The organism is Lactobacillus sp. A27 (genome assembly GCF_016742815.1).
GTDB lineage: Bacteria > Bacillota > Bacilli > Lactobacillales > Lactobacillaceae > Lactobacillus > Lactobacillus gallinarum.
In genome coordinates this window covers 1-55,834 of the sequence record NZ_JAEHNT010000008.1, presented here as the reverse complement: position 1 = coordinate 55,834, position 55,834 = coordinate 1, and the positions used below count along the sequence as shown (strand labels likewise).

Below are 55,834 nucleotides of genomic sequence, written 5' to 3'. Positions count from 1 at the left end.
GTCGTGCATGTCAATAGAGGCAGATTTAATCTGTCAATTGCACGCGTAAATGATTCTGATTTAGTTGATCATGATAATCAATTTTCTGATACTAAACCTGCAGAATTTGATCAGGTTTTGAACAAAGTAAGTAGAGATGCTAAAAAGGAAATTGATGAATTAAAAAAGGTTTTGAATAAAAATTAAAAATGACCCGTAATGGGTCATTTTTTTAGTTAGGGAGATTTATGAAAGTAGTAGATTTCTTTAGAAAAAATGGAATAGATTTAGAAGGTAAAACATTATTAGTGGCCGCAAGTGGAGGCCCTGATTCGATGGCTCTTCTTGATATGCTTAAAAACTTGCAAGCCAAAAAGAATTTTCAATTAATGGCTGCACATTTTAATCATCAATTAAGAGAAGACAGTGAGGAAGAAAGTGAGCTTCTAAAAAAATACTGTGATGAAAAAAATGTGCCATTATTTATTGCAAAATGGCCTAAAGAAGAACAACCGCAAGTGGGAATAGAGGCTGCAGCAAGACATGCGCGCTATGCTTTTTTAACACAAATAGCTAAAGAAAATAAGGCTGATTATTTGTTAACTGCCCATCACGGGGACGATTTGCTGGAAAATATCTTGCTTAAATTTATTCGCTCAGGTAATCCCGAAGAGATGAATAGCCTGCAAAGAGTGGGTGAAATGCATGGTGTAAAATTGTTGCGACCATTGTTGGGATACAGCAAGGACGAGCTATTGCAATATAATCAAGCTCATCGAATTGATTTTATAACTGATTTAACTAATCAGGCTGATGAAACGATGCGTAATCGCTTGCGCCATCATGTGGTGCCATTACTCAAAAAAGAAAATCCTGCTTTGATCAAGAATGCACTTTTTTTTAGTCAAAAAATGGATGAATTGATCGATTATGTTGATGAAAAAAATATTGCAGTCGGTCAATTGGAACGTTTTCTAAATGTTGCGTATCGCATTAAGAGTGAAAAATTAAAGCGATTGACGACTAAAGAAAGAACCTTTTTCTGGCAGAGAATGATTTGGCAAAAATATCATCGACGGGTTAATGAAAATTTGGGTAATTTCGCAGTCATTGAATATCAAAATTACTTTTATTTGTATAAAAAGCAAAATATTTCCGAAGTTAAAAAACAGGTAATTAGTTTAAATCAGCCATTTGTGTTTAAAAATAGAAAAATGGTGTTATATACTGAAAGAAAAGCCGGTATAAAGCTGATTGGTGATTTTTGGTTTAAGCCAAATACTACTTTTAGTGTGGGAGAATTAACGGCGGGGAGTAAACTTCTGCTGCAAAATGGACATCATGTTAAAGCAAAAAAGAAGTTTGCAGAAAATGAGATTCCACTAGCTTTACGACCATTTTGCTTAGCCATTTATGCAGAAAACGAACCAATTTTTGTGGAGAAAATTTATCAAAACCAAAATTGGATCAAAAATGGCAAACATTATTTTCTATATAATTCTTAAAAAGTCTTCAAAATAGTTGAAAATATTAGTGGTAGCATCTTGTTTTGTGATAAAATTTTAAACGTATAACTTAGAGACTTTGCGGAGGTTTTTTATGAAGAATAACCGGAATCGGCTGTTATCAAACGGCCTATTCTATATAGTTGTGTTCCTTTTGCTCCTATGGGGAATCAACTGGGCACTCGGCGGTTCTAACAATAGTGGTAGCTCAGAAAATATCAGCTATTCACAATTTGTTAAAGATTTGCGTCAAGGCAAAGTTAAAAACTTTAGTGTTCAACCTGCAAACGGTGTATATACTGTTTCAGGTAGTTACAAGACTGCACAAACAACAAAGAATCAATCAAATAATAGTTTTGATTTCTTTAGTAATAACTCAAGTAGAAAAGTATCACGCTTCTCTACTACTATGTTACAAAATGATTCTACCGTTTCTAACGTGCAAAACTTGGCACAAAAGAGTAACGCTCGGATGACGACTCAAGGAGAATCACAGTCTGGCAATTGGATTTCAACCATTGTCATGCTTGTGCCAACCGTTTTGTTTATTGTCATGCTTTGGATGATGATGAATCAAGGTGGTGCTGGCCGTGGCGGCAGCGGCGGAATTATGAATTTCGGTCGTTCACACGTCAAGCCAGAAGATCCTTCTAAGAATAAGGTTCGTTTCTCTGACGTAGCCGGTGAAGAAGAAGAAAAACAAGAATTAGTAGAAGTTGTTGAATTTTTAAAGGATCCATCAAAATATACTAAGTTAGGTGCTAGAATCCCATCTGGTGTTTTACTTGAGGGTCCTCCTGGTACTGGTAAAACCTTGCTTGCACGTGCCGTAGCTGGTGAAGCTAACGTGCCATTTTACTCAATTTCAGGTTCTGACTTTGTTGAAATGTTTGTTGGTGTTGGTGCAAGTCGTGTACGTGACTTGTTCAATAATGCCAAGAAGAATGCACCAAGTATTATCTTTATTGATGAAATTGATGCCATCGGTCGTCGTCGTGGCAATGGCACCGGCGGTGGCAACGATGAACGTGAACAAACTTTGAACCAATTATTGGTTGAAATGGATGGTTTTGAAGGCGATGAAGGTGTTATCGTCATTGCCGCTACTAACCGTTCAGATGTGTTGGATCCGGCTTTACTTCGTCCAGGTCGTTTTGACCGTAAGGTTTTAGTTGGTCGTCCAGACGTACGTGGCCGTGAAGCTATTTTGAAGGTTCATGCTAAAAACAAGCCACTTGCTCCAGATGTAGACTTGAAGGAAGTTGCTCGTCAAACTCCTGGGTTCGTTGGTGCAGATTTGGCTAATGTCTTGAACGAAGCTGCTTTGGTTGCTGCACGTAGAAATGGTACTGAAATTACTGCATCAGATATTGATGAAGCTGAAGACCGTGTTATTGCAGGTCCAGCTAAGAAGGATCGTTTAATTGCAGAACCCGAAAGACGCCGTGTTGCTTTCCACGAAGCTGGACACTCAATCTGTGGTTTGGTCTTAAGCGATTCAAGAACTGTACGTAAAGTAACTATCGTACCACGTGGTCGTGCTGGTGGTTACAACATCATGCTTCCAAAAGACGATCAATTCATTTTGACTAAGAAACAATTATTTGAACAAATTGTTGGTTTAATGGGTGGTCGTGCTGGTGAAGAAGCAACTATTGGTGATAAGTCAACTGGTGCTTCTAACGACTTTGAACAAGCTACTGCTATTGCTCACAGCATGGTAGTAAATTACGGGATGACTGAATCATTGGGTATGGTTGAACTTGAAAAAGAGGGCGAAACCAATCCATACGGCTTTAAGCCATACAGTGAAGCTACTTCAGCTAAAATTGACGAAGCCGTTAAGAAGATCTTGGATGAAGCTCACGCTAAAGCACTTGAGATTGTTAAGGAAAACAAGGAAAAGCATAGAATTATCGCTGAAGCCTTGCTTAAGTACGAAACTTTAGACGAAAAGCAAATCATGTCTTTATACAAGACTGGTAAGATGCCTGAAAAATACGAAAGTGAATATCCAAGTGAATCCAAGGCTTCAACTTATGAAGAAGCTAAGGCTGCTGCAGAAAAGCGTGAAGTTGAAAAAGCAGAAAAGAAAGATTCAGATCAAGCATTAGCTAAACAAGAAAAATCTGCTTTGGAAACTCCATCAGAAAAGAATCATGAAGTTGAAGAAAATAATCCTGAAAATCCAGAAAAAACTGAAAATTCAGATAACTCAACTAAAGATACTTCTGCAGATGAAGAGCACAAAGATAATTAGATAAAAATGGGGCCTGTAACGGGCTCTATTTTTTTAGAGAGAAGGAATAAATATGAGTGATTATTTAGTAAAATCAATCGATAAAACTAAAAATTTACGTTTACTGACAATTACCGCTAAAGATGTTGTTGGTGAAGCACAAAAGCGTCATGATTTATGGTCTGCTTCTTCTGCTGTTCTTGGTCGTACACTGGTTGGTACGCTTTTGTTAGCGGGCGCCGAATTAACTGATAAAGAAGAATTGACAGTTAGATTGATGGGCAACGGTCCTGTAGGTCCAACTATTGTTACAGCTACTGCCGATTTAAAGGTGAAGGGTTACGTACGCAATCCACATATTGCTTTGCCACCAAAGAAGAATGGCCATATTGATGTAAAAAGAGCTGTTGGTCAAGGTATGCTTGAAGTTACCAAAGATTTAGGCTTAAAAGAACCATATACTGGTCAAGTTCCGATTGTTTCTGGTGAAATTGCAGAAGATTTTGCATATTATTTGACGAAGTCAGAACAAATTCCGTCAGCAGTTGGTTTATCTGTTTTTGTTAATCCAAATAATTCTATCGGCGAAGCTGGCGGATTTATGCTTCAAGCTTTACCAGGTGCCAGTGATGCTTTGATTACTGAAACAATTAAGAGAATTAAGGCTTTGCCAGCTCTTTCTACTGCATTTTTAGATGGAATGACACCAGAAGATTTAGCACGTAAGATCTTAGGCACTGACTGTAAGATTCTTGAAAAAGATGATGTAGCATTTAGCTGTAACTGTTCTAAAGAAAAATATGCAGGTATTCTTGAAACTTTGAAGAGTTCACAATTAAAGGCCATGATTAATGAAGATCATGGTGCAGAACTTACTTGCAATTTCTGCGGAAATAAGTATCATTACACTGAAGATGAATTAAAGGCTATTTTAGCCAAGAAAAATGAAGAAAAAGATTATTAATTAAATAAAAAGTCCTAGGGTTTTGTCCTGCGGGGCTTTTTTGATATTATAATAAGGTATTTTGAAAGGATGATTTGGTGGATAACAGCTGGAAAATTCGCGATATCACCATTCCTAACCGAGTTGTTGTTGCGCCGATGGCGGGAGTTTCAAATTCGGCGTTCCGCGTTGTATGTAAGGAATTCGGAGCTGGGCTGGTTGTTTGCGAAATGATTTCTGATCATGGAATTATTTATCGAAACAAAAAGACCTTAAGCATGATGGATGTAGATCCACGAGAGCACCCAATGAGTATTCAGATCTTTGGGGGAACTGAAGAAACATTACTTCAAGCTGCTCAATACATTGATCAACATACTGATGCTGACATTATTGATATTAATATGGGTTGTCCTGTGCCTAAAGTAACTAAAACCGATGCTGGTTCAAAATGGCTGCTTGATTCTAATAAAATTTATCAAATGGTCCATGCCGTGGTGCAAAATGTGCAGAAACCTGTTTCTGTTAAAATGAGAACAGGTTGGGATAAAAAGCACGTGTTCGCGGTAGAAAATGCTTTGGCTGCTCAAGAAGCAGGTGCTAGCATGATCGCAATGCATGGTCGCACCCGTAAGCAAATGTACCAAGGTGAAGCAGATTGGGAGATTTTGCACGATGTAGCTCAGGTGCTTGATGTGCCGTTTGTAGCTAACGGTGACATTAGAACTCCCGAGCTTGCCAAGAAGGCTTTAGATGAAATTGGTTGTACTGCTGTGATGGTAGGACGTGCTGCTTTAGGTAATCCTTGGATTTTAAAGGATATGACGCATTATCTAGAGACTGGTGAAAAATTACCACCACAAACAGTGCGTGAGAAGGTAGAAACTGCTAAGCATCAACTTCATGCGTTAGTTAAAATTCATGGTGAAAAGCGAGCAGTACCAGAATTTCGTCAACAGGCTGCATACTATTTAAAGGGAATTCCCCGTTCAGCCCGTACTCGTGCTAAAATAAATGAGGTCTGGACGCGTCAAGAAGTATATGACTTACTCGACAATTTTGTTGATGAGTATGAAAAAAGAGAAAAAGCTCGTGCTGCAAGACGCGCGGCAATGAACAAATAATGGAGGAAAAATAAATTGGCAAAGAACGAAATGAATGACCAATTACGTGTTCGTCGTCAAAAGATGGACGAAATGCGTGAAAACGGAATTGAACCATTCGGTCAAAGAAAGTTTGATCGTCAAGATTTAGCAAGTACTTTGGAAGAAAAGTATGGTAAAGAAGATAAAGACGAATTAAACGATGATATGCCTAAGACCAAGATTGCAGGTCGTATGCTTGCAAAGCGTGGTAAGGGTAAGGTAGGTTTCGCAGACCTTTACGACCGTACTGGTAAGATTCAAATTTATGTACGTAAGGATATCGTAGGCGAAGACAACTACAAGGTCTTTAAGAAATCAGATATTGGTGACTTCTTGGGTATTGATGGGGAAGTTATGAAGACTGATACTGGTGAGTTGACTATTCGTGCTACTCACGTAACCTTCTTATCAAAGGCTCTTCGTCCTTTGCCAGATAAGTACCACGGCTTAAAGGATGTTGAAGCAATTTACCGTCAACGTTACCTTGATTTGATTACTAATCGCGATAGTTACATGCGTTTTGTTCACCGTACTCAAATTATCCAAGCTATTCGTGATTACTTAAACAAGCAAAACTTCTTGGAAGTTGAAACTCCAGTACTTCACAACATTCCTGGTGGTGCTGAAGCTCGTCCATTTATTACTCACCACAACGCTTTGGATATTAACCTTTACATGAGAATTGCTTTGGAACTTCCATTGAAGCGTTTGATTGTTGGTGATATGGAACGTGTTTACGAAATCGGCCGTGTATTCAGAAACGAAGGTTTGGACACTCACCACAACCCAGAATTTACTGAACTTGAAAGTTACGCAGCATACTGGGACTACCACGATGTTATGGATGAAGCTGAAGGTATTATCCGTGCTGCAGCTAAGGTTGTTTCAGATGACGGTAAGATCACTTACCAAGGTACTGACATTGATTTGGGCAAGCCATTCCGTCGCGTTCACATGGTTGACTTGATCAAGGAAAAGACTGGCGTTGACTTCTGGAAGCCAATGACTCTTGAAGAAGCAACTAAGATTGCGGAAGACCACGACATCCACGTTGAAAAGTTCTGGAAAGTTGGTCACATTATTAACGCCTTCTTTGAAAAGTACTGTGAAGAAACTATTGTTGACCCAACATTTGTTTACGGTCACCCAGTAGAAATCTCACCACTTGCTAAGAAGAATGCTGACGATCCAAGATTTACTGATCGTTTTGAAATTTACATCATGGGTGAAGAATACGGTAACGCCTTCTCAGAATTGAATGATCCTGATGATCAACGTGAACGTTTCGAAGCTCAAATGGAAGAACGTGAAGCAGGTAACGACGAAGCTGACATGATCGATGAAGATTACCTTCGTGCTATGGAATACGGTATGCCACCTACAGGTGGTTTGGGTATCGGTATTGACCGTTTGGTAATGCTTTTAACTGATGCTCCAGCTATTCGTGATGTCTTGCTCTTCCCAACAATGCGTCCAGAACGTGTTGAAAGCGTAGAAGCTGAAGTTAAGGCTGATATGGAAAAGAAGAATAAAGAAAACAAATAGTATTATAAATTAAAAAACTCTTATCTATGTTTTAAGCATGGATAAGAGTTTTTGTTTATGTATTTTTTAATTGAGAATCATTTTTTCATCAGAGTATTTTTTAGGATCATTTAAATCCCATTGCTGATATCTAACTTCTTGACACTTAAAGCCTAATTTTTTGTAAAGCTTTTTGGCCTTAGTATTTTCTGCAAATACGTCAAGACTAACTGGTCGACTCATGTACCTCAAAGCTGTCGTTGCTAAAGCATACCCGATACCTTTATTTTGATGAATTGGATCTACATAAATGTAATCCAGTTCTTGGGGATGAACTGCAACGAAGCCCAATATGCTGTCAGCATCATAAGCTACATAAATTTTGCAGGAGAAAAAATCATCCTTATATGGAGCTGTCTCTAAAGGTATGAAGTATTTTTCTGCACCACCAATTGTTAGCTCTTCTTTACGACTAACGTCGTGAATGCGGCATACTTCAGCATAATCGTTTGGTTGATATTCTCTGATATTAAATTTTGGCATGTTTTTCTCGCTTCCTAATATTAAGATTTTGATTTAGAAAGCAATAGTACGTAATCTCATGTGAAATCTCCTTTAATTAAATTGAAGATATTGTAGCAATTTTTTTAATTCGGTACAATAACTAAAATTAACTTAGTTAAAAACAGATAAGTAATATTTTTTCAAAAAGTATTTGCAAAGAGAATAATCTTTGCTATAATACTTTTTGTATCGCGGAAGTAGTTCAGTGGTAGAACATCACCTTGCCATGGTGGGGGTCGCGGGTTCGAATCCCGTCTTCCGCTCCAAGATGAAGAGCTCACGAATGTGAGCTTTTTTTGTGCCTAAAATAAATTTATCTTTTTTGATAAAAAGGTCTTGCAAAGAAAAATGTATTTGCTATAATAATAACTGTTGTGCGGAAGTAGTTCAGTGGTAGAACATCACCTTGCCATGGTGGGGGTCGCGGGTTCGAATCCCGTCTTCCGCTCCAAGATAAAAGCTCACGGAAGTGAGCTTTTTTTGTGCCTAAAATAAATTTATCTTTTTTGGCAAAATACCTTGCAATGAAAAATGCATTTGCTATAATAATAACTGTTGTGCGGAAGTAGTTCAGTGGTAGAACATCACCTTGCCATGGTGGGGGTCGCGGGTTCGAATCCCGTCTTCCGCTCCAAGATAGAAGGCTCACCGAATGGTGAGTCTTTTTTTCGGGAAATAGCTCAGTTTGGTAGAGCGCTACGTTCGGGACGTAGAGGTCGCGCGTTCAAATCGCGTTTTCCCGATTATATTTAAGCTGTCTTAATAGACAGCTTTTTTCTTTTTGCTATAATACACACTAAAACTATAGGGGACATGAGAATGACAGCTACTACGAAAGAAAATTATGAATTGTTAGTGCAGCAGGCAAAGGCACTAGTTGATGGCGAAGATGACTGGATTGCCAATACTGCTAATTTATCTGCGCTTTTGTTTAATTCGCTTAATAATGTTAATTTTGCTGGTGTTTATCGCTTTGAAAACGGCGAGTTGATTTTAGGCCCATTCCAAGGGATGCCAGCTTGTGTGCATATTCAAATGGGTAAAGGCGTTTGCGGAACAGCAGCTAAGGAAGAAAAAACGCAAATTGTGCCCAACGTCCATGAATTTGCTGGTCACATCGCTTGCGACAGTGCTTCGAATTCTGAAATCGTCGTGCCTATTTTTAAGGATGAAAAATTATGGGGCGTTTTCGATTTTGATTCTACTAAGCTAAACAATTTTGATGAAACAGATCAAAAATATTTAACTGAAATTGCCGCCGCAATTTTTGATTAATTGCGCGTTTTTGATCATAATTATCACGGAGATAAGTTAAATTATTTTACTTACTGACAAAATAAAAGTAAAATACCATAACGTATTTTAAAGGGGTGGTGTTTGTATGGAAAACTCATATAGTAAAAGCGTTAATCAAGTATTGGAAATTGCACGTGAACAAGCACAGAATTTCCATCATCGCTTAATCGGAACAGAACACGTTTTATTGGCTTTAGTAATTGAAACAGACGGTGAAGCAGGGAAGATACTTCGTTCATGGGGCTTAACTCCTACTGCTGTGCGTGAAGAAATTGAGCGCTACACCGGCTACGGTTCAGCACCTAAAGCTAGTTATATGGAAATGTCACCTCGTTTAAGCTTGGCACTAGATTATGCAAAAAGACAAGCCGATCAAGGTGGATATAAAGAAATTGAAACTAATCATGTTTTGCTTGGAATAACAGCTAGTGAACAAGTCTTGTCGGCCATGATTCTCAAGAATTTAAATGTGGATATTGGTCGCTTACGTCAAGATGTTAATGATAGCTTAGATCAGGAACAAGATTTTGGCGACTCAGCAAGCTGGTTAGGTAATAGCAATACAGCTACAGGGCAAAAGAAACGTAAAAATAGTACTACACCAACTCTAGATAAAGTAGCTGTTAATTTGAATCAACGTACTCGTGAAGGCGGTATTGATCCAGTTATTGGCCGCGAAAAGGAAATTAAGCGAGTTATTCAAATTTTGTCTCGTCGTACTAAGAATAATCCAGTTTTAGTAGGTGAACCTGGTGTAGGTAAGACTGCAGTCGCTGAAGCAATTGCTACAGAAATTGTTAATAAAAGAGTGCCAGAGGATTTACTCAATAAACGAGTAATGGCTCTTAACATGGGCAGTTTAGTAGCAGGTACCAAGTATCGTGGCGAGTTTGAAGATAGAATGAAGAAGATTTTGGATGAAATTGCTAAAGATGGCAAGGTCATTCTGTTTGTTGATGAAATGCATACTTTGATTGGTGCTGGTGGTGCTGAAGGAGCAATCGATGCTTCTAATATCTTGAAGCCATCACTTGCTCGTGGCGATATTCAAATGATTGGTGCTACTACATTTGATGAATATCAAAAGTATATTGAAAAAGATCAAGCATTAGCCCGGCGTTTTCAACAAGTACGTTTGAATGAACCTACTAAGAAAGATACATTGGCTATATTGAATGGACTTAGACCTAAATATGAGAAGTTCCATCATGTAACTATTTCAGATGCCAGTCTTGAGGATGCTGTTGATCTATCTAGCCGTTACATTACCAATCGTTTCTTACCCGATAAGGCAATTGATCTGGTAGATGAAGCCAGTGCAGCTGTTAAAATTAAGACTAATGTTGGTTCAAATAAAGATTTAGTTCAAATTAATGAAAAAATAAAGAGTATTATTGAGCAAAAAAATGAAGCTGCTGCAAGTCAAAACTTTGTTCAGGCTGCGCAACTTCAAGAAGCACAAAATAACTTGCAAATGCAACGAGAAAAAATGGAAAATGCGCTGCAAGTTAAAGTTAGTGCTGAGGCTATTGTTGAACCAGAAGATATTGCCAAGGTAGTGTCTGATTGGACAGGCGTACCAGTTACTCAAATGAAGAGGGATGAGAGTCGCCAATTAGCTAACCTCGAAAGTATTTTGCACAAACGAGTTATTGGACAAGATAAAGCTGTCTCCGCTGTAGCTCGTGCAATTCGTCGTAGTAGAAGTGGTATTAAAGATGAACGACGCCCAATTGGATCATTCTTATTCTTGGGCCCAACTGGTGTAGGTAAAACGGAACTTGCTAAGTCAGTTGCAGCCGCAATGTTTGGCTCAGAAGATAATTTGATCAGATTAGATATGTCAGAATATATGGATCAAATCGCTTCCAGCAAGTTAATCGGGTCAGCACCTGGTTATGTTGGTTATGAAGAGGGCGGTCAACTTTCTGAACAAGTTCGTCGTCATCCATATTCTGTTGTCTTGCTTGATGAAGTTGAAAAAGCTCACCCAGATGTATTCAATTTACTTTTGCAAGTCTTAGATGAAGGATTTTTGACAGATTCTAAAGGCAGAAAAGTTGATTTTAGAAATACGATTATTATCATGACTTCTAATCTGGGATCACGTACTTTATTTGACAGCAAGGCTGTAGGCTTTAATGCTGATAAGGTTGATCAAGCTAAGGCAAGACAAGCTAAGGTAGAGCAAGCAATTAAACAATTCTTCCGTCCAGAATTTTTGAATAGAATCGATGAGACGATTATCTTTGATGAATTAACTAAGAAACAATTGCGTGACATTGTTACCTTGTTGACTCATAAATTGGTAGTTCGTTTGCAGAAGAAAGGAATCACACTTAAGATTTCTCGCGCTGCTCTAGATAAAATCGTTCAAGATGGTTATGATCCCGAAAATGGTGCTCGACCACTTAGAAGAGCAATTCAAAATGATATCGAAGATAAGTTGGCAGAAATGTTGATTACCGGTGAAGTAAAAGCAAATGATACTTTAAAAATCGGTAGTCAACATGGCCATTTAAAATTTGATGTTGTTTCTGATAAAAAGCTGGCAAAAACTAAGTGATATCAGGCATTAGACCTTGACAAAAAGTAGAAAAAGACATATAATTTTTGCTGATTTAAAAAGACTGAGATTCAGGATTTTGCTGATCTATTGTCCAGCAAAATGATAAGGACAAAAACGAAAAAGCTTCGTTTTTGTCTTTTTTATGCCTAAAATTGCAGTTTTTTGAATTTGTAACAGAAATGTAATATTTGCTTTCTTAGACAGAAAGGATGTTTTTCCTTGTTAAATGGACACGTAGTGAACTACGGTAAGCATCGAACTAGACGTAGCTTCTCTCGCATTAAAGAAGTATTGAAGCTCCCTAACTTAACTGATGTTCAAACCGAATCATATAAGTGGTTTCTTGATAAAGGCATTAAAGAAGTCTTTGATGACATCATGCCTATTAGTGACTTCTCAGGTAAGCTTTCATTAGAATATGTTGGCTACAAGCTTCAAAAGCCTAAGTATACAGTTGATGAAGCTCGTGATCATGATGCAACTTATGCTGCACCAATGCACGTAACTTTGAAGCTTACTAACCAAGAAACTGGTGAAATTAAGACTCAAGATGTATTCTTTGGCGATTTACCATTAATGACTGAATCAGGTTCATTTATCGTCAATGGTGCCGAAAGAGTTATTGTTTCTCAATTAGTAAGATCTCCAGGTGTGTACTACACTGGTGATTACGACAAGAATGGTCGTCAAATCTTTGGTACTACTGTTATTCCTAACCGTGGTGCTTGGCTTGAATATGAAACTGACGCTAAGAATGTTTCATTCGTTCGTGTAGACCGTACTCGTAAGTTGCCACTTACTGTTTTAATTAGAGCTATGGGTATTGGCTCAGACAGTGACATCATCGATATGTTTGGTCAAAGCGATACTTTGCAATTTACTTTGGACAAAGATGTTCACAAGAATCCAGCAGATTCTCGTGTAGCCGAAGCTTTAAAGGATATTTACGAAAGATTACGTCCAGGTGAACCTAAGACAACTGATTCATCACGTTCACTTTTGTATGCTCGTTTCTTCGATCCACGTCGTTATGATTTAGCACCAGTTGGTCGTTACAAGATCAACAAGAAGCTTTCTCTTAAGAATCGTTTGTATGGTCAAACTTTAGCTGAAACTTTGGCTGATCCAGATACTGGTGAAATCATTGCTAAGAAGGATACTGTTGTTACTCACGAAGTAATGGACAAGTTAGCTCCATACCTTGATCGTGATGACTTCAAGATGGTAACTTACCAACCTTCAAAGGAAGGCGTATTACCAGATCCTATTACAGTTCAAGAAATTAAGGTTTACTCAAAGGTAGATCCTGAACGTGAAGTCAAGTTAATGTCAAATGGTCACATTGCTGCAGATGTTAAGCATTTAACTCCAGCAGATGTTTTGGCTTCAATCAACTACTTCTTCGCATTGCAAGACAAGATCGGTACAACTGATGATATTGACCACTTGGGTAACCGTCGTATTCGTCGTGTTGGTGAACTTCTTCAAAACCAATTCAGAATCGGTTTGGCAAGAATGGAACGTGTTGTTCGTGAAAGAATGTCAATCCAAGATCCTTCAACTGTTACTCCACAACAATTGATCAATATTCGTCCAATTGTTGCAAGTATCAAGGAATTCTTCGGTTCATCACAACTTTCACAGTTCATGGATCAACACAACCCATTGGGTGAATTGACTCACAAGCGTCGTATGTCAGCCTTAGGGCCTGGTGGTTTGACTCGTGACCGTGCTGGATATGAAGTTCGTGACGTTCACTATACTCACTATGGTCGTTTGTGTCCTATCGAAACTCCAGAAGGTCCTAACATTGGGTTGATTAACTCACTTGCTTCATACGCAATCATTAACAAGTATGGTTTCATCGAAACTCCATACCGTCGTGTATCTTGGAAGACCCACAAGGTTACTGACAAGATCGACTACTTGACTGCTGATGAAGAAGATAACTACATCATTGCTGGTGCTAACACTCCTTTGAATGATGATGGTTCATTTAAGAGTGATTTAATCTTAGCTCGTCAAAAGGAAGATAACGTCGAAGTTACTCCAGACAAGATTGACTACATGGACGTTATTCCTAAACAAGTTGTTTCTGTAGCTTCAGCATGTATCCCATTCCTTGAAAACGATGACTCTAACCGTGCTTTGATGGGTGCCAACCAGCAACGTCAGGCTGCTCCTTTGATCAACCCACATGGCTCACTTGTTGGTACTGGTATGGAATATCGTGCAGCTCACGATTCAGGTGCTGCCTTAGTAGCTAAGGATGCTGGTACTGTTGAATACGTAGATGCAAACGAAATCCGTATTAGACGTGAAGATGGTACTTTAGACAAGTACACTCTTGAAAAGTATCGTCGTTCAAACAACTCTAAGTCATACAACCAAACTCCTAATGTTAAGTTGGGTGATCATGTTGATGCTAGTGATGTTATTGCTAACGGTCCAACTATGGATCATGGTGAACTTGCTTTAGGTCAAAACCCACTTATTGCCTTCATGACTTGGAACATGTACAACTATGAAGATGCCATCATGCTTTCAGAACGTTTGGTTAAGGATGATGTTTATACTTCAATTAGTATTGAAGACTACGAATCAGAAGCTCGTGATACTAAGCTTGGTCCTGAAGAAATCACAAGAGAACTTCCTAACATCGGTGAAGATGCTTTGAAGGACCTTGATGCTGATGGTATTGTCCGCGTCGGTGCTGAAGTTCACGATGGTGATATTTTGGTAGGTAAGGTAACTCCTAAGGGCGTAACTGAATTATCTGCTGAAGAAAGATTACTTCACGCTATCTTTGGTGAAAAAGCTCGTGAAGTTCGTGATACTTCACTTCGTGTACCACACGGTGGTGGCGGTATCGTTCAAGACGTTAAGGTTTACACCCGTGAAGCCGGCGATGAACTTTCACCAGGTGTTAATACTATGGTTCGTGTTTACATTGCACAAAAGAGAAAGATTCAAGTTGGGGACAAGATGTCTGGTCGTCACGGTAACAAGGGTACTGTTGCTGCTGTCGTTCCAGAAGAAGATATGCCATACTTACCAGATGGTACTCCAGTAGATATCTGTTTGAACCCAATGGGTGTTCCATCACGTATGAACATTGGACAGCTTCTTGAATTGCACTTGGGTGCTGCAGCACGTCAATTAGGTATTCACGTAGCTACTCCAGTATTTGATGGTGCTAACGAAAGTGATGTTTGGGACACTGTTCGTCAAGCTGGTGTTGATAAAGACGGTAAGACTGTTATCTACGATGGTCGTACCGGTGAACCATTCCACAACCGTGTTTCAGTTGGTGTCATGCACTACTTGAAACTTACTCACATGGTTGATGACAAGATCCACGCACGTTCAATTGGGCCTTACTCATTGGTTACTCAACAACCTTTGGGTGGTAAAGCTCAGTTTGGTGGTCAGCGTTTCGGTGAAATGGAAGTTTGGGCCCTTGAAGCTTATGGTGCAGCTTACACATTGCAAGAAATCTTGACTTATAAGTCAGATGACGTTGTTGGTCGTGTAAAGGCATATGAAGCAATTGTTAAGGGCGAAAGAATTCCTAAGCCAGGTGTTCCAGAATCATTCCGTGTGCTTGTTAAGGAACTTCAATCATTAGGTTTGGATATTCGTGTTCTTGATATGAATCATAATGAGATTGAACTTCGTGATATGGATGAAGATTCAAGTGAACATTTAAACATTGATTCATTGTCACGTATGGCAGAAGAACAAGAAAAAAAGAAGTTAGCCGAAGAAACTGGAAAATCAGAAGATAAAAAAGACGATAAGAAAGATGCAGATAAGCCAGTAGCTCCTGCAGATGAATCTGACGACAAAGTTTCTAAATAGTAGGAGGTTAAACTTTTGATCGACGTAAATAAATTTGAAAGTATGCAAATTGGTCTTGCATCACCTAACAAGATCAGAAGCTGGTCATATGGTGAAGTTAAGAAGCCTGAAACCATCAACTACCGTACTTTAAAACCTGAAAAAGATGGTCTATTTGATGAAAGAATCTTTGGACCAACTAAAGATTGGTCATGTGCCTGTGGTAAATATAAGGGTGTTAGATACCGTGGCATCGTTTGTGACCGTTGTGGTGTTGAAGTTACTTCTTCAAAAGTAAGAAGAGAACGTATGGGACACATTGAATTAGCTGCCCCTGTAACCCACATTTGGTACTTCAAAGGTATCCCTTCAAGAATGGGTTTAGTATTGGATATTTCTCCAAGATTGCTTGAAGAAGTTATCTACTTTGCTGCATATATCGTAATTGATCCAGGTGATACTGATCTTGAGCCTAAGCAATTATTAACTGAAGCAGAATACCGTGAACAAAAAGCTAAATACGGTAACCGTTTTGAAGCTAAGATGGGTGCTGAAGCTATTCGCGAATTGCTCAAGAAAGTTGACCTTGATAAAGAAGTTAAAGATTTGAAGAAAGAGCTTCAAACCGCAACTGGTCAAAAACGTACTCGTGCAATTAGACGTTTGGATATTTTGGACGCATTTAAGAATTCAGGTAATAAGCCTGAATGGATGGTTATGGATGCAGTTCCAGTTATTCCACCAGATCTTCGTCCAATGGTTCAACTTGAAGGTGGCCGTTTTGCTACCTCAGATTTGAACGATTTATATAGACGTGTAATTAACCGTAACAATCGTTTGAAGAGATTGCTTGATTTGAACGCTCCTAACATCATCGTTCAAAACGAAAAGCGTATGCTTCAAGAAGCTGTTGATGCTTTGATTGACAACGGTCGTCGTGGTCGTCCAGTTGTTGGACCAGGTAACCGTCCACTTAAGTCACTTTCACACATGCTTAAGGGTAAGCAAGGTCGTTTCCGTCAAAACTTGCTTGGTAAGCGTGTTGACTACTCCGGTCGTTCAGTTATCGATGTTTCACCAAAATTGAAGTTCTATCAATGTGGTGTTCCACGTCCAATGGCTTTGGAATTATTTAAGCCATTTGTAATGCACGAATTGGTTAAGCGCGGTATTGCTTCTAACATTAAGAATGCTAAGCGTAAGATTGATCGTGAAGATGATGATATTTGGGATGTACTTGAAGACGTTATTAAGGAACGTCCAGTTCTTTTGAACCGTGCACCTACTCTTCACCGTTTGAGTATTCAAGCATTTGAACCAGTTTTGGTACCAGGTAAGTCAATCAGACTTCACCCATTAGCTTGTGAAGCTTACAATGCCGACTTCGATGGTGACCAGATGGCCATCCACGTACCACTTTCTGATGAAGCTGTTGCTGAATCTCGTTTACTTATGCTTGCTGCTCACCACATCTTGGCTCCTAAGGATGGTAAGCCAATCGTTACTCCATCACAGGATATCGTTTTGGGTAACTACTGGTTGACTCAAGCTGAACGTGGTCGTGAAGGTGAAGGCATGATCTTTAGTTCACCAGCTGAAGCAACTGTAGCCTATGAAAATGGTGATATTCACTACCATACTATTATTGGTATGTCAGCTGATGCTATGCCTAAGAAGCCATGGCCACAAGGTCATGAACATGGCATTTTCATTACTACATACGGTAAGCTTGTCTTTAACCAATTATTCCCAGATGATTACTTCTACATCAATGAACCAAGTGAAGAAAACTTAAATAATCCTTTGGATGCTAAGTACTTCTTAGGTGAGGGTCAAGATATTCATGACAAGATTGATGAAGTTGGCGATGATTTAATTGCTACACCATTCAAGAGTAGTTTCTTGTCAGACTCTATTGCTACTATCTACAAGTACTACAAGGTTCAAAGAACTTCAGAATACTTGGATGACTTGAAGAAGTTAGGTTACACTAGTTCAACTACTTCAGGTATTACTATTGGTATGAATGACGTTCCAGAAATTCAAGATAAGGATGAAAAGGTAGCTAAGGCACGTAAGCAAGTTGATATTGTTTCTAAGCAATTCAGACGTGGTTTAATTACTGAACAAGAACGTCACGACCGGGTAATTAGTATTTGGAATGCATGTAAGGATGAAATCCAAAACGAAATTGCTCAAATTCACTCACCACGTAACCCAATTTCAATCATGGCCGACTCAGGTGCCCGTGGTAACATTTCTAACTTTACTCAGTTAGCTGGTATGCGTGGTTTGATGGCTACTCCTAACGGTGGTTTGTTCGAAATTCCTGTTACTTCAAACTTCAAGGAAGGCTTGTCAGTATTGGAATTATTCATGTCCACTCACGGTGCTCGTAAGGGTATGACGGATACTGCCTTGAAGACTGCTCAGTCAGGTTACTTAACTCGTCGTTTGGTTGATGTTGCTCAGGACGTTATTATTCGTGATGATGATTGTGGTACTGATCGTGGTATTACAGTTAGCGCCATCATGGAAGGTGACGAAATGATCGAACCATTATTTGATCGTTTGGTTGGTCGTTTCACTGCTGAAACAGTTAAGGATCCTAAGACTGGTGAAGCTATTGTTGGCAGAGATGTCATGATGGATGAAAACATGGCTCATAAAATCTGTGATGCAGGAGTAACCCATGTTAAGATTCGTTCAATTCTTACCTGTGATACTCCACACGGTGTATGTCGCAAGTGTTACGGTATGAACCTTGCTACTGGTGAAGAAGTTGAAGTTGGTGAAGCAGTAGGTACTGTTGCCGCTCAATCAATTGGTGAACCTGGTACTCAGCTTACTTTGAGAACTTTCCACAACGGTGGTGTTGCCGGTGCCGAAGATATTACTCAAGGTTTGCCTCGTGTGCAAGAATTGTTCGAAGCACGTAACCCTAAGGGTCGTGCAACCATTTCTGAAGTAGATGGTGTAATTGATTCAATTCAAGAAAATCCAGCAGAACATACTCGTGAAATTACTGTTAAAGGTAAGATTGATACTAGAAGTTACAGTGTTCCTTACACTGCTTCTGTTGCTGTATCTGAAGGCGATTATGTTCACCGTGGTGATAAGTTGACTCTCGGTTCTGTTGATCCTAAAGAATTGATCCAAGTTACTGATACTTTAACTACTGAAAAGTACATCTTGGCTGAAGTTCAAAAGGCATATAGAATGCAGGGTGTAGACATTGCCGACAAGCACGTCGAAGTATTGACTCGTCAAATGCTTCAAAAGGTACGTGTCCTTGATCCAGGTGAAACTGACATCTTGCCAGGTGAAGTTATGGATATCGGTCAATTTAGAGACCGTAACAAGGAAGTTATTATTTCTGGTGGTATTCCAGCAACTGCACAAAGCGTTATCCTGGGTATTACTAAGGCTGCTTTGGAAACTAATAGTTTCTTGTCAGCTGCTTCATTCCAGGAAACTACTCGTGTTCTTACTGATGCTTCAATCAGAGGTAAGAATGATCCACTTCTTGGACTTAAGGAAAACGTTATTATCGGTAAGATTATTCCAGCTGGTACTGGTATGCCTGTATACCGCAGCATGGAACCTGAAGCTGACGTTAAGAAGCCAGATTCAGTTTACTCAATTGCTGATATTGAAAAGCAAATGAAAGAAAAAGAACAAAGTAAGTAAAATTTAGTTCTTATAAAAAGCGTTTCTATTCATAAAGAATAGGAACGCTTTTTTAGTTTAAAAATTGTGTTAGAACTAAACCTAAGAAAATAAATGGTATGAAAGGATAATGATAGTTGGAATCTTTATGTTCAATTACGAAAAATAATAAAAGTGAGAAGCAAGCAAATAAAAATATTATGTTAGCAATAGAAGGAGTTAAGTAACTGGCAATAGTGAGATAAATTAATAGGTCGCCTAGCCCCATTTTATGCTTAAAAATACTCCAACTGAAAATTGAAATAATTAATATAAGAGAAATAAAATCTAAGGTCGTAAAAGCAGAGAACTTATTTTCTAAGATAGCGATAGTTATTGCAGGAAAAAGAAAGAAAAGATCAAATTCTTTTTCATAAAAATCAGCGATAGCCGTCAAAAGAAGAGAGGAAAGAAACACAGAAGATGTGATGCCACTAATAGAGCTGAAGTCAATCAAAGAAAAGGCAAATCCTCCAACTAATTCAAACAGAAATAATTGACTTGGAATAGATTGTTTACAATAATGACAACGTCCTTTCAATAATAAGTAAGAAATAAGAGGAATCTCGTCCAGCAAAGATAATTCAAAGTGACAATTTTTGCAATAAGAGCGAGAAAAAATGAAATTTCTGTTCTCCCATCGATCAAAAACTACTGCCATGTGGGATGCAATACAAGTTCCAATTGCAAAATTAGTAAAAGTATAAATTAAATTCAAAAAATCACCTCACTATTTAATACGCAAAAAATCATTGTTTTTCTTTTTTTATTTTGAAAAAGTTTGATTTCTATTAAAAACCGAGTACAATAGTGTTTGTATGTTTTGAACAGTCTGTTCGTGAGTATAAAAAGAAACTCCCGGATGTGTGAACAAAATAGTAATTTTAGGAGGAAATTTTAATGCCAACCATTAATCAATTGGTAAGAAAAGGCCGTCATTCAAAGGTTACTAAGTCAAAGTCACCTGCTTTGAATTACAGCTACAACAGTATGAAGAAGGAATCAGTATTCAACCCAGCTCCACAAATGCGTGGTGTTGCAACTCGTGTGGGTACTATGACTCCAAAGAAGCCTAACTCAGCTTTACGTAAGTACGCTCGTGTACGTCTTTCAAACTTAATCGAAGTTACTGCTTACATTCCAGGTGAAGGCCACAACTTGCAAGAACACTCAGTCGTTTTAATTCGTGGTGGTCGTGTAAAGGACCTTCCTGGTGTTCGTTACCACATCATTCGTGGTGCCCTCGATACTGCTGGTGTTGATGGCAGAAAGCAAGGCCGTTCTAAGTACGGTACTAAGAAAGATTAAAGGAGGAGTTAAATAATGCCTAGAAAAGGTCACGTAACTAAAAGAGACGTTTTAGCAGATCCAGTTTACAACTCAAAGCTTGTTACCAAGTTAATTAACCACTTGATGATTGATGGTAAGAGAGCTAAGGCATCTTCAATCCTTTACGATGCTTTCAACATTGTTCAAGACAAGACTGGTAAGGAACCACTTGATGTATTTGAAGAAGCTATGAACAACGTTATGCCAGTTTTGGAAGTTAGAGCTCGCCGTATCGGTGGTTCAAACTACCAAATCCCAGTTGAAGTACGTCCTGAAAGAAGAACTACTTTAGGTTTAAGATGGCTTGTTTCATACGCTCGTTTACGTAACGAACACACTATGGATGAACGTTTAGCTAACGAAATCATCGATGCTTCAAACAACACTGGTTCAGCAGTTAAGAAGCGTGAAGACGTTCACCGTATGGCTGAAGCTAACCGTGCATTTGCACACTACCGCTTCTAATTCGTTCGTTTTATTTTAAGGAGAGAATAATTTATGGCTAACAAGCGTGAATTTCCATTAGCAAAGACACGTAACATTGGTATTATGGCCCACATCGATGCGGGTAAGACTACTACTACTGAACGTATCCTTTACTACACTGGTAAGATCCACAAAATTGGTGAAACTCACGAAGGTGATTCACAAATGGACTGGATGGATGAAGAAAAGGAACGTGGTATCACCATTACTTCTGCAGCCACTACTGCACAATGGAAGGACTACAGAATTAACATCATTGATACCCCAGGACACGTTGACTTCACTATCGAAGTTGAACGTTCACTCCGTGTTCTTGATGGTGCCGTAACTGTTCTTGATGCCCAAGCTGGTGTTGAACCACAAACTGAAAACGTATGGCGTCAAGCTGAAACTTACGGTGTTCCTCGTATTGTTTTTGTTAACAAGATGGATAAGATTGGTGCTGACTTCGATAAGTCAGTTAAGTCATTGCACGAACGTTTAAACGCTAATGCACATGCTGTTCAAATGCCAATTGGTTCAGCTGACACTTTTGAAGGTGTTATCGACTTAATCAACATGGTTGCCGACATCTACGACGAAGACAAGCTTGGTTCTAAGTGGGATACTGTTCCAGTTCCTGACGAATACAAGGAAGAAGCTGAAGCACGTCGTAACGACTTAATTGAAGCCGTAGCCGATGTTGATGACGGCATCATGGAAAAATTCCTTGGCGGTGAAGAAATTTCTAACGATGAATTAAAGGCAGCTATCCGTAAAGCTACTTTGGACTTGAAGTTCTTCCCAGTTTACGCTGGCTCAGCCTTCAAGAACAAGGGTGTTCAAATGATGCTTGACGGTGTTATTGACTACTTGCCATCACCACTTGATGTTAAGCCTTATGTTGCTCACGATCCTAAGACTGGTGACGAAGTTGAACTTATGGCTGACGACAAGAAGCCATTTGCAGCTCTTGCATTTAAGATTGCTACTGACCCATTCGTAGGTCGTTTAACTTTCATCCGTGTTTACACTGGTTCTCTTGAATCAGGTTCATATGTTTTGAACGCTTCAAAGAACAGTCGTGAACGTGTAGGTCGTTTGCTTCAAATGCACGCCAACTCAAGAACTGAAATTCCAGAAGTATTCTCAGGTGATATCGCTGGTGCCATCGGTTTGAAGAACACCACTACTGGTGACTCATTAACTGACCCAGATCACCCACTTATTTTGGAAAGCTTGAAAGTTCCAGATCCAGTTATCCAAGTATCAGTTGAACCTAAGTCAAAGGCTGACCGTGATAAGATGGACGTTGCTTTGCAAAAGCTTACTGAAGAAGACCCAACTTTCCGTGCTGAAACTAACCCAGAAACTGGTCAAACTTTGATCTCAGGTATGGGTGAACTTCACCTTGATATCATGGTTGAACGTATGAGACGTGAATTTAACGTTGATGCTAAGATCGGTGAACCACAAGTTGCTTACCGTGAAACCTTCACTAAGGAAGCTAAGGCACAAGGTAAGTTCGTTCGTCAATCAGGTGGTAAGGGTCAATACGGTGACGTTTGGATTGACTTTACTCCTAACGAAGAAGGTAAGGGTTACGAATTTGAAGATGCCATTGTTGGTGGTGTCGTTCCTCGTGAATTCATTCCTTCAGTTGACCAAGGTTTACAAGAAGCTATGAAGAATGGTGTTCTTGCAGGTTACCCATTGATCGATGTTAAGGCTAAGCTTTACGATGGTAGTTACCACGAAGTCGACTCATCAGAAGCTGCCTTCAAGGTTGCTGCTTCACTTGCTTTGAAGAACGCTGCTTCAAAGGCTGGCGCTGTTATCTTGGAACCAATTATGAAGGTTCAAGTAACCACTCCAGAAGAATACTTAGGTGATGTTATGGGTTCAATCACTGCTCGTCGTGGTACTATGGAAGGTATGGAAGACAGAGCAGGTGCTAAGATCATCAACTCATTTGTTCCACTTTCAGAAATGTTTGGTTACGCAACTACTTTGCGTTCATCAACTCAAGGTCGTGGTACATTTACTATGGTATTTGATCACTACTCACCAACACCTAAGTCAATTCAAGCTGACATTATTAAAAAGCGCGGCGGCGAAGCTGAATAATTTTTAATAGTGAAAAGCTTTATGCTTTTAGCTTAATTGAAAACAATTACATATAAAAAAGAGTTATTGAGAATTTTCAATAACTCTTTTTTTGTAAATCTTTTTTAGAAAAAATGCCCTTAAGCCTTGATATTTAAGGAAAGACAAAGTACAATAGTCTTTGTGCTTAAGGGACGATTGTGCCTTGAGTAATTAAAATTGTTGTAAAGCGTTGACGCAAAAGGTTGCGGCACGCCAGGCTGCATTGCCACAGTGGCGTGCGGGGAATTTTTGCCGAGCGAGTCATCTTTTAAAGAAGACGTTAAGGAGGTAATTTAATGGCAAGTCAAACAATTCGTATTAGACTTAAGTCATACGAACACGGTATTCTCGATGAATCAGCTGCTAAGATCGTAGCTACTGCAAAGAGAACTGGTGCTGAAATTTCAGGTCCAGTTCCTCTTCCAACAGAAAGAACTTTATTCACTGTTCTTCGTTCACCACACAAGAACAAGGACTCACGTGAACAATTCGAAATGCGCACTCACAAGCGTTTAATCGATATTTTGAATCCAACACCTAAGACTGTTGATTCATTAATGAAGCTTGATCTTCCAAGCGGCGTAGACATCGAAATTAAGTTGTAATTTAAATAGAAAGAGGTGTAAACATGACCAAAGGAATCTTAGGAAGAAAAGTTGGTATGACTCAAATCTTTACTAAAGATGGTGTCCTTGTTCCTGTAACAGTTGTAGAAGCAACTCCTAACGTTGTTATGCAAGTTAAGACTGTTGAATCAGACGGTTACGAAGCTGTTCAATTAGGTTACCAAGACAAGCGTGAAGTTTTGAGCAACAAACCAGAAAAAGGTCATGCTGATAAGGCAAAGACTTCACCTAAGCGCTTCATTCGGGAAATCCGCGGTGTTGAGCTTAAGGACTATGAAGTCGGCTCAGAAGTTACTGTGGATACATTCAAGGAAGGTGACGTTGTAAACGTTACTGGTACTTCAAGAGGTCATGGATACCAAGGTAACATCAAGCGTTGGGGCCAATCAAGAGGACCAGAAACCCACGGTTCAAGATACCACAGAATTCCTGGTTCAATGGGTTCCATCATTAACCGTGTACCAAAGGGCAAGCGTTTGCCAGGTCACATGGGTATGAAGAAAGTTACCATTGAAAACTTAGTAATTGAAAAAGTTGTAGCAGACAAGAACGTATTGATGATCAAGGGCAATGTTCCAGGTGCTAAGAACTCATTAATCGTTGTTAAGACTGCTTCTAAAGCTGTTAAGGCTGATAAATAGGAAGGAGGACTAGAATGGCTAATTTAAAAGTTATGGATCAAAACGGTAAAGATTCTGGTGAAGTTACTTTAAACGATAAAGTTTTTGGTATTGAGCCTAATGAAAGTGTCGTTTTTGAAGCAATCATTAGACAAAGAGCCGGTAAGCGTCAAGGTACCTCAAAGGTTAAGAACAGATCTGCCGTTCGCGGTGGTGGTAAGAAGCCTTGGAGACAAAAGGGTACTGGTCGTGCTCGTCAAGGTTCTATCAGATCTCCACAATGGCGTGGTGGTGGTACAGTATTTGGCCCAACACCTCGTTCATACGCATACACGATGCCAAGAAAGCAACGTCGTTTGGCTATTAAGTCAGTTCTTTCCCAAAAGATGATTGATAAGGATTTGATCGTTTTAGATAAGTTGACTATGTCAGCACCTAAGACTAAAGATTTAGTATCAATGTTAAACAGCTTAAATGTTGATGGTAAGGTTTTAATTGTTTCAGATGATAACAATGTACAACTTTCCGCAAGAAACTTAGCTAAGGTTAAGGCTGTTCCAGTTAACGGTTTGAACGTTGAAGATGCAGTTAACTATGATAAGTTAATCTTGACTCAAGATGCTGTTAAGAAGATCGAGGAGGTTTTGGCTTAATGGACGCACGCGATATCATTTTAAGACCTGTCATTACTGAAAAGTCCACGAACTTAATGGATGATAAGAAGTACACATTCGACGTGCTTTTAACTGCAACCAAGACACAAGTTCGCAATGCTGTTGAAGAAATCTTCGATGTTAAGGTAAAGAGCGTTAACATTATGAATGTTCGCGGTAAAGACAAGCGAGTAGGTCGTTACACTGGTAAGACTGCTCGTCGTAGAAAGGCAATCGTCACTTTAACTAACGATTCAAACGACATCAAGATTTTCCAAGACGAAAATAAAGAAGACAACAAGTAATAGGAGGTCAGTCAATTGGCTATTAAGATTTACAAGCCAACCACTAATGGTCGTCGTCATATGACTTCTTCCGACTTTGCTGAGATTACCAAGACAAAGCCTGAAAAGACTTTACTTGAATCACAATCACATACTGCAGGTCGTAACTCATATGGTCACATCACTGTAAGACACCGTGGTGGTGGTCACAAACAAAAATACCGTATCATCGACTTTAAGCGTAATAAGGATAATGCAAAGGCAGTTGTAAAGGCTATCGAATACGATCCAAACAGAACTGCTAACATCGCATTACTTCACTACACTGATGGTATTAAAGCTTATATCTTAGCACCTAGGGGATTAAAGGTTGGCGATATCGTTGAATCAGGCGATTCAGTTGACATTAAGCCAGGTAACGCATTAGCATTAAAGAATATCCCATCTGGTACTTCAATCCACAACATTGAATTGAAGCCAGGTAAGGGTGGCCAACTTGTAAGAAGTGCTGGTACTTCTGCTCAAGTTTTGGGTGTTGATGGTGATTACACTTTAGTAAGATTACAAAGTGGTGAAGTTCGTAAGATCTTGTCATCATGCCGTGCAACTATTGGTGTTGTAGGTAATGAACAACATTCATTAATTCAATTAGGTAAAGCTGGTCGTAAGCGTTGGTTAGGCAAGCGCCCACAATCACGTGGTTCCGTAATGAACCCTAACGATCACCCACATGGTGGTGGTGAAGGTAAGGCTCCAGTTGGTCGTCCACAACCTATGACTCCATGGGGTAAGAAGGCTCGCGGTATCAAGACTAGAGACACCAAGAAGGCTAGCGAGAAGTTAATCATTCGTCACCGTAAAGGTAGCAAGTAATAGAAGGAGGGTTAATTAATGAGCCGTAGTATTAAAAAAGGTCCTTTTGCTGATGCATCATTATTAAAGAAGGTTGATGCACAAGCAGATGCAGATAAGAAGCAAGTTATTAAGACTTGGTCACGTCGTTCAACTATTTTCCCTTCCTTTGTTGGTTTGACTATAGCTGTTTACGATGGTAGAAAACATGTTCCAGTATACATTACTGAAGACATGGTTGGTCATAAGTTAGGTGAATTTGTTCCAACAAGAACTTTCCATGGACACAAATCCACTGAAGATAAAACCACAGCACAATAGAGGAAGGAGAAACATCTAAATGGCAGAACAAATTAGTTCAGCTAAGGCAGAAGCAAGAACTGTTCGCATCGCTCCAAGAAAAGCTCGTTTGGTCGTTGACTTAATTCGTGGTAAGAGCGTTGCCGAAGCATTAGCAATCTTAGAATTTACGCCTAGAGCTGCTTCCCCAATCGTTGAAAAAGTTTTACGTTCAGCAATTGCTAACGCAGAACACAACTACGATCTTGAAAGTGCAAATCTTTACGTATCAGAAGCATATGTAAACGAAGGTGCTACTTTAAAGAGATTCCGTCCCCGTGCTAAGGGTATGGCTTCCCCAATTAACAAGAGAACCAGTCACGTAGTTGTAGTAGTTTCAGAAAAGAACGATTAAGGGAGGTATATTAATGGGTCAAAAGATTAACCCAAACGGTTTTCGTCTCGGTGTCATCCGTGATTGGGAATCAAAATGGTATGCTGACAAAGGATACAAAGAAACTTTAAATGAAGACCTTCGAATCAGAAAGTTTATTTCAAAGAAATTGAAGGATGCTTCAGTATCTACTGTTGAAATTGAACGTGCAGCTAACAGAATTAACATTTCAATCCACACCGCAAAGCCTGGTATGGTAATTGGTAAAGGTGGTTCTGAAGTTGAAGCTTTAAGAAAACAATTAAATGCTTTAACTGGTAAGCAAGTTCACATTAATATTGTTGAAATTAAGAAACCAGATCTTGATGCTGAATTGGTAGCAGATAGTATTGCTCGTCAACTTGAAGCTCGTATTGCTTTTAGACGTGCTATGCGTCAAGCTACTCAAAGAGCTATGCGTGCTGGTGCCAAGGGTATCAAGGTTCAAACTTCTGGTCGTTTGAACGGTGCCGACATGGCAAGAAGAGAATGGCACACAGAAGGTCGTGTTCCATTACAAACTTTGAGAGCTGATATTGATTATGCTTGGGTAAATGCTTTCACTACTTATGGTGAAATTGGTGTTCGAGCTTGGATCAACCGTGGCGAAATCTTACCTACTCGTAAGAACAAGCCAGCTTCAAAGCCAGCGAAGGGAGGAAATAGATAATGCCTTTAGTACCAAAACGAGTAAAACACCGTCGTGAATTCCGTGGTAAGATGCGTGGTGCTGCTAAAGGTGGTAAATATATTGCCTTTGGTGAATATGGTCTTGAAGCCCTCGAATCACATTGGATTACTAACCGTCAAATCGAAGCAGCCCGTGTTGCTATGACACGTTACATGAAGCGTGGCGGTAAAGTTTGGATTAGAATTTTCCCTCAAAAGTCATACACTGCTAAAGGTGTAGGTGTACGTATGGGTTCTGGTAAAGGTGCACCTGCAGGTTGGGTAGCTGTAGTTAAGAGAGAAAAGATTATGTTTGAAATTGGTGGTGTTGATGAAGCAACTGCTCGTGAAGCTTTGAGACTTGCTTCAACTAAGTTACCAATTAAGACTAAGTTTGTAACTAGAAGTTCGGAAGTAGGTGGCGAATCTAATGAAGGCTAAAGATATCAGAGCATTAACCACTGATCAAATGTTAGAAAAAGAAAAGCAATATAAAGAAGAACTCTTTAATTTGCGTTTCCAACAAGCAACGGGTCAATTAGAAAATACCGCTCGCTTGAGTAAAGTCCGCAAGAATATCGCCAGAATCAAGACTGTTCTGAGCGAAAAAGCATTAGAAAACAATTAATGGAAGGGAGCTATTAACTTGAGCGAAACAAACGAAAGAAATCGTCGTCACGTATACCAAGGTCGTGTAGTTTCTGATAAGATGGACAAGACTATCGTAGTCGTTGTTGATACTTACAAGAACCACCCAGTTTACAACAAGCGTATTAGATATTCTAAGAAATACTACGCACAAGACGAAAATAACGAAGCTAAAGTTGGCGATACTGTACGTATCATGGAAACCCGTCCATTATCTCGTAAGAAGCGCTTCCGTTTAGTAAAGATTGTTAAGAAATCTGTTTAATTTGCGGATTTAGTGAGGGGAGGATTCTACAGTGATTCAAAACGAATCTCGTTTAAAGGTTGCTGATAACTCTGGTGCCAGAGAACTTTTAGTTATTAGAGTCTTAGGTGGATCAAAGCGTAAGACCGGTAACATTGGTGACATCGTTGTATGTACTGTTAAGCAAGCAACACCAGGTGGCGTTGTCAAAAAGGGCGACGTTGTAAAAGCTGTAATTGTCAGAACAAAGTCAGGTGCACGTCGTGAAGATGGTTCATACATCAAATTCGACGAAAATGCTGGAGTAATTATTAACGCAGATAAGAGCCCACGTGGTACTCGTATCTTTGGGCCAGTTGCACGTGAGTTACGTGAGTACGACTTTATGAAGATCGTCTCTCTTGCTCCTGAAGTCTTATAATTGATAGTGAGGTGCACTGATGTTCGTTAAAACTGGTGACAAGGTAAAAGTTATTGCCGGAAAAGATAAAGGTAAAGAAGGTACTGTTCTTTCTGTTAATGTTAAGAAGAACCGTGTAGTTGTTAAGGGTGTTAACAAGATTAAGAAGCACCAAAAGCCTTCTCAAACCAACGCTAATGGTGGTGTAGTTGAATCAGAAGGTTCAATTCACGCATCAAACGTTAAAGTTATTAGTAAAAAAGAAGATAAGTAGAAGGGAGGACACAAATGGCAAGTTATTTAGCTGAAGAATACAAAGAAAAAGTAGCTCCTGCATTGGCAGAAAAGTTTGATTACAAGTCATCAATGCAAATTCCAAAGATCGACAAGATCGTTTTGAACATGGGTGTCGGTGACGCTGTTTCTAACGCCAAGAACTTGGACGAAGCTGTTGAAGAATTAACTTTAATTTCTGGTCAAAAGCCATTAATTACTAAGGCAAAGAAGTCAATCGCTAACTTCCGTTTACGTGAAGGTATGTCTATCGGTGCTAAGGTAACCCTTAGAGGCGACAGAATGTACGACTTCTTATACAAGTTAATCAATGTTTCTCTTCCACGTGTTCGTGACTTCCGTGGTGTATCAACTCGTTCATTTGATGGTCGTGGTAACTACACTTTAGGTGTTAAGGAACAATTGATTTTCCCAGAAATCGATTTTGATAAGGTTAACCGTACTAGAGGTTTAGACATTGTTATCGTAACTACTGCCAACACTGATGAAGAAGCTCGTGAACTTTTGACTCAATTTGGTATGCCGTTTGCAAGATAGTGGAGGACATTAATGGCTAAAACATCACAAAAAATCAGAAATCGTCGTCCTGCTAAGTTCTCTTCACGCGAATATACACGTTGCGAGAGATGTGGTCGTCCACATTCCGTATACCGTAAATTCGGTTTATGCCGTATTTGCTTAAAGGAATTAGCACACAAGGGTCAAATCCCTGGTCTTAAAAAGGCTAGTTGGTAGTATACGGTTAGGAGGATAGCTTAAATGGTCATGACAGATCCAATCGCAGATTACTTGACTAGAATCAGAAATGCCAACATGGCAAAGCACGATTCAGTTGAAATTCCTGCATCAAATATTAAAAAGTCTATTTCAGAAATTTTGAAACGTGAAGGTTTCATCCGTGATTACGAAGTTGCTGATGATAACAAGCAAGGCGTTATCAAGGTATTCTTGAAATATGGTCCAAATGGAGAACGCGTTATTTCAGGCTTAAAGCGTATTTCTAAGCCAGGTCTTAGAAACTACGTAAGTGCTGAAGACTTACCTAAAGTTCTTAATGGTTTAGGCATTGCCATCGTTTCTACTTCTGCTGGTGTTATTACTGACAAAGAAGCAAGACAAAAGAACGTTGGCGGCGAAGTAATTGCCTACGTTTGGTAATACTGACAGAAAGGAGAACAATTAATGAGCCGAATCGGTTTAAAGACTATTGAAGTCCCTGACAGTGTCACTGTTACCAAGGAAGGCGACAACATTACTGTTAAGGGCCCTAAGGGTGAATTAACTAGATACTTCGATCCAAAGATCACTTTTGAACAAAAAGACGGTGAAATTAACTTTTCACGTTCAAGTGAAAATGATAAAGCAATTCACGGTACTGAAAGAGCTAACTTAGCTTCAATGATCGAAGGTGTAGTTAACGGTTATAAGAAGACTTTAAAGTTAATCGGTGTTGGTTACCGTGCACAAGCACAAGGCAACAAGATTACTTTAAACGTTGGTTACTCACACCCAGTTGTATTGACCGCACCAGAAGGTGTTTCTGTTAAGGCAACTTCAGCAACTGATGTAGAAGTTGAAGGTGTTTCAAAGCAAGATGTAGGTCAATTTGCAGCTGAAATCCGCGCCGTACGTCCACCAGAACCTTACAAGGGTAAGGGTATTCGTTATGTTGATGAATACGTACGTCGTAAGGAAGGTAAGACAGGTAAGTAATAAGTAGTTATTTTGAGGTGAAATTGTGATTTCTAAACCAGATAAAAACAAGTTACGCTTAAAGCGTCATAAACGTATTCGTGGTAAGATTTCTGGTACTGCTGAGCGCCCACGCTTAAGCATTTTTCGTTCAAATAAAAACATCTACGCTCAATTAATTGATGACGTAGCGGGTGTTACGCTTGCAAGCGCCTCAACTTTGGATGAAAACGTATCAGAAGATGCAACTAAGGTAGAACAAGCTGCTGCTGTAGGTAAGGCTATTGCTGAAGCTGCAAAGGCTAAGAACATTTCTACAGTTGTATTTGATAGAAGTGGTTACTTATACCACGGCCGTATTCAAGCATTAGCTGATGCTGCTCGTGAAAACGGATTAGATTTCTAGGAAAGGAGAATTAACACATGGCAAACCGTAATGATTCTCGTAATAATCGCAGAAACAAAGACGATATCGAAGATCAATTAGTCGCTGTCAACCGTATCACTAAGGTTGTTAAAGGTGGTCGCCGTATGAGATTTGCTGCTCTTGTTGTTGTTGGCGACAAGAAAGGCCGTGTAGGTTTTGGTACTGGTAAAGCTCAAGAAGTCCCAGAAGCAATCCGTAAGGCTGTAGAAGACGGTAAGAAGAAGATGATTAACGTACCTAAAGTTGGTACTACTATTCCTCATGAAGTTATTGGTCACTACGGTTCAGGTAACATTTTATTGAAGCCTGCTGAAGCTGGTTCCGGTGTTGCTGCTGGTGGTGCCGTACGTATCGTTATGGATATGGCTGGTATTTCAGACGTAACTTCAAAGTCACTTGGTTCTAATACTCCAATCAACGTTGTTCGTGCAACTATCGATGGTTTGAAGAAGCTTAGAACTAGCGAAGAAGTAAATAAACTTCGTCAACCTGAAAGAGCTTAGATTAGGGAGATCATAGATGACTGATTTAAAGATTACTTTAATTAGAAGTGCTGCTCACCGTCTACCTGAACAAAGAAAGATTGTTAAAGCTCTTGGCTTAGGTAGAGTAAATAGTACTGTTGTTCTTCCAGACAACGCTGCTACTCGCGGTGCATTATTGAAAATTGCTCACTTAATCTCTGTTGAAGAGATTAATAAATAAGATATCAAGGAGGTGCCAAATTAATGAAGCTTCATGAATTACATTCTGCTGAAGGCTCACGTCGCAATAGAAAACGTGTTGGTCGTGGTACTTCAAGTGGTTACGGTAAAACTTCTGGCCGTGGTCAAAAGGGTCAATTAGCTCGTCAAGGCGGTCATACACGTTTAGGTTTTGAAGGTGGTCAAATGCCATTATTCAGAACTATGCCAAAGCGTGGTTTTAAGAATATTAACCGTAAAGAATATGCAATTGTAAACTTAGATGACTTAAATAAGTTCAATGACGGTAGTGAAGTAACTGTTGAAACTCTTAAGGAAAACGGTTTGGTAAAGAAAGAATTATCAGGCGTTAAGTTACTTGGCAACGGTGAATTGAAAGTTAAATTAACTGTAAAGGTTAACAAAGTTTCCGCAGCTGCTAAGAAGGCAGTTGAAGCCGCTGGCGGAACTGTTGAGGTGATCTAATGTTTTCGACCTTGAAGAACGCCTTTAAAGATAAAGAAATTAGAAATAAAATTTATTTTACACTCTTTATTCTTTTAATATACCGGATTGGTGCTAATATTGCTGTTCCTGGTGTTAATGCAAAGGCGATCACGCAGGTTGCTCAAACTGGATTAGTTCCAATGCTAGATACTGTATCTGGTGGTGGACTAGATAACTATTCAATATTTTCCTTAGGTGTTTCTCCCTATATTACGGCCCAAATTGTAATTCAATTATTACAAATGGATATCGTACCTACATTAGTAGAATGGGGGAAACAAGGTGAAGTTGGGCGTCGTAAGACTAATCAAGTAACTAGATATTTGACATTAGTTGTTGCTTTTGTTCAAAGTATTGGTATTACATTAGGTTTTAACGCCTTGACTGAAATGGGGTTGGTAAAGAATCAAACTCCACAAACTTATATAGAAATTGCTATTATCATGACCGCCGGAACTATGTTATTAACATGGTTAGGTGATGAAATCACAGATAAGGGACTTGGAAATGGTGTATCAGTAATTATCTTTGCTGGTATTATTGCAAGATTACCTAGTGGATTATGGCAAATCTATAAAGAAGGAATTATTAATAATAGTGCCAGTGATCGTTGGCAAGGTATTTTGTTCTTCATCGCGGTTATAGTTGCAATCCTTATTGTAACCCAATTGGTTACATGGGTTGAACAAGCTGATCGTCGTATTCCTATTCAATACACAAGAAGAGCGACGATTAGTGGTTCTGAAAGTTTTCTACCATTAAAGGTTAATGTATCTGGAGTTATTCCAGTTATTTTTGCCAGTTCTTTTATTGTTACACCGGCAACAATTTTAATGGCCTTTCAAAGAACCCAAGGTGATCAGCAATGGTTTAAAGTAATGAACCAGATCTTTAGTTTACAAACTACACCTGGAGTTATTATCTACACCTTTTTAATTATTCTATTTACATTCTTCTACGCTTTTGTACAGGTTAACCCTGAGAAGCTAGCAGAAAACTTACAAAAACAAGGTGCTTATATTCCTAGCGTTTGGCCAGGTAAAGATACCCAGAATTATATTTCAAAAATGTTGATTAAATTATCAACTGTAGGTTCAGTATTTTTAGGCTTAGTTGCATTATTGCCTCAATTAGCTACTAACTTTTGGAATCTCCCAAGTTCCATTGGTTTAGGAGGAACAAGTCTTTTAATTGTTATTGGGGTTGTTCTTGAGTTATCTCGTCAAATTAACGGATTGTTAATGAAGAGAGAATATGTTGGATTCATCAGATAGGAACGGATAAATGATTAACTTAATTCTTTTAGGTTTACCGGGTGCTGGTAAAGGTACAGCATCAGAGAGAATCGTCGATAAATATCACTTAACTCATATTTCAACTGGAGATATGTTTAGGGAAGCAATGGCCAATAAGACTAAGGTTGGTCTTGAAGCTAAAAGTTACATTGATAAAGGTAACTTGGTACCAGATGAAGTTACTGCTAAGTTGGTTGAAGAACGTTTAAGCCAACCTGATATTAAAGAAGGTTTCATCTTAGACGGTTTCCCAAGAACTACTGTACAAGCAGAACTTCTTGATGGTATTACTAAACGCTTAAAGAAACCATTAACAAATGTTATTGCGCTTGAAGTTGATGAAGATACTTTGATTAAGCGTTTATCAGCTAGATACATGTGTAAAAATTGTGGTGCCACTTATAATAAACTTTCAAAGCAACCTAAAGTTGAAGGTACTTGTGATCGTTGTGGTGGTCATGAATTTTATCAACGTGAAGATGATAAGCCAGAAGTTGTTAAGAATCGTCTTGAAGTTAATGAAAAGATGAATGCACCTTTGAAAGACTTTTATCAAAAGAAAGGTTTGCTTACTGTAATTAATGGTGAACAAACTCCAGAAAAAGTCTTTGAAGATATTGATGCGGTATTGAGTAATAATCAATAGAATAAATTTGTATAATTTTTTATCCGTGTTATAATTTCAAAGTATGACTGTTTAATTGCGGAGGAACAACTTTGGCAAAAGATGATGTCATTGAAGTAGAGGGTAAGGTAGTAGATACCTTACCTAATGCTATGTTTAAAGTTGAATTAGAAAATGGGGCTACTATTTTAGCACATGTTTCAGGTAAAATCAGAATGCACTATATTCGCATTTTGCCTGGAGACCGTGTAACAGTAGAATTATCTCCATATGATTTAACTAAAGGTAGAATTACGTATCGGTTTATAAAGTAATATAACGGAGGGAAACATGAAGGTTAGACCATCTGTTAAACCAATGTGCGAACATTGTAAAGTTATTAAGAGACATGGCCGTGTAATGGTTATTTGCTCAGCAAATCCAAAGCACAAGCAACGTCAAGGTTAATAGTGTAGAAAAAGAGGAGGTGTAGTTTATGGCTCGTATTGCTGGTGTTGACTTACCAAGAGATAAAAGAATTGTTGTTGCTTTAACATACATTTATGGTATTGGTGATGCAACTGCTAAGAAGATTTGTGCTGATGCTGGTGTTTCTGAAGACGTTCGTTCAAAGGATTTAACTCCAGAAGATCAAGAAAAGCTTCGTACTGAAGTTGATAAGTATCGTGTTGAAGGTGACTTACGCCGTGAAGTAAGCATGAACATTAAGCGTTTAGTTGATATTGGTTCTTATCGTGGTATTCGTCACCGCCGTGGACTTCCAGTTCGTGGTCAAAATACCAAGAATAATGCTCGTACTCGTAAGGGTACTAAGAGAAACCGTTAATTTTATTTATAAGGAGGTTTATTGATGCCTGCAAAGAAAACAGCACGTAAGCGTCGTGTGAAGAAGCATGTTGAAAGCGGTGTGGCACACATTCACTCAACGTTTAATAATACTTTAGTCATGATTACTGACGTTCAAGGTAATGCAGTTGCTTGGTCTTCAGCTGGTGCATTGGGCTTTAAGGGTAGTCGTAAGTCTACTCCATTTGCAGCTCAAATGGCAGCAGAAGCAGCAGCTAAGAGTGCAATGGACCAAGGTATGAAACATGTAGAAGTTTCTGTAAAAGGTCCTGGTGCTGGTCGTGAATCTGCTATTAGATCACTTCAAGCAACTGGTCTTGAAATTACTGCAATTCGTGACGTTACGCCAGTTCCCCACAATGGTTCCAGACCACCAAAACGTCGTCGTGTTTAATATTGTCCTTGATATAGGACGTTACGTTTTGAAAGGGGCCCAGTAATGATTGAATTTGAAAAACCAAATATTACCGTTGTTGAACAAGAAGATTCTTACGGTAAGTTTGTTGTTGAACCACTTGAGCGAGGCTTTGGTACTACTTTAGGTAACTCTCTAAGAAGAGTCTTACTTACTTCTATTCCAGGTACTGGACTTGTTTATGTGCAAATTGATGGCGTTTTACACGAGTTCTCAACAGTTCCTGGCGTCAGAGAAGATGTAACCAAGATTATTCTTAATTTGAAGAAACTTGAATTAAAGTCTCTTTCAGATGAGAGAAAGGTTATTGAATTAGACGTTGAAGGTCCTGCCACAGTAACTGCTGATGATCTTAAAGTTGATGCAGACGTTCAAGTCTTAAATCCGGATCAATACATTTGTACCATTGCTGAAGGTGGACACTTGCACATGGAAATTGCCGTGCAAAATGGTAGAGGTTATGTTGCTGCAAGTGACAATAAGAGTGATGACATGCCAATTGGAGTAATTCCTGTTGATTCTCTATTCTCACCAATTAAAAAGGTTAACTACCAAGTTGAATCAACTCGTGTTGGTAAGAGAGACGATTTTGACAAGCTCACTTTTGAGATTTGGACTGACGGTTCAATCAAGCCTAATGACGCCCTTAGTTTTGCTGCTAAGATTTTAGTTGAACATTTCAAGGTATTTGAATCAGCTGATGCAGATACTAAATTCAGCGAAGTAATGGTGGAAAAGGAAGACGATAAGAAAGAAAAGAAACTCGAAATGACAATTGAAGAGCTTGATCTTTCTGTTCGTTCATATAACTGCCTGAAACGTGCCGGCATTAACACTCTTCAAGAGTTAACTGATAAGACAGAATCAGATATGATGCGTGTACGTAACTTGGGACGTAAATCATTGGAAGAAGTTAAGAATAAATTAACCGACTTAGGTCTTTCACTTCGTCAAGAAGACTAAAGTAGGTAAATAAAGGAGGCAAACCCATGGCATACCGTAAATTAGGTCGCGATAGTGCTCACAGAAAAGCAATGCTAAGAGAAATGACTACTCAATTAATCATGAACGAACGTATTGTTACTACTGAAACTCGTGCTAAAGAAGTTCGTAAGACTGCCGAAAAGATGATCACTTTAGGTAAGCGCGGCGATTTAGCTTCAAGAAGAAAGGCTGCAGCATTCGTACGTAACGAAGTTGCAGATGTTCATGAAGAAAAAGATGCAGTTGTTGTTAAGTCAGCATTGCAAAAGCTTTTCAGCGATGTAGCACCTCGTTACAAGGATCGCAATGGTGGTTACACCAGAATTTTGAAGTTAGCTGTTCCTCGTAAAGGTGATGCTGCTCCAATGGTTATTCTTGAATTAGTTTAATTCAGAATTACCACAACTTAATACGTATTAAGAATTATCCATGAAAGTGAGAAAAAGCGTAAAGATGATGGCGAAAGCTTAGTCTAGCTTAGATGATAGAAATCATCCCTCTTCATGGATGATTTTTTTTGCTCTTTTTTCTGTTACAATTACTAATAAGTAGTTTAGAGGGGAAGTGTCAGCATGCCTAAGGATGATGCTGTTGAGTTTCAACATGTCAAGTTTACTTATCCAGATACAAAAAAAGCTGTTTTAAAGGATGTTAATTTTACAGTAAAAAAAGGGTCATGGACGTCTTTAATTGGACATAATGGTAGCGGAAAATCAACAATTTCCAAGTTGATCAATGGTTTACTGTTACCAGATGAGAATTCTAATAGTAAAATTACGGTTTTAGGTACACCTGTGACAGCTGAAAATATCTGGAATATTAGAGAAAAAGTTGGAATAGTTTTTCAAAATCCAGATAATCAATTTGTTGGTGCTACTGTAGGGGATGACGTAGCTTTTGGCTTAGAAAATCGCGGCGTACCTAGAGAAGAAATGATAAAAACAGTAAGGAACGTTTTATCTGAAGTAGGCATGTTGGAATATATTGACTCTGAACCCGCTAATCTCTCTGGTGGACAAAAGCAAAGAATAGCTATTGCTGGAATACTAGCTGTCGAACCCAAAATTATTATTTTAGATGAATCTACTTCTATGCTTGATCCGAGTGGGAGAAAACAAGTTCTTAAAATAATTAGTGAGTTGATGCAGAAAAAGGATTTAACGGTTATTTCCATTACACATGATATCGATGAAGCCAGTATGGCAGATAGTGTGATTGTTTTAAATGATGGTGAAATAATTGATCAGGATTCACCAGAAAAGATTTTTAATAAAACTTCTATGCTTAAACAAATAGGGTTAGATATTCCATTTACTAATAAATTAATACTGGAATTAAATAAAAATGGGATTCGAGTGCCCCAGAATGTAAAAACGAAAGATGAGTTGAAGCAATATCTATGTCAATTAAATTTGAAAATGTAAATTATGTTTATTCTCCTGGAACAACAATGGAGAAAAAAGGGTTAGACAATGTTTCTTTTGAATTATTAGACAATAGTTTTATTGCATTAATCGGACATACAGGTAGTGGAAAATCGACTTTAATGCAGCATTTTAATGCATTGCTAAAACCAAGTTCAGGAACAATTGATATAGCGGGATATCATATTACGTCCCAAACTGGAAATAAGAACTTAAAAAAACTGCGTAAAGAAGTAGGATTAGTGTTTCAATTTCCAGAAAGTCAATTATTTGAAAACACTGTACTTGATGATGTGAAATTTGGTCCAAAAAACTTTGGAATGAGTGATAAAGAGGCCGAAGCTAAAGCAAAGAAATGGCTAGAGCAAGTGGGGGTGTCAACGGATGTGATTTCTAAGTCTCCATTTGAGCTTTCTGGGGGACAGATGAGACGCGTTGCAATTGCAGGTGTAATGGTCAATGAACCTCAAATACTCTGTCTGGATGAGCCTGGAGCGGGATTAGATCCACGAGCTCGAGAAGAAATGATGCAGATTTTTGTGAATTATCAAAAGGCCGGTCATACTGTTATTTTGGTTACTCATAATATGGATGATGTTGCTAAATATGCGGATGATGTTTTAGTAATGGAACACGGAAAATTAATTAAACATGATAAACCACAAAAAGTTTTTGAAAATGAGGAATGGTTAAAAAAGCATTATTTAGATGAACCTACTTCTAGTTTGTTTGCATCATCGTTAAAGGGCTTCAGATTTAAAGAAAATCCGTTGACAATCAAAGAATTAGTTGATGGAATTAAGGAAAATGTGCAGGGGGGAGTTTAATGAGTAAGATAATTATTGGACGATATATTCCAGGTGATTCTCTTGTTTATAAAATGGATCCCCGAGGTAAATTATTAATCACTATTTTGTTTATTTTGGCCATCTTTTTAGCCAATAATCCTATTACTTATGCAATTATTACCTTATTTTGCTTTTTAGCGATAATTGCTACAGGATTAAAAGCTCGAGTGTTTTTGAATGGTGTTAAACCTTTAATAGGCTTAATTTTCTTTACTTCCCTATTACAATTGTTTTTTATGACTGGTGGCAAAGTTTTTTGGCATTGGTGGATATTTAGTATTTCAAGCTATGGTATCGTAAATGCGATATATATTTTTGTCCGTTTCACGTTAATCATTTTGATTTCCACAGTAATGACGGTGACGACTATGCCTCTGGAGATAGCAGATGCAATGGAATGGTTACTTAAGCCTTTAAAAGTGGTGAAAGTTCCTGTAGATAAAATTGCACTCGTCATTTCGATTGCTTTACGTTTTGTTCCGACTTTATTTGATGAGACATTAAAAATCATGAATGCTCAAAGATCACGTGGAGCGGATTTTAATGATGGTGGCTTAATAAAAAGAGCTAAAGCAATCGCACCGATTCTTATCCCATTATTCATTCACTCACTTGAGACAGCGATTGATCTCTCTACTGCGATGGAATCACGTGGATATCGTGGGAGTGAAGGAAGAACCAAATATCGAGTTTTAAATTGGTCAAAATATGATTTGATTTCTTTGGCATATTTTGTTTTGTTGGTAGGACTATTGTTAATTTTTAGGACACATTAATTATGGCAACTAGATATAAGATGACAATGGCATATGATGGTCATTTATTTCATGGCTTTCAGCTGCAGCCAGATCAACGTACAGTTCAGGGAACCGTTGAAGATGCATTAAAGAAAATGACTAAGGGAAAACGCATTATTGTTCAAGGCTCTGGTAGAACAGATGCTGGAGTTCATGCTGTTGGACAGGTAATTCATTTTGATTATCCTGGTAAAACTATTCCAGCTAATCGAATGATCTTGGCGTTAAATTCAATGATGCCAACTGATATTATTTTTAATGATTGTGAAATAGTTAATGAAAATTTTCATGCTAGATATTCTATTCAAGGTAAATGGTATCGCTATCGTGTAAGTTTGGATCATTTTGTTAATCCATTTAAACGGTTTTATACAGGACATTTTCCATATGTGCTAGACGTAGAAAAAATGCAAGAAGCTGCGCAAGACTTGTTAGGCAAACATGATTTTACTAGTTTTGCGGCAAGCGGTGGGCAAATAGAAGATAAAGTTAGAACAATTTATTATGTAAACATTGTTAAGGACGAAAAAGAGAATGAAATAATATTCGATTTTATTGGTTCTGGTTTTTTATACAATATGGTTCGAATTATGGTTGCTGCATTGCTTGAAATCGGCAATGGACGGCGTCCAATTCATGATTTAAAGCGTGTAATTGCCGCTAAAGATAGGCAGGAAGTACGACAAACGGCTCAAGCAAGTGGTCTTTATCTTTATCATGTTTTTTATGATGAAATACCACAAAAATATAGATTAGACCAGCATTTATAATTGACTTTTTAGCAAAAAGGACGTACTCTAGTATAGTATGTTTGTCCACGATAGGCCCCGGAAACTTATTGTTTTCAAACTGCAAATAAACGGAGGAATTTAAATTGCGTACTACACCATTAGCAAAATCTAGTGAAATCGAACGTAAGTGGTACATTGTTGATGCAACTGACGTATCTTTAGGTCGTCTTTCTGCAGCTGTAGCCACTATTTTGAGAGGTAAGAACAAGCCTCAATACACACCTAATGTTGATACCGGTGATAACGTTATTGTTATCAACGCTTCAAAGATTAAGTTGACTGGTAAAAAGGCTTCAGACAAGTTCTACTACCACCACTCAGAATGGCGTGGTGGCTTGAAGGCTGTTTCATACGGCGAGTTGCTTGCTAATAACCCAGTTAAGATGGTTGAAATCTCAGTTAAGGGTATGCTTCCAAAGAACACTCTTGGTCATCATGAATTCATGAAGATGCATGTTTATGCTGGCGAAGACCACAAGCACGAAGCACAAAAGCCTGAAAAGTTAGATATCAACAAGTTAATTTAATTAGGAGGTTAAATAATGGCACAACAAGCTGCATACACAGGTACTGGTCGCCGCAAGGATTCAGTTGCGCGTGTTCGTTTAGTACCAGGTAACGGTAAGATCACTGTTAACGGTAAAGATGTTGATCAATACATTCCATACCCTAACTTGGTTAAAGATTTAAAGCAACCTTTAACATTAACTGAAACTGAAGGTCAATACGACGTTCACGTTAATGTTAACGGTGGTGGTTTCTCTGGCCAAGCTGGAGCTATCCGTCACGGTATTGCACGTGCTCTTCTTGAAGTTGACCCAGACTTCCGTGGTCCACTTAAGAAGGCAGGTTTCTTAACTCGTGACCCAAGAATGAAGGAAAGAAAGAAGCCAGGTTTGAAGAAAGCCCGTAAAGCTTCACAATTCTCAAAGCGTTAATATTTCATACTGGTTTTGTTGTTATATCAACGTTTATTAAAAACTGCATGGTAACTTATGGTAACAATCATAGGTTAGCTAAAAGTTTCAAAGCGTCAGCGTCCTGCTGATGCTTTTTTTCTGGCATTAATTCTAGATAATATTTTTCAGTAGTTAAAATACTATCATGACCTAGGCGTTTAGAAACATAGGTTAAAGGTAAGTTATTAGCAAATAAAAAAGAAGCGTGGGTATCTCGCAGACCATGGAATGTGGTAGGTGAGATGCCTATTTTGTTTAGCAATCTTTTTAATTTGTCGGAAAGTTTGAATGAATACCAATCAAAGATATACCCATTCTCTTTTACAGGGATGTTTTTAACTAAATCCCAAACCTCTTTATTAACTGATACACTGCGTCTTGAGCCTTTAGTTTTAAGGTGAGTGTCATCACTAGTTGGGCTAATTGATCTTCTAACATTGACGCAATAGTATTGCCCATCAAAGTATAGATCATCTGGCTTTAAGCCAAGAATTTCACCACGACGCAAACCAGTAGAGATTTCAAGTAACACTAACAAGTTAAATTCATTGTTAGTATGTTGAAGCAGATAATGCTTTAATGAAGTTAAATCAGTAATTGATAATGCTTTATTTTTCTTTTTCTGTTCTTGACCATGAGCTTTAAGTAGACTTGCAAAATCATTAGTTAAATAGCCTTTAGCATAAGCATAACGCAAAGAAGTCCGAATCTTCTTAAGCAATTCAACTACTGTTTTTTGAGAGTGCGTTTCACCATATTTATCTAATACGGTTTGCATTTGCACATCATCAAGATTACCAAGTTTTGCAGTAGGGAACAGCTTATTAACTACTTTAATAGCTTGTTTGTAATTATTAAAAGTGGTCGGTCTAACATCATTTACTTTAACAGTATTGACCCATAAAAAGAAAAAATCTTTGAAGAGTGAGTTTCTTTCAGCAATTTGTTTACCACTTGCTTTATCTAATTCTAAACGTAAAGCCCAAATTTTAGCTTCTTCTTCGCTGTTAAATGTTTTTGTTAGTAAATCACGCTTTCCGTGTTGAGTAACTGATACCATGGCTCTAAATGAATTGCCACGCTTTTGAATAAATGACATTGATTGTCTTCCTTTCGTAATAAAAAAGGCCGACAGCCAATCTGTTTAAATTTACTTTAACAGGACTGCCGACCTTCTTCAATTAAATTTTAGAGAAGCCTCTCTCATGAGTTTCAATGAATTGATCAATACTTTCTTTGGTGTATCGTTCAACATGATCACTCAGGTAGAAACGCTTAAAATCAGGATTTGCTCTAAATGCTTTATCAAAGCTTTTTTCGGCAATTCCAACATATGCGCTGGCTTCTTTTCTAGTTAAGAGTTTTGCCATCTTGATTAATCCTTTCGATTAAAAAGATTATTGTAATATTCAGTCTTAAAGTCTTTTTGTACGCCATTAATTACTCTGTATTTTTCAGCTATAAAGTTGGGTTTCATATTTGAATTAATTTTATTTTGTTCAAATATTTCACTTTTTTTGGCCGTTTTTTCTATCGGTTTTTTAATGCCACGTGAAGCTCTGTAGATGCGCAGACCCTTTGGATACATGTGAAGTCTTAGACCTTTTTTTATTTTTGAACTATGTTGCTTTTTTTCTTCTTCAGTGGACGGAAGTTTTACGTCGCTAACATAAGCCATTACGTAAGCAGCTACATTATCAGATTCTTTAAGGCGTTTAACATTAACAAATCCTTTTTTCCAATACTTATCGGCAAGATCATTATTAGAGATAAATAATTTTTTGCCAGTAGTATCTTTTAGCAGAACATGAAAATGCCAAGCTCCTCTTAATTGTGGTTCAATGACTGCAATATATTCGATATGCTTATAGTCTTTACTTAATCGTTGCATGAATACCTTAAAGTAGGTATAAGCTTTAGCGCTGTCTGTTAGGTTCTCTTTAAAAGTTAAGGTGATCCACAGTTCATTAACTCCACCGAAGAAGTTATTAGCAATTAGTCTACGTAGTTTTCTCATGGTACTCTGCACACTTTTGTAATTGTCGGACCTGTTTTTAGCATCAGTTTTCATCTTTTTGATTTCACCTGTAGCTAGTTCAACATATCTGTGGCCTTTAATTACTCTAGTTTTTTGCTTTCTTTTGCCAATAGAATTCGTCAATTCGAGAGTATCGCCATATCGATAACTTTTCACAACTGAATCATTGTTAATAGGTTTATCAGACTGCATTTTTACTTCTTTTGTTTGACGTTAATCAAGTTAAAGGCACACGGTAAACCGTGTGCCGCCATCCTAGTCAGGATACTGACTGGCTGGCACTTTTGAGCATTCCAATAGCTTATCATCACTTTGTGACTTAAGAACATCTTTGAAGATCTTTTCAAAATTCAAGTCACTTAAATCTGGAGAAGTAAAAGGTTGAATTACATTACCATTAGAATTGCCTTCCATCCATAGCAACCCTTCACCTTGAGAAAGTTTAACTTGAGGAATGTCATATTCATAGCCAAAAGTAGCCTTAAGACTTTGTTCAGGTTCTTGCCCCATAGCAACAACAAGTCCCATTTGTTCACGCATGGCGGTTGAAAATTGAGATCCAGTTGAAGCACGTGCTTGTTGCATTACATAAATTGCCATGAAAGAGTATTGCCGACCTAAAAGATTAATTTGAGTTAGTAAAGCATCTAGCTTTTTCTTTTCAGCTGTATTGAGCTGAGCAGTAAAAGCAGCATACTCTTCAAAGATAAGGACATACGCAGGCATACCAAGATCTTGGGCAGTAATTGCAAAGCTTCTATGTTTTTCAACCCAGTGAATTCTCTGTCTTAGTAGATCAACAAATCTTTCGAGAAAAGCAAATACATCTTGTTTATCATTTCCAACTACTCGGCTTCTCATTTCAGGTATATGACGTAAACGGTAAGCGTCACTTTCCTTAGGATCAACTATAAAAAGCTGTGTTCCAGCTGAAGCCATCTGCATGATTATTGAGAAAATTAGCCAAGACTTACCGCTATTTCGTGGGCCAGTCAACAATGCATTAGGATGCTTTATATAATCCCAGTTAAGTTTTTTAGCAAGGCGGACTAGTGGTTCATGAGTATGAATGAGTCTAAGCCCATTAAGTTGGTTTTGTTGAAAATCATCAATGATATCAAAAATCATCCAATTATTTTTAACATGATGACTGATCACCATCTTGTTAAAGCCTAAGGAATTTAAGTAACTTTCAACTTCACGACTAGCCTGATCAAGTTTCGTATAAAGTCCAGGCAGAATAGCAATCATAAAGCAATTTTCGTGATAAATTACATCAGGGTAGACAATGTGTTCAGTGTCTTTATCACTTTGGACAAAAAGATCGTTGCCATAAAGCCAAGGATACAAGTTCTTTCTTTTAAGCACCTCATATTGCTTAGGCTCTTTTCCCTTAGCCCATCTATAAAGATAGATTAATCCGCAAATGCTACCGACTACAACACCAATCTTAAAGATCATAAGACCTAAGTTGTGAGCAAGATCAGTAAAAATCTTTGTAGGATCTGCATCACCAATAATAGTGATGGTAAGCCCACCAATAATAAATAAGACTGATAGTAATGAAAGTACTAAAAGTGGAGAGTAAGTTCTCACTGTAGTTGGCTTTCTATGAGTTGTACCATTTTGCATGAATTATTCTCCTTGCTTTTTTGGGAAAATGATTCTATCTGCCGTTAAAGAATAATGAACTGTTGCAAAGGTAGAATCTTGTTGACTAGTTGCGTACACAGACGTAACTCGTAAGTTTTCAAACTGGATGCCAGTTACGAACTGGTTGATTACTGGAGTGTCGCCAGTAATGTGAACCGTCAGATTCTTACCCCCATTTGGGTTAACGACTGCTTCGCCGTTCTTCTTAGCAGGGTAGTTGTTGCGATCCTGTAAGATGATGGCAGTAGCGGTTGCTTGACCATTAACGTTAAGAGTTGTTTTTATTAAGGCAACTTCGCAACTTCTTAAGAAGTTTTGAATGCCGTTGTTGGCGATTACTACACCGTTTAAGTCGTTCATTAAAGAACCTCCGTTTGTTTAATAAAGCAGTTAAAACTGCTCTTGTAATAATTTTTTGAGCGAAAAAAGGAAGATATTAACAAAAGTTAAAATCTTCCTCTTCAGTAATTATTCAATTTTATAATAACAGTTTATTCACCAGATTTAACCGTGCGGAATTAGGGGCAAACTAACCCCACTAAAGAATAAACAAAACCTTTTAACTAGTGCATGATTTAGCTCTAGCTTTTTACTTAAATAAACAATTAACCATTATCTAATATTCAAGAAGATATTAGATAATAATTTCCTTTAAAAAATAATGTAACCTTTAAGTAGCCTAACTAAGAAGCTACTTGATTCTTTAAAATAATCAATAATCTTTAAAAATATACCTTAAATTACTTATATACAAGTTGAGCCTTTGCCCTTCTCAACTTGTAATTTTATTTAAGCATGGTTTAAAAATTGTGTCAAATAAAATCACAAAAAGAGAATTAATTTTATTGCACAATACTTATTAGTAACATTGGTTTACTTCTTCTTACTCTTTCTTACTTCTTTATTCAATTTTTCATAAAATAAAAATAATTTTCGAATAATTTCGCTTTCTGAAAGAGAAGAAGATAAACCGTAAATTTTAGCTACTATGTCATCATTTTTTTGATGTGCTTTAATTAATTCAATAGGCATAGATTTTGGATTATATAAGTCAGCTAGGGATGCATCATTATATAGATCACGAGCATTTAAAATATTTTTCGCAGAATCTATTAGTTGTTCTTTTTCTTTGTTGCTGAATTGTTTCCATGGGAAGTTAGTATATACAGCGGGAGAATAACTGTATCTAGTTTCCAATCTACCAGCTACAGTTCTTACCCAAGTCATGTGAAGTTCGGAAATAAGAACACTAAAAATCCAAAGTTGATCACTTGGAATTAAGTAAAGTTTATTACTTGCAATGACATTTTTAGATAAGAAAGCAATAGGAATATACTTTCTATTTTCAGATGAAACTTCAGGCACTGCAATATAGTCTGTTTCAGGTTGCCTAATCTGCGTAAACAAATAAGGAGTAACTTCAGCATTATTTCTAACAGCGTCTGTAGAACTATTTTTTCTAGCTTCAATGACTGTATTTAGTCTATCAAGTATAAACTTATTTTTTGAAAATCTAGCAGGGCTAATATCTTTTAACCATAAGCAGTAGCGCTTTTTTCCTTTAATCAGTTCGTTAGAACCAAGATATAAATCAACTAGATCACTATCATTTGGGTATTTTGATAAAAATTTATCCTTTTCTTTAGGGGTCAATATAAGTCCGCCACCATCTGTTGGCTGGCTGCCTTTATGCATTTCGGGCATGTTAAAAGGAGGCTTAGATTTTCTTGATTGAATATAGATGTTGTCAAAATCAGTGAGATAACCATTAAGATAAGAAACTACTTTTTTATTTGCTACTTCATCCTCAAACAGTAAAACATCTCCAGAATAGTTTGTACAAGTGAAGCCAATAATTACACAATGAACATGAGCTTTCATTGTAGCTTCACTATTCCAAACAAAGCTCCTATAAGCAAAAGTAATCGTTACATTTTTATCTTCAAATAAGTGTTTCCAGAGAATACCAACTTGTTCACCTTGAGTGATTGAATTTGTAGATACAAATGCGGTTTTTATGTTTGTTCCCTGCATCATGTTGGCTGCCTTTTCATACCATGCAGAAACATAGTCTAGCTTTCCATGTTTAGGTAATTTACCAAAAACAAGATCCATATCTTCAGTTTGTTCTTTCTTTAATGCTTTATCTTTGGCTGGTAAACTACTTAATCCCTTAAATGGCGGATTTCCCATAATATAGGTTAATTTATATGAAGGGATAACTTTATTCCAGTCTAAACGTAAAGCATTACCTTTATGTATATTCTCGTATGTATCTAAAGGTAAAAAGTTAGTAACACTACCATTTTGTAAACCAGTAGCATTTATTGTTTCTTCATACATTTGAGCTTCTGCAATCCATAAAGCTGTTTTGGCAACTGAAACTGCAAAGTCGTTAATTTCAATGCCATACATTTGTTGGATAGTAATTTGAATTAAATCTTTACTATCAAATGTAAATTCTCCTTGAATGTTTCCGTTTTTATCTTCTCGCTGAATAATAATGGCTTCGTTTTCAAGTTTTCGTAAAGAGAGATAAGTTTCAGTTAAGAAATTTCCTGAACCACATGCTGGGTCGAAGAAATTAAGCTGTGAAAGTTTGGTTTGAAAGTTTTTAGCTCTTGTTTTGCGCTCGCCAAGTTTCTTTTCTTCTTTAATAGACTGTAGTTCTTTTTTTAAATCATCTAAAAACAATGGATCGATTACACGGTGAATATTTTGAACTGATGTATAGTGCATCCCTTCTTCACGTCTGGTTTCCGGATTTAATGTGCTTTCAAAAACAGCACCAAATATTGTAGGAGAGATGTTCTTCCAGTTAAATCCTTGACTAGCTTTATTTAAAAGTAATTCTTTTAACTTTTGAGTAAATGGTGGAATTTCAACTTCATCTTTAAAAAGTCCACCGTTAACATATGGAAAAACCTGAAGATCACTTTCTAAAAATTTAGGTCTGTTTTCTTCGGGTGTATCCAAGGTCTGAAATAAACGTGATAAAGCACCATTCATTTGAACTAGAGTAAATGAATTGAGATAATTAGAAAATTGATTTTTTTTACCAAATAAGCCCGCATCTTCAGCATAGAGGCAGAAAACCAATCTCACACAAAGTTGATTAATATTTTGATAATCTTGTTCAGTAACATCATTACCATATTGTTTTAATATCTCATCATAGATTTTTGCTACTAAATCCCCAGCTTTAATTGATAGATCAGTTTTTTCTTCGATGTTTTTAGTCTCTTTATCAATGAGAAAATCTAATTTATAAATTTCAGTAGGTAATTCATTTAATGGGATAATTACCGGCTGCTTTTGAGGATGATTCATATCGTGTATTTCAAAAGTTTGAAAATTGCATGCTATTATCCATCTAGCATTTTCATTATGTGCGAGATTCTGATTATATCTTAATCCTTGTTCAAATGGTGTTAGTTTTGCGCCATCTGATTGAGTTTCTTTTTTCGATAAAGAGATATTTTGTCCCTTTTGTTCTATTAAAACCTTAGTATTAGGGATATAGACATCAATATATTTCTGACATGATTTATTATCTTCTCCAATGATGGTAACTGGTTTTTCAAAGTCTAAATAATTAGTGGCATTTTTAACGCCAAAAACTAGAGTTAATAAATCAATCCAGAATTTTGAAGTATATTGTTTTTCATTTCCCTTATTTAGCCATTTTTTGACAAAAACTTTGGCATTTTTTTGTTCATCAATTAATTTCATGTTGCAAACCTACCTTTATATAACATTTTACTGAAAACTAGTATAATTAGGAAGTCAATAAAGTTATACCAATATTAGAAAGGAATTTTTCATGAGTCGTGTAATAAGCCAAATAGAAATTGCAGGTAATTATGCTCAATGGGTAAATGTACAAAATTTACCGTCATTAAGTTATACTTGTTGGAACTGTAATACAGTAGTTTCATCAGATCAAGGATATAGATTGGCAATACCTAGTGCTCTTTATAATGACACTCCTGATTACTTAAAAGCAGGAATTTATATATGTCACCGATGTGGTTATCCAACTTTTTTACTTAATGGAATTCAAGTGCCGGGAATTCCTTATGGGAAATCCTTTGAACATGTTCCAGAAGTTGTAAATAATATTTACAATGAAGCCAGAAATTGTTATCAAGCAGATGCTTTCACAGCAGTTATGTTATTATGCAGAAAAATATTAATGCATATTGGTGTTGAACAAGGTGCAGAAGAGAATAAAACTTTTCAATATTATATTGAATATTTAGAAGATCATAATTTAATAACTGCTACAAGCACAAGCTGGGTAGATAAAATAAGACAAATGGGTAATAGGGCAACTCATGACTTAACACAAAGTACTGAAAAAGAAGCGAAAATCATATTAAACTTTACAGCAATGCTTTTAACTACAACTTATGAGTATCCAGCCATGGGAGAAGAACTAGATCAATAAAAAAGAATCTAGCTTTAACTAGATTCTAAGCAGATTGACCATCAGCGTTGGTAACAAATGGTAACTAAACTTTGATTTTTGATACTTTTTAATACTCTTTATTGTCTTTTAAAACATTTTTCTAATTAGGAATGCTGTAATAATAGGCTTTCAAGAGTATTAAAATGTAATAAAACGTCTTAAAAATAGGGTTATGTTTCTCAAAGCGTTAATCTTTGGATTTACGTTTATACAAAAAGCATCCCAATCAGGGATGCTTTTTTGGTGCAATAAAAAACTAAGAACATTTTAGCTCTTAGTTTTCCACAAATTATAAACTATCTTGAATATTATCAGCTAAGTAGTCGTAAAGCATACCATGCTTCAATTGCTTAGTATCAACACCAAGTGCTTCTGCAATAGCGTAAGCAAATGCCCAAGCAGTAGCTGGACCACGGCTAGTCAAAACTTTGTGTTCTTTGTCAGTGACAGTAATTCTTTCACTGAAATGAGCGCTTGGATCATACTTAGCACATTCTTCTTCAATACCTGGATAGCAAGTGAACTCAGCATCTTTTAATACACCATAGCGAGCTAATGCACGAGGAGCAGCACACATTGCAGCATCCCACTTTCCAGCTTCATGACGCTTAACCATTAAATCGCGTAACTTTTCATCATCACGTAAGTTAGCTGAACCAGTCATTCCACCTGGAAAAGCAACTAAATCGTAGTCAAGCAAACTGTTGTCCACAACTTTGTCACAAGTTAACTTAATGTGGTGATCACCATCTACGTCTTTACTGTGCAAGCCGACCATATCACATTCAACATTTAGACGGCGTAATACATCGACTACACTTAAACCTTCAACTTCTTCACAACCATCTGCAAAGATAACAGCAACTTTTGTCATCAAAATCATCCTTTCTAAGTGACATATATTTATTATAACTATTAATCAAGGTCTAGATAAAAATCAAGGTCTGCTAATTTGCTTAAATGTAGGGTAGGACGAGGTGAGATAGGAATTTTATCCTTTTTTGGTGCAAGCCATAAAGATTTTAGATTTGCGTTTTCTGCGCCTTGAATTTCTTCATCTAGATTTGTGCCAATCACGAGAGTACTGTCAGGATCAATCTCAGGATGATCCTTCAATATTTTGAAAAAGATATTTTTACTAGGCAGCTTATCTTTAAAATCGTCTGCAAAATAAGCAAAGTTAAAAGAACTGAGTAATTCAGTTGGCGCAAGACGTGGCTCAATTTGAGCTTTGGTTTCTTTAGCAAGTAAAATTAGACGAAGAGAACCAGTAATTTCATCTAAAAAATCTGTAGCGCCTTTAACTAAGCGAGTTTGTTTTTGCATTTTTTGTGCAAAAACAGCTCGTGTTTCAGCTAAATCTTCTTTTAGGTATGTGGACAAAGCTAGATCGATTTGTTCATCTGTGGATAAAAGCTTAAATTGCTTTTGCAAACTAGTATATTTAATCCGCTCAGCTGGTCCCCAATCTATGCCGTAATGTTTTAAAGTTTGGCGAAGAGCATTTTTTTCAGCTAGTTTTTCATTTAAAAGACTGCCCTCAGGAATAAAAATTAAAGTATTGAATGTAGACATTTGATAACTTCCTTTATGTTAGTAACTACTAGAATTATAATGGATTGGATGATGTAAAGAAAGGGAATAGAAAATGACGATTTGGACGATAATCTTTTTATTGTTAGGTGGAGTAGCTGGCGGCTTACTTTCTTCTATTGCATCAATGGCATCACTTGCCTCGTATCCGGTGCTTTTAGCTGTGGGTATTCCGCCGGTTTTTGCCAATGTAACAAACGATGCCGCATTAATTTGGACTAGTATAGGTTCAACTGTCTCCTCTACGAAAGAGTTAAAGGGACATTGGAAACAGGTCTGGTTTTACACTATTTTTACTGTAGTCGGTTCAATTATTGGCTGCATGCTTTTACTTTCATTTCCATCCAGTGTCTTTGAAAAAGCAGTACCATTTTTCATAGCATTTTCTGGAATTATGATCATTGTTTCAGGCAAACATCATAGTTTGAATACCAAAAAGCAGCCGATGTGGTTAAAGGTGATCTATTTCATTGCGCTTTTAATAATGGGAGCCTACACTGGCTATTTCGGTGCAGCCGGTGGTGTAATAGTACTCGTGCTTTTGACCTACATTACTAATGAAAAATTCATCGTGATTAACGCAATCAAAAATGTGATTTGTGGTTTTGCTAATTTAGTGGCTCTTATTATTTTTATGTTTACTTCGCATATCTATTGGCTGCAGGCAATACCATTAGCCATAGGGATGTTTGCTGGTGGCTATATTGGACCTGCAATTTTAAGGCGAGTGCCAGAGAAGCCAGTTCGAATTTTCATTGCTACACTTGCATTTGTTCAAGCATCATATTTCTTTTATACAGCATATATTCGTTAAGTTTGATACAATGTTTATTAATGTAAAGGGAGGGTTAATATGTCAACAGAAGTTTATTTAGTTCGTCATGGTGAAACCATGTTTAACCAATTGAATAAGGTGCAAGGCTGGTGTGATTCACCACTGACTGTTAAGGGAATTAACGATTTAAAAGTGACTGCTAATGCTTTGAGTCAAGTTCACTTTGATAATATGTATTCATCTGATTTAAAAAGAGCAATTGATACTGTTCATTTAATGAAAGATGCTAACTTGGTCTCAGATATTGGTAAAATTAAAAAGTTGCCTGAATTTCGTGAAGTATTCTTCGGAACTTTTGAAGGTGATGATATTAACCAAACCTGGGATCAAGTAGCAATGGCAGCAGGTATAGGGCATGAAGATAATGTTGCTAAGATTATCAACCAAGTAGGTTTGCGTGAATTTCGTGAAGCTACTAAGAGAGCTGATCCAAGACACTTAGCCGAAGATAAAGATGAGTTAGATAAACGTATGGTTCGTGCCATCGATGTGTTAAAAGATGTGACTAAAAATGAACAAAGAGTTTTATTAGTAACTCATGGTGATTTTATCAAGACTTTATCTATTAAATATTGGAATAAGAGCGATGGTAAGCACGATATCATTTTCCCAGATAATGGAAGTGTCACTCGTGGAATTTTGCACGATAATGGTAAATTTGAAATTGTAGATTACAATGTCAATGCCGAAAAACTGTAAAAATAAGTCCTACTGCATAAGTAGGGCTTTTTTGGTACACTGATAACGGAAGGAAAATATTTATGAATAAAGATCATACAACAAAGCGTTATGTATTTGTTACATTGCTTAATGTGATAATTACTATTGCGGAATTTTTAGGTGGTATTTTATCAGGTTCACTGGCATTGCTTTCAGATGCTGTGCATAACTTAAGCGATGTGGGGGCCATTATTTTATCTTTTGTAGCTCACTTAATTAGTAGAAGAAGTCGCAATCAACGAAAGACTTTTGGCTATGATCGAGCCGAAATCTTGGCTGCGTTTACTAATGGAGTTGTGCTAATAGTTATCAGTGTTGTATTATTCGTCGAAGCTATTCAAAGATTTGGGCAACCGGAACATATTCATGGTGGAATTATGTTAGTTGTATCAATTATCGGACTAGTCGCCAATATTATTTCTATGTTAGCGATGCATCATGATGCTAAAGGAAACTTAAATGTCCGTTCAACATTTATCCACATGCTTAGTGATGCGCTATCTAGTGTGACTGTTGTAATTGGTGCGATTTTTATTTACTTTTGGAATGTAACTTGGCTTGACCCTGTTTTGACAATTCTAGTTTCAGTCTTTGTTTTACATGAGGCTTATGAGATCACGATGAAGGCTGCTAATGTATTGATGGAATCAAATCCTGATATTGATTTAAATTCGGTTAATGACATTGTGCTTTCTTTTCCAGAAGTAAAGAATATTCACCATGTCCATGTATGGCGCTATAGTGATGACTTTATTATGATGGATGCCCATATTAATGTTGATCGCAATCTTCATGCAGATGAGCTTGAGAATCTTTATCAAGATATTGGTAAAAAACTTAAAGCCAAATTGGGTATTAACCATGTGACGTTACAAGCGGAATGCGAACGTGGACGCAATGATAAAATGATCGTTCCAGGCCGTGGGACTAATGAGGATTAGGTGAAAAGATGTTCTCAGTTAATATTTTTACAGCGATAATTGTTTTAATCATGGGAATCTATGACATGTCTTATGCCTTTAATAGACGCAAGCAGCCCAATAATAAGGGCGGCATTAAGGCGTTTATGATTTTGGGGATAATTTTTACAATTGCTGGTATAGTTATAATTGTTAGATGTTTACTTAAATAAAGGATCGATAAAATGGCGAAATTAGTATTGGTTCGACATGGTGAAAGTGTTGCTAACGCTGCAAATGTTTATACGGGCTGGAATGATGTGCCATTAACTAAGAAGGGCGAGCAACAAGCTAAAAAAGCAGGTGAATTGATTAATACTATTTCTGATTTTGCACCAACGCATATTCATACTTCTGTCTTATCTCGTGCCATTGTGACAGCCAATATTGTAGCTGAAACATGCGATTTTTTGTGGCTACCTATGACTAAGACGTGGCGCTTAAATGAACGGCATTATGGCGCCTTGAGAGGCCTCAACAAGGATATCTCACGCAAAGTCTTTGGTGTAGAACAGGTTTTATTATGGCGGCGCAGTTTTGATTCCATTCCGCCCAAGCAGGGATCGCCAATTATTGATCGTCGCTATAAGTTGTGTGATCAACATTTAATGCCGCGTGCAGAGAGTTTGCATCAAACGCAAAAGAGATTGATGCCATATTATTATGATCACATTGCCTCAAGATTGCTTAATGGAGAAGATCAATTAATAGTAGCTCATGGTTCAAGCCTGCGAGCTTTAATCAAAAAACTAGAAAATATTAACAATCACGATATTGTAAACTTGGAAGTGCCTAACGCAGAACCAATTGTTTATACTATGGATGATCAGTTAAATATTGTTAAAAAAGAAATACTTCGGGGGTAAAATGCAGCTTGCTGCATTTTTTTAGTGCTCTTAATAATGATTTTCGCGTATCTATGGTAAAATCTATAATGATTTCTAGTATATTTAGTTTGGAGTATTAGGCATGCGTAAATTATTTTTATTACGAGGTGCACCTGGCTCCGGTAAATCTTCTTTTATTGCACGCCATCACTTAACGCCTTATGCGATTAGTCGAGATCAAATAAGGTTATTATTGGCGGATTTGACAGTTTATTATCAAGAGGATGCGGATGTATTACACCAAGTTATTCCGCGGCACGTAACAGTGCGTACTGAGCAAATGGTGGATCACCTTGTAGAACACAAGATGGAACATGGGGAAACCGTAATTGTCGATGGAACGCATATTGTTCCAAGTGCAATTGAACATTTTAAGTCATGGGTGGATAAGTATCATTATGAATGTTTTGTGGTTGATTTGATGCAACACAATACATTAGAGAATTTGCTTAAACGTAACCAGACAAGAATGCATTATGACTGGGTAAAACCAGAAGTAGTTAAGCAAATGTATCGTTCATATGAAGCCCATCCTGAAGTACCATATTGGGCACACAAGATTGTCCCTAATCAGATGGATCACGCTTTGTCCCAAAGAGAAAGTAATTTAGATAGTTATGCACATGTGATTGCAGTTCCAGATCAAGTGGAAGAAGAAGATTTTCCACATGTGCATATCTCTAATTTCTATTTTTCATTTAATGAAAAGTTTACTGAAAAATATGGTACATATCGCAATGTAGTTTCAATTGCTAAGACCGAAGATGAAGCTGTAAAACAATTTAAGTTACCATACTTTGTATTCAAGTTTCATCACAAGCATTTCTTGATTTCTGCTTACCCAATCAGAAATGAAATGCTTGACCCAATTAGAAAAGTGAAGGGTGTATGGACATATTCAACTGGACTGTACAACGTTGCTGATTTTATTAAAGAATTTCCAGAAAATTCTAAGCAGCACGTTCATCAGTTTAACTTAAGCAAGTTAGACCCAACACGTTTGTTACATATTTGGTAAAAACAAAAAAACACAGTTGGTAAGATTTGAAGTGAGACCTAAAAGTGAGACACTTTTAGGTCTTTTACTATGTCTAAATTTAATAAAGAACAAAAAATAGAAATTTATCGT

General features: G+C 37.5%; 65 protein-coding genes and 4 tRNA genes (1 of these 69 cut by a window edge). 59 read left to right on the top strand and 10 right to left on the bottom strand.

What is annotated here, in order from left to right:
• The 6 genes from JEM49_RS01490 to lysS form a co-directional block, all read left to right on the top strand.
• Positions 1-186, top strand: the 3' portion of a protein-coding gene (locus JEM49_RS01490; RefSeq protein WP_201873310.1) for a S1 RNA-binding domain-containing protein. 177 nt of this gene lie to the left of the window's left edge; the window shows 186 of its 363 coding nt (coding positions 178-363); its start codon lies off the left edge, out of view; the stop codon is at positions 184-186.
• A 41-nt stretch (positions 187-227) separates the two neighbouring features.
• Complete coding sequence (gene tilS / locus JEM49_RS01485; protein WP_201873309.1) at positions 228-1,484, top strand: tRNA lysidine(34) synthetase TilS; 1,257 nt, start codon at positions 228-230, stop codon at positions 1,482-1,484.
• Between the two features lie 94 nt (positions 1,485-1,578).
• Entirely contained in the window at positions 1,579-3,744 is a 2,166-nt protein-coding gene (gene ftsH, locus JEM49_RS01480; RefSeq protein WP_025005277.1) for an ATP-dependent zinc metalloprotease FtsH, read from the top strand.
• 52 nt (positions 3,745-3,796) lie between these two features.
• Complete coding sequence (gene hslO, locus JEM49_RS01475; protein WP_098044356.1) at positions 3,797-4,687, top strand: Hsp33 family molecular chaperone HslO; 891 nt, start codon at positions 3,797-3,799, stop codon at positions 4,685-4,687.
• 77 nt (positions 4,688-4,764) lie between these two features.
• The gene (gene dusB, locus JEM49_RS01470; protein ID WP_025005275.1) at positions 4,765-5,790 is read left to right on the top strand and encodes a tRNA dihydrouridine synthase DusB; all 1,026 of its coding nucleotides are present in this window, start codon (positions 4,765-4,767) and stop codon (positions 5,788-5,790) included.
• Positions 5,791-5,805: 15 nt separating this feature from the next.
• The gene (gene lysS, locus JEM49_RS01465; RefSeq protein ID WP_087176678.1) at positions 5,806-7,356 is read left to right on the top strand and encodes a lysine--tRNA ligase; all 1,551 of its coding nucleotides are present in this window, start codon (positions 5,806-5,808) and stop codon (positions 7,354-7,356) included.
• Positions 7,357-7,422: 66 nt separating this feature from the next.
• On the opposite strand, the gene JEM49_RS01460 is transcribed toward lysS, so the two are convergent.
• The gene (locus tag JEM49_RS01460; protein ID WP_005721185.1) at positions 7,423-7,878 is read right to left on the bottom strand and encodes a GNAT family N-acetyltransferase; all 456 of its coding nucleotides are present in this window, start codon (positions 7,876-7,878) and stop codon (positions 7,423-7,425) included.
• A 212-nt stretch (positions 7,879-8,090) separates the two neighbouring features.
• Between JEM49_RS01460 and JEM49_RS01455 the strand changes: the two genes are divergently transcribed.
• The 8 genes from JEM49_RS01455 (at position 8,091) to rpoC (ending at position 19,294) form a co-directional block, all read left to right on the top strand.
• Positions 8,091-8,165, top strand: a tRNA-Gly gene (locus tag JEM49_RS01455).
• Positions 8,166-8,275: 110 nt separating this feature from the next.
• Positions 8,276-8,350: transfer RNA gene (locus JEM49_RS01450), tRNA-Gly, on the top strand.
• A gap of 108 nt (positions 8,351-8,458) precedes the next feature.
• Positions 8,459-8,533 (top strand) — tRNA-Gly (locus JEM49_RS01445).
• Positions 8,534-8,568: 35 nt separating this feature from the next.
• Positions 8,569-8,642: transfer RNA gene (locus tag JEM49_RS01440), tRNA-Pro, on the top strand.
• 76 nt (positions 8,643-8,718) lie between these two features.
• Complete coding sequence (locus JEM49_RS01435; protein ID WP_025005272.1) at positions 8,719-9,174, top strand: GAF domain-containing protein; 456 nt, start codon at positions 8,719-8,721, stop codon at positions 9,172-9,174.
• Positions 9,175-9,280: 106 nt separating this feature from the next.
• The gene (locus JEM49_RS01430) at positions 9,281-11,761 is read left to right on the top strand and encodes an ATP-dependent Clp protease ATP-binding subunit (RefSeq protein ID WP_201873304.1); all 2,481 of its coding nucleotides are present in this window, start codon (positions 9,281-9,283) and stop codon (positions 11,759-11,761) included.
• Positions 11,762-11,983: 222 nt separating this feature from the next.
• A complete protein-coding gene (gene rpoB / locus JEM49_RS01425; protein ID WP_025005270.1) occupies positions 11,984-15,625 on the top strand; it encodes a DNA-directed RNA polymerase subunit beta in 3,642 nt (1,213 codons plus the stop codon).
• 15 nt (positions 15,626-15,640) lie between these two features.
• Entirely contained in the window at positions 15,641-19,294 is a 3,654-nt protein-coding gene (gene rpoC, locus JEM49_RS01420; protein ID WP_025005269.1) for a DNA-directed RNA polymerase subunit beta', read from the top strand.
• A gap of 52 nt (positions 19,295-19,346) precedes the next feature.
• On the opposite strand, the gene JEM49_RS01415 is transcribed toward rpoC, so the two are convergent.
• Complete coding sequence (locus JEM49_RS01415; protein WP_201873302.1) at positions 19,347-20,030, bottom strand: prepilin peptidase; 684 nt, start codon at positions 20,028-20,030, stop codon at positions 19,347-19,349.
• A 182-nt stretch (positions 20,031-20,212) separates the two neighbouring features.
• Here JEM49_RS01415 and rpsL point away from each other — a divergent pair, with 182 nt between their 5' ends.
• The 38 genes from rpsL to rpsI all read left to right on the top strand — a co-directional run bounded on the left by rpsL (position 20,213) and on the right by rpsI (position 41,528).
• Positions 20,213-20,620, top strand: a complete 408-nt coding sequence (gene rpsL / locus JEM49_RS01410; RefSeq protein ID WP_025014719.1) for a 30S ribosomal protein S12 — start codon at positions 20,213-20,215, stop codon at positions 20,618-20,620.
• 15 nt (positions 20,621-20,635) lie between these two features.
• On the top strand, positions 20,636-21,106 hold the full coding sequence (gene rpsG, locus JEM49_RS01405; RefSeq protein WP_003549021.1) for a 30S ribosomal protein S7: 471 nt from the start codon (positions 20,636-20,638) through the stop codon (positions 21,104-21,106).
• Between the two features lie 33 nt (positions 21,107-21,139).
• A complete protein-coding gene (fusA, locus tag JEM49_RS01400; protein ID WP_201873301.1) occupies positions 21,140-23,233 on the top strand; it encodes an elongation factor G in 2,094 nt (697 codons plus the stop codon).
• 317 nt (positions 23,234-23,550) lie between these two features.
• Positions 23,551-23,859, top strand: a complete 309-nt coding sequence (gene rpsJ / locus JEM49_RS01395) for a 30S ribosomal protein S10 (RefSeq protein WP_003549023.1) — start codon at positions 23,551-23,553, stop codon at positions 23,857-23,859.
• Positions 23,860-23,882: 23 nt separating this feature from the next.
• Positions 23,883-24,521 carry a 50S ribosomal protein L3 gene (gene rplC / locus JEM49_RS01390; RefSeq protein WP_003625776.1) on the top strand — a complete coding sequence of 213 codons (639 nt, stop codon included), beginning with the start codon at positions 23,883-23,885 and terminating at the stop codon, positions 24,519-24,521.
• 14 nt (positions 24,522-24,535) lie between these two features.
• A complete protein-coding gene (rplD, locus tag JEM49_RS01385) occupies positions 24,536-25,153 on the top strand; it encodes a 50S ribosomal protein L4 (protein WP_025005265.1) in 618 nt (205 codons plus the stop codon).
• Positions 25,153-25,458: a 50S ribosomal protein L23 gene (rplW, locus tag JEM49_RS01380; protein ID WP_025005264.1), complete on the top strand. Its 306-nt coding sequence runs from the start codon at positions 25,153-25,155 to the stop codon at positions 25,456-25,458. The genes rplD and rplW overlap by 1 nt, the downstream gene beginning before the upstream one ends.
• 15 nt (positions 25,459-25,473) lie before the next feature.
• Positions 25,474-26,310: a 50S ribosomal protein L2 gene (gene rplB, locus JEM49_RS01375; protein ID WP_025005263.1), complete on the top strand. Its 837-nt coding sequence runs from the start codon at positions 25,474-25,476 to the stop codon at positions 26,308-26,310.
• An 18-nt stretch (positions 26,311-26,328) separates the two neighbouring features.
• The gene (rpsS, locus tag JEM49_RS01370) at positions 26,329-26,610 is read left to right on the top strand and encodes a 30S ribosomal protein S19 (protein ID WP_025005262.1); all 282 of its coding nucleotides are present in this window, start codon (positions 26,329-26,331) and stop codon (positions 26,608-26,610) included.
• A gap of 19 nt (positions 26,611-26,629) precedes the next feature.
• The gene (gene rplV, locus JEM49_RS01365; protein WP_003625788.1) at positions 26,630-26,983 is read left to right on the top strand and encodes a 50S ribosomal protein L22; all 354 of its coding nucleotides are present in this window, start codon (positions 26,630-26,632) and stop codon (positions 26,981-26,983) included.
• A 13-nt stretch (positions 26,984-26,996) separates the two neighbouring features.
• On the top strand, positions 26,997-27,671 hold the full coding sequence (gene rpsC, locus JEM49_RS01360) for a 30S ribosomal protein S3 (protein ID WP_191335790.1): 675 nt from the start codon (positions 26,997-26,999) through the stop codon (positions 27,669-27,671).
• Positions 27,671-28,111 carry a 50S ribosomal protein L16 gene (gene rplP, locus JEM49_RS01355; RefSeq protein WP_003625792.1) on the top strand — a complete coding sequence of 147 codons (441 nt, stop codon included), beginning with the start codon at positions 27,671-27,673 and terminating at the stop codon, positions 28,109-28,111. The genes rpsC and rplP overlap by 1 nt, the downstream gene beginning before the upstream one ends.
• Entirely contained in the window at positions 28,101-28,298 is a 198-nt protein-coding gene (rpmC, locus tag JEM49_RS01350; protein ID WP_025005260.1) for a 50S ribosomal protein L29, read from the top strand. The genes rplP and rpmC overlap by 11 nt, the downstream gene beginning before the upstream one ends.
• An 18-nt stretch (positions 28,299-28,316) precedes the next feature.
• Complete coding sequence (gene rpsQ, locus JEM49_RS01345) at positions 28,317-28,583, top strand: 30S ribosomal protein S17 (protein WP_005721626.1); 267 nt, start codon at positions 28,317-28,319, stop codon at positions 28,581-28,583.
• Positions 28,584-28,614: 31 nt separating this feature from the next.
• Positions 28,615-28,983, top strand: coding sequence for a 50S ribosomal protein L14 (rplN, locus tag JEM49_RS01340; RefSeq protein ID WP_012211380.1), 369 nt, complete (start codon positions 28,615-28,617; stop codon positions 28,981-28,983).
• Positions 28,984-29,002: 19 nt separating this feature from the next.
• On the top strand, positions 29,003-29,236 hold the full coding sequence (rplX, locus tag JEM49_RS01335; RefSeq protein ID WP_003549035.1) for a 50S ribosomal protein L24: 234 nt from the start codon (positions 29,003-29,005) through the stop codon (positions 29,234-29,236).
• Positions 29,237-29,250: 14 nt separating this feature from the next.
• A complete protein-coding gene (gene rplE, locus JEM49_RS01330; RefSeq protein ID WP_087175958.1) occupies positions 29,251-29,793 on the top strand; it encodes a 50S ribosomal protein L5 in 543 nt (180 codons plus the stop codon).
• A 12-nt stretch (positions 29,794-29,805) separates the two neighbouring features.
• Positions 29,806-29,991: a type Z 30S ribosomal protein S14 gene (locus JEM49_RS01325; protein ID WP_003549037.1), complete on the top strand. Its 186-nt coding sequence runs from the start codon at positions 29,806-29,808 to the stop codon at positions 29,989-29,991.
• 24 nt (positions 29,992-30,015) lie between these two features.
• Complete coding sequence (gene rpsH / locus JEM49_RS01320; protein WP_003625802.1) at positions 30,016-30,414, top strand: 30S ribosomal protein S8; 399 nt, start codon at positions 30,016-30,018, stop codon at positions 30,412-30,414.
• A 24-nt stretch (positions 30,415-30,438) separates the two neighbouring features.
• Positions 30,439-30,969, top strand: a complete 531-nt coding sequence (rplF, locus tag JEM49_RS01315; RefSeq protein WP_025005258.1) for a 50S ribosomal protein L6 — start codon at positions 30,439-30,441, stop codon at positions 30,967-30,969.
• Between the two features lie 25 nt (positions 30,970-30,994).
• Positions 30,995-31,354, top strand: coding sequence for a 50S ribosomal protein L18 (gene rplR / locus JEM49_RS01310; protein WP_007126808.1), 360 nt, complete (start codon positions 30,995-30,997; stop codon positions 31,352-31,354).
• 17 nt (positions 31,355-31,371) lie between these two features.
• Positions 31,372-31,878: a 30S ribosomal protein S5 gene (gene rpsE / locus JEM49_RS01305; RefSeq protein ID WP_003625807.1), complete on the top strand. Its 507-nt coding sequence runs from the start codon at positions 31,372-31,374 to the stop codon at positions 31,876-31,878.
• Positions 31,879-31,894: 16 nt separating this feature from the next.
• Positions 31,895-32,080 carry a 50S ribosomal protein L30 gene (gene rpmD / locus JEM49_RS01300; RefSeq protein WP_025005257.1) on the top strand — a complete coding sequence of 62 codons (186 nt, stop codon included), beginning with the start codon at positions 31,895-31,897 and terminating at the stop codon, positions 32,078-32,080.
• A 23-nt stretch (positions 32,081-32,103) separates the two neighbouring features.
• Positions 32,104-32,544 (top strand): 50S ribosomal protein L15, encoded by a 441-nt coding sequence (rplO, locus tag JEM49_RS01295; RefSeq protein ID WP_003625809.1) that lies wholly within the window; start codon positions 32,104-32,106, stop codon positions 32,542-32,544.
• Positions 32,544-33,839 (top strand): preprotein translocase subunit SecY, encoded by a 1,296-nt coding sequence (secY, locus tag JEM49_RS01290; RefSeq protein ID WP_025005256.1) that lies wholly within the window; start codon positions 32,544-32,546, stop codon positions 33,837-33,839. The genes rplO and secY overlap by 1 nt, the downstream gene beginning before the upstream one ends.
• Before the next feature lie 10 nt (positions 33,840-33,849).
• Complete coding sequence (locus JEM49_RS01285) at positions 33,850-34,506, top strand: adenylate kinase (protein ID WP_025005255.1); 657 nt, start codon at positions 33,850-33,852, stop codon at positions 34,504-34,506.
• Positions 34,507-34,577: 71 nt separating this feature from the next.
• Entirely contained in the window at positions 34,578-34,799 is a 222-nt protein-coding gene (infA, locus tag JEM49_RS01280; RefSeq protein WP_002878178.1) for a translation initiation factor IF-1, read from the top strand.
• Between the two features lie 16 nt (positions 34,800-34,815).
• Positions 34,816-34,932 (top strand): 50S ribosomal protein L36, encoded by a 117-nt coding sequence (gene rpmJ / locus JEM49_RS01275; protein ID WP_005721621.1) that lies wholly within the window; start codon positions 34,816-34,818, stop codon positions 34,930-34,932.
• Positions 34,933-34,960: 28 nt separating this feature from the next.
• On the top strand, positions 34,961-35,311 hold the full coding sequence (gene rpsM / locus JEM49_RS01270; protein WP_003625815.1) for a 30S ribosomal protein S13: 351 nt from the start codon (positions 34,961-34,963) through the stop codon (positions 35,309-35,311).
• A gap of 24 nt (positions 35,312-35,335) precedes the next feature.
• Positions 35,336-35,725, top strand: coding sequence for a 30S ribosomal protein S11 (gene rpsK / locus JEM49_RS01265; protein WP_003625817.1), 390 nt, complete (start codon positions 35,336-35,338; stop codon positions 35,723-35,725).
• A 45-nt stretch (positions 35,726-35,770) separates the two neighbouring features.
• Positions 35,771-36,709: a DNA-directed RNA polymerase subunit alpha gene (locus tag JEM49_RS01260; protein WP_025005254.1), complete on the top strand. Its 939-nt coding sequence runs from the start codon at positions 35,771-35,773 to the stop codon at positions 36,707-36,709.
• A gap of 26 nt (positions 36,710-36,735) precedes the next feature.
• Positions 36,736-37,119 carry a 50S ribosomal protein L17 gene (gene rplQ / locus JEM49_RS01255; protein WP_003625821.1) on the top strand — a complete coding sequence of 128 codons (384 nt, stop codon included), beginning with the start codon at positions 36,736-36,738 and terminating at the stop codon, positions 37,117-37,119.
• A gap of 183 nt (positions 37,120-37,302) precedes the next feature.
• Positions 37,303-38,154 (top strand): energy-coupling factor transporter ATPase, encoded by an 852-nt coding sequence (locus tag JEM49_RS01250; protein ID WP_025005253.1) that lies wholly within the window; start codon positions 37,303-37,305, stop codon positions 38,152-38,154.
• Positions 38,130-38,981: an energy-coupling factor transporter ATPase gene (locus tag JEM49_RS01245; protein ID WP_201873298.1), complete on the top strand. Its 852-nt coding sequence runs from the start codon at positions 38,130-38,132 to the stop codon at positions 38,979-38,981. The genes JEM49_RS01250 and JEM49_RS01245 overlap by 25 nt, the downstream gene beginning before the upstream one ends.
• Positions 38,981-39,778: an energy-coupling factor transporter transmembrane component T family protein gene (locus JEM49_RS01240; RefSeq protein ID WP_087175964.1), complete on the top strand. Its 798-nt coding sequence runs from the start codon at positions 38,981-38,983 to the stop codon at positions 39,776-39,778. Before JEM49_RS01245 ends, JEM49_RS01240 begins: the two co-directional genes overlap by 1 nt.
• A gap of 2 nt (positions 39,779-39,780) precedes the next feature.
• A complete protein-coding gene (truA, locus tag JEM49_RS01235) occupies positions 39,781-40,569 on the top strand; it encodes a tRNA pseudouridine(38-40) synthase TruA (RefSeq protein WP_201873296.1) in 789 nt (262 codons plus the stop codon).
• Positions 40,570-40,673: 104 nt separating this feature from the next.
• Positions 40,674-41,117, top strand: a complete 444-nt coding sequence (gene rplM, locus JEM49_RS01230) for a 50S ribosomal protein L13 (RefSeq protein WP_025005250.1) — start codon at positions 40,674-40,676, stop codon at positions 41,115-41,117.
• 15 nt (positions 41,118-41,132) lie between these two features.
• Positions 41,133-41,528, top strand: coding sequence for a 30S ribosomal protein S9 (rpsI, locus tag JEM49_RS01225; protein WP_003625832.1), 396 nt, complete (start codon positions 41,133-41,135; stop codon positions 41,526-41,528).
• A 67-nt stretch (positions 41,529-41,595) separates the two neighbouring features.
• Here rpsI and JEM49_RS01220 read toward each other — a convergent pair whose 3' ends face one another.
• The 6 genes from JEM49_RS01220 to JEM49_RS01195 all read right to left on the bottom strand — a co-directional run bounded on the left by JEM49_RS01220 (position 41,596) and on the right by JEM49_RS01195 (position 48,972).
• Positions 41,596-42,648, bottom strand: coding sequence for a tyrosine-type recombinase/integrase (locus JEM49_RS01220; RefSeq protein ID WP_201873288.1), 1,053 nt, complete (start codon positions 42,646-42,648; stop codon positions 41,596-41,598).
• A gap of 82 nt (positions 42,649-42,730) precedes the next feature.
• The gene (locus tag JEM49_RS01215; RefSeq protein WP_201873286.1) at positions 42,731-42,919 is read right to left on the bottom strand and encodes a hypothetical protein; all 189 of its coding nucleotides are present in this window, start codon (positions 42,917-42,919) and stop codon (positions 42,731-42,733) included.
• 5 nt (positions 42,920-42,924) lie between these two features.
• Positions 42,925-43,779: a rolling circle replication-associated protein gene (locus JEM49_RS01210; RefSeq protein WP_201873284.1), complete on the bottom strand. Its 855-nt coding sequence runs from the start codon at positions 43,777-43,779 to the stop codon at positions 42,925-42,927.
• A 63-nt stretch (positions 43,780-43,842) separates the two neighbouring features.
• Positions 43,843-45,219 carry an FtsK/SpoIIIE domain-containing protein gene (locus JEM49_RS01205; RefSeq protein ID WP_201873282.1) on the bottom strand — a complete coding sequence of 459 codons (1,377 nt, stop codon included), beginning with the start codon at positions 45,217-45,219 and terminating at the stop codon, positions 43,843-43,845.
• Between the two features lie 3 nt (positions 45,220-45,222).
• Positions 45,223-45,600: a hypothetical protein gene (locus JEM49_RS01200; RefSeq protein WP_201873281.1), complete on the bottom strand. Its 378-nt coding sequence runs from the start codon at positions 45,598-45,600 to the stop codon at positions 45,223-45,225.
• A 513-nt stretch (positions 45,601-46,113) separates the two neighbouring features.
• Complete coding sequence (locus tag JEM49_RS01195; RefSeq protein ID WP_201873280.1) at positions 46,114-48,972, bottom strand: class I SAM-dependent DNA methyltransferase; 2,859 nt, start codon at positions 48,970-48,972, stop codon at positions 46,114-46,116.
• Between the two features lie 91 nt (positions 48,973-49,063).
• Between JEM49_RS01195 and JEM49_RS01190 the strand changes: the two genes are divergently transcribed.
• Complete coding sequence (locus tag JEM49_RS01190) at positions 49,064-49,690, top strand: DUF4145 domain-containing protein (RefSeq protein ID WP_201873279.1); 627 nt, start codon at positions 49,064-49,066, stop codon at positions 49,688-49,690.
• Between the two features lie 310 nt (positions 49,691-50,000).
• Here the strand turns inward: JEM49_RS01190 and JEM49_RS01185 are convergent, their stop codons facing one another.
• Together JEM49_RS01185 and JEM49_RS01180 are read right to left on the bottom strand one after the other, a co-directional pair.
• Positions 50,001-50,585, bottom strand: a complete 585-nt coding sequence (locus tag JEM49_RS01185) for a DJ-1 family glyoxalase III (RefSeq protein WP_025005249.1) — start codon at positions 50,583-50,585, stop codon at positions 50,001-50,003.
• A 41-nt stretch (positions 50,586-50,626) separates the two neighbouring features.
• Positions 50,627-51,286, bottom strand: a complete 660-nt coding sequence (locus JEM49_RS01180) for an HAD family hydrolase (protein ID WP_087175966.1) — start codon at positions 51,284-51,286, stop codon at positions 50,627-50,629.
• A gap of 73 nt (positions 51,287-51,359) precedes the next feature.
• On the opposite strand from JEM49_RS01180, the gene JEM49_RS01175 reads away from it, so the two are divergent.
• The 6 genes from JEM49_RS01175 (at position 51,360) to JEM49_RS01150 (ending at position 55,723) form a co-directional block, all read left to right on the top strand.
• Positions 51,360-52,118: a sulfite exporter TauE/SafE family protein gene (locus JEM49_RS01175; protein WP_087175967.1), complete on the top strand. Its 759-nt coding sequence runs from the start codon at positions 51,360-51,362 to the stop codon at positions 52,116-52,118.
• A gap of 39 nt (positions 52,119-52,157) precedes the next feature.
• The gene (locus JEM49_RS01170; RefSeq protein WP_025005247.1) at positions 52,158-52,838 is read left to right on the top strand and encodes a histidine phosphatase family protein; all 681 of its coding nucleotides are present in this window, start codon (positions 52,158-52,160) and stop codon (positions 52,836-52,838) included.
• Positions 52,839-52,900: 62 nt separating this feature from the next.
• Complete coding sequence (locus JEM49_RS01165) at positions 52,901-53,800, top strand: cation diffusion facilitator family transporter (RefSeq protein ID WP_201873278.1); 900 nt, start codon at positions 52,901-52,903, stop codon at positions 53,798-53,800.
• Between the two features lie 8 nt (positions 53,801-53,808).
• A complete protein-coding gene (locus tag JEM49_RS01160) occupies positions 53,809-53,991 on the top strand; it encodes a DUF308 domain-containing protein (protein WP_201873277.1) in 183 nt (60 codons plus the stop codon).
• A 12-nt stretch (positions 53,992-54,003) separates the two neighbouring features.
• Complete coding sequence (locus JEM49_RS01155) at positions 54,004-54,684, top strand: 2,3-bisphosphoglycerate-dependent phosphoglycerate mutase (protein ID WP_087175968.1); 681 nt, start codon at positions 54,004-54,006, stop codon at positions 54,682-54,684.
• 103 nt (positions 54,685-54,787) lie between these two features.
• Positions 54,788-55,723: an AAA family ATPase gene (locus JEM49_RS01150; RefSeq protein WP_025005243.1), complete on the top strand. Its 936-nt coding sequence runs from the start codon at positions 54,788-54,790 to the stop codon at positions 55,721-55,723.
• The last annotated feature ends 111 nt before the right edge of the window (positions 55,724-55,834 follow it).

What these genes read in the sequence shown, in the direction of transcription:
- rplX (WP_003549035.1), top strand. Translation starts at nt 29,003, where the DNA reads ATGTTCGTTAAAACTGGTGACAAGGTAAAAGTTATTGCCGGAAAAGAT.
- rplO (WP_003625809.1), top strand. Translation starts at nt 32,104, where the DNA reads ATGAAGCTTCATGAATTACATTCTGCTGAAGGCTCACGTCGCAATAGA.
- JEM49_RS01190 (WP_201873279.1), top strand. Translation starts at nt 49,064, where the DNA reads ATGAGTCGTGTAATAAGCCAAATAGAAATTGCAGGTAATTATGCTCAA.
- JEM49_RS01250 (WP_025005253.1), top strand. Translation starts at nt 37,303, where the DNA reads ATGCCTAAGGATGATGCTGTTGAGTTTCAACATGTCAAGTTTACTTAT.
- rpmJ (WP_005721621.1), top strand. Translation starts at nt 34,816, where the DNA reads ATGAAGGTTAGACCATCTGTTAAACCAATGTGCGAACATTGTAAAGTT.
- rpsE (WP_003625807.1), top strand. Translation starts at nt 31,372, where the DNA reads ATGGCAAACCGTAATGATTCTCGTAATAATCGCAGAAACAAAGACGAT.
- rpmD (WP_025005257.1), top strand. Translation starts at nt 31,895, where the DNA reads ATGACTGATTTAAAGATTACTTTAATTAGAAGTGCTGCTCACCGTCTA.
- tilS (WP_201873309.1), top strand. Translation starts at nt 228, where the DNA reads ATGAAAGTAGTAGATTTCTTTAGAAAAAATGGAATAGATTTAGAAGGT.
- JEM49_RS01210 (WP_201873284.1), bottom strand. Translation starts at nt 43,779, where the DNA reads ATGCAGTCTGATAAACCTATTAACAATGATTCAGTTGTGAAAAGTTAT.
- JEM49_RS01215 (WP_201873286.1), bottom strand. Translation starts at nt 42,919, where the DNA reads ATGGCAAAACTCTTAACTAGAAAAGAAGCCAGCGCATATGTTGGAATT.
- rpsM (WP_003625815.1), top strand. Translation starts at nt 34,961, where the DNA reads ATGGCTCGTATTGCTGGTGTTGACTTACCAAGAGATAAAAGAATTGTT.
- rpsK (WP_003625817.1), top strand. Translation starts at nt 35,336, where the DNA reads ATGCCTGCAAAGAAAACAGCACGTAAGCGTCGTGTGAAGAAGCATGTT.
- rpmC (WP_025005260.1), top strand. Translation starts at nt 28,101, where the DNA reads ATGAAGGCTAAAGATATCAGAGCATTAACCACTGATCAAATGTTAGAA.
- JEM49_RS01460 (WP_005721185.1), bottom strand. Translation starts at nt 7,878, where the DNA reads ATGCCAAAATTTAATATCAGAGAATATCAACCAAACGATTATGCTGAA.
- JEM49_RS01435 (WP_025005272.1), top strand. Translation starts at nt 8,719, where the DNA reads ATGACAGCTACTACGAAAGAAAATTATGAATTGTTAGTGCAGCAGGCA.
- JEM49_RS01180 (WP_087175966.1), bottom strand. Translation starts at nt 51,286, where the DNA reads ATGTCTACATTCAATACTTTAATTTTTATTCCTGAGGGCAGTCTTTTA.
- rpsI (WP_003625832.1), top strand. Translation starts at nt 41,133, where the DNA reads ATGGCACAACAAGCTGCATACACAGGTACTGGTCGCCGCAAGGATTCA.
- JEM49_RS01170 (WP_025005247.1), top strand. Translation starts at nt 52,158, where the DNA reads ATGTCAACAGAAGTTTATTTAGTTCGTCATGGTGAAACCATGTTTAAC.
- JEM49_RS01245 (WP_201873298.1), top strand. Translation starts at nt 38,130, where the DNA reads ATGTCAATTAAATTTGAAAATGTAAATTATGTTTATTCTCCTGGAACA.
- rplV (WP_003625788.1), top strand. Translation starts at nt 26,630, where the DNA reads ATGGCAGAACAAATTAGTTCAGCTAAGGCAGAAGCAAGAACTGTTCGC.
- rplP (WP_003625792.1), top strand. Translation starts at nt 27,671, where the DNA reads ATGCCTTTAGTACCAAAACGAGTAAAACACCGTCGTGAATTCCGTGGT.
- JEM49_RS01195 (WP_201873280.1), bottom strand. Translation starts at nt 48,972, where the DNA reads ATGAAATTAATTGATGAACAAAAAAATGCCAAAGTTTTTGTCAAAAAA.
- JEM49_RS01155 (WP_087175968.1), top strand. Translation starts at nt 54,004, where the DNA reads ATGGCGAAATTAGTATTGGTTCGACATGGTGAAAGTGTTGCTAACGCT.
- rplD (WP_025005265.1), top strand. Translation starts at nt 24,536, where the DNA reads ATGGCTAATTTAAAAGTTATGGATCAAAACGGTAAAGATTCTGGTGAA.
- JEM49_RS01260 (WP_025005254.1), top strand. Translation starts at nt 35,771, where the DNA reads ATGATTGAATTTGAAAAACCAAATATTACCGTTGTTGAACAAGAAGAT.
- hslO (WP_098044356.1), top strand. Translation starts at nt 3,797, where the DNA reads ATGAGTGATTATTTAGTAAAATCAATCGATAAAACTAAAAATTTACGT.
- rpsG (WP_003549021.1), top strand. Translation starts at nt 20,636, where the DNA reads ATGCCTAGAAAAGGTCACGTAACTAAAAGAGACGTTTTAGCAGATCCA.
- rpsH (WP_003625802.1), top strand. Translation starts at nt 30,016, where the DNA reads ATGGTCATGACAGATCCAATCGCAGATTACTTGACTAGAATCAGAAAT.
- JEM49_RS01430 (WP_201873304.1), top strand. Translation starts at nt 9,281, where the DNA reads ATGGAAAACTCATATAGTAAAAGCGTTAATCAAGTATTGGAAATTGCA.
- rpsJ (WP_003549023.1), top strand. Translation starts at nt 23,551, where the DNA reads ATGGCAAGTCAAACAATTCGTATTAGACTTAAGTCATACGAACACGGT.
- JEM49_RS01185 (WP_025005249.1), bottom strand. Translation starts at nt 50,585, where the DNA reads ATGACAAAAGTTGCTGTTATCTTTGCAGATGGTTGTGAAGAAGTTGAA.
- rpsL (WP_025014719.1), top strand. Translation starts at nt 20,213, where the DNA reads ATGCCAACCATTAATCAATTGGTAAGAAAAGGCCGTCATTCAAAGGTT.
- JEM49_RS01325 (WP_003549037.1), top strand. Translation starts at nt 29,806, where the DNA reads ATGGCTAAAACATCACAAAAAATCAGAAATCGTCGTCCTGCTAAGTTC.
- rplE (WP_087175958.1), top strand. Translation starts at nt 29,251, where the DNA reads ATGGCAAGTTATTTAGCTGAAGAATACAAAGAAAAAGTAGCTCCTGCA.
- truA (WP_201873296.1), top strand. Translation starts at nt 39,781, where the DNA reads ATGGCAACTAGATATAAGATGACAATGGCATATGATGGTCATTTATTT.
- JEM49_RS01150 (WP_025005243.1), top strand. Translation starts at nt 54,788, where the DNA reads ATGCGTAAATTATTTTTATTACGAGGTGCACCTGGCTCCGGTAAATCT.
- ftsH (WP_025005277.1), top strand. Translation starts at nt 1,579, where the DNA reads ATGAAGAATAACCGGAATCGGCTGTTATCAAACGGCCTATTCTATATA.
- rplQ (WP_003625821.1), top strand. Translation starts at nt 36,736, where the DNA reads ATGGCATACCGTAAATTAGGTCGCGATAGTGCTCACAGAAAAGCAATG.
- rplW (WP_025005264.1), top strand. Translation starts at nt 25,153, where the DNA reads ATGGACGCACGCGATATCATTTTAAGACCTGTCATTACTGAAAAGTCC.
- rpsC (WP_191335790.1), top strand. Translation starts at nt 26,997, where the DNA reads ATGGGTCAAAAGATTAACCCAAACGGTTTTCGTCTCGGTGTCATCCGT.
- JEM49_RS01165 (WP_201873278.1), top strand. Translation starts at nt 52,901, where the DNA reads ATGAATAAAGATCATACAACAAAGCGTTATGTATTTGTTACATTGCTT.
- rpsS (WP_025005262.1), top strand. Translation starts at nt 26,329, where the DNA reads ATGAGCCGTAGTATTAAAAAAGGTCCTTTTGCTGATGCATCATTATTA.
- JEM49_RS01200 (WP_201873281.1), bottom strand. Translation starts at nt 45,600, where the DNA reads ATGAACGACTTAAACGGTGTAGTAATCGCCAACAACGGCATTCAAAAC.
- JEM49_RS01160 (WP_201873277.1), top strand. Translation starts at nt 53,809, where the DNA reads ATGTTCTCAGTTAATATTTTTACAGCGATAATTGTTTTAATCATGGGA.
- JEM49_RS01285 (WP_025005255.1), top strand. Translation starts at nt 33,850, where the DNA reads ATGATTAACTTAATTCTTTTAGGTTTACCGGGTGCTGGTAAAGGTACA.
- JEM49_RS01220 (WP_201873288.1), bottom strand. Translation starts at nt 42,648, where the DNA reads ATGTCATTTATTCAAAAGCGTGGCAATTCATTTAGAGCCATGGTATCA.
- rplC (WP_003625776.1), top strand. Translation starts at nt 23,883, where the DNA reads ATGACCAAAGGAATCTTAGGAAGAAAAGTTGGTATGACTCAAATCTTT.
- fusA (WP_201873301.1), top strand. Translation starts at nt 21,140, where the DNA reads ATGGCTAACAAGCGTGAATTTCCATTAGCAAAGACACGTAACATTGGT.
- secY (WP_025005256.1), top strand. Translation starts at nt 32,544, where the DNA reads ATGTTTTCGACCTTGAAGAACGCCTTTAAAGATAAAGAAATTAGAAAT.
- JEM49_RS01175 (WP_087175967.1), top strand. Translation starts at nt 51,360, where the DNA reads ATGACGATTTGGACGATAATCTTTTTATTGTTAGGTGGAGTAGCTGGC.
- JEM49_RS01205 (WP_201873282.1), bottom strand. Translation starts at nt 45,219, where the DNA reads ATGCAAAATGGTACAACTCATAGAAAGCCAACTACAGTGAGAACTTAC.
- rplF (WP_025005258.1), top strand. Translation starts at nt 30,439, where the DNA reads ATGAGCCGAATCGGTTTAAAGACTATTGAAGTCCCTGACAGTGTCACT.
- JEM49_RS01240 (WP_087175964.1), top strand. Translation starts at nt 38,981, where the DNA reads ATGAGTAAGATAATTATTGGACGATATATTCCAGGTGATTCTCTTGTT.